Annotated in this window: 67 protein-coding genes, 1 tRNA gene and 5 pseudogenes (1 of these 73 cut by a window edge); 36 read left to right on the plus strand and 37 right to left on the minus strand. The window is 61.0% G+C overall.

Features of this window, described 5'->3' with window-relative positions; genetic code table 11:
* Nucleotides 1-274 precede the first annotated feature (274 nt).
* Nucleotides 275-475, plus strand: coding sequence for a hypothetical protein (locus AAFG16_RS12930; RefSeq protein WP_018643678.1), 201 nt, complete (start codon nt 275-277; stop codon nt 473-475).
* Nucleotides 476-1,206: 731 nt separating this feature from the next.
* Here AAFG16_RS12930 and AAFG16_RS12935 read toward each other — a convergent pair.
* Complete coding sequence (locus AAFG16_RS12935; RefSeq protein ID WP_092218774.1) at nt 1,207-2,361, minus strand: AI-2E family transporter; 1,155 nt, start codon at nt 2,359-2,361, stop codon at nt 1,207-1,209.
* A 247-nt stretch (nt 2,362-2,608) separates the two neighbouring features.
* Between AAFG16_RS12935 and AAFG16_RS12940 the strand changes: the two genes are divergently transcribed.
* The gene (locus AAFG16_RS12940; RefSeq protein ID WP_143130784.1) at nt 2,609-2,851 is read left to right on the plus strand and encodes a hypothetical protein; all 243 of its coding nucleotides are present in this window, start codon (nt 2,609-2,611) and stop codon (nt 2,849-2,851) included.
* A gap of 671 nt (nt 2,852-3,522) precedes the next feature.
* On the opposite strand, the gene AAFG16_RS12945 is transcribed toward AAFG16_RS12940, so the two are convergent.
* Together AAFG16_RS12945 and AAFG16_RS12950 are read right to left on the minus strand one after the other, a co-directional pair.
* Nucleotides 3,523-4,278, minus strand: a complete 756-nt coding sequence (locus tag AAFG16_RS12945; protein ID WP_342739371.1) for a DUF1236 domain-containing protein — start codon at nt 4,276-4,278, stop codon at nt 3,523-3,525.
* Nucleotides 4,279-4,832: 554 nt separating this feature from the next.
* Nucleotides 4,833-5,012 (minus strand): hypothetical protein, encoded by a 180-nt coding sequence (locus tag AAFG16_RS12950; RefSeq protein ID WP_020607910.1) that lies wholly within the window; start codon nt 5,010-5,012, stop codon nt 4,833-4,835.
* A 315-nt stretch (nt 5,013-5,327) separates the two neighbouring features.
* Between AAFG16_RS12950 and AAFG16_RS12955 the strand changes: the two genes are divergently transcribed.
* Nucleotides 5,328-5,600, plus strand: a complete 273-nt coding sequence (locus tag AAFG16_RS12955) for a hypothetical protein (RefSeq protein WP_060908806.1) — start codon at nt 5,328-5,330, stop codon at nt 5,598-5,600.
* Nucleotides 5,601-5,983: 383 nt separating this feature from the next.
* Here AAFG16_RS12955 and AAFG16_RS12960 read toward each other — a convergent pair whose 3' ends face one another.
* On the minus strand, nt 5,984-6,229 hold the full coding sequence (locus AAFG16_RS12960; RefSeq protein WP_018643672.1) for a hypothetical protein: 246 nt from the start codon (nt 6,227-6,229) through the stop codon (nt 5,984-5,986).
* 125 nt (nt 6,230-6,354) lie between these two features.
* Complete coding sequence (locus tag AAFG16_RS12965) at nt 6,355-6,687, minus strand: phasin family protein (protein WP_167381077.1); 333 nt, start codon at nt 6,685-6,687, stop codon at nt 6,355-6,357.
* Between the two features lie 448 nt (nt 6,688-7,135).
* Between AAFG16_RS12965 and AAFG16_RS12970 the strand changes: the two genes are divergently transcribed.
* On the plus strand, nt 7,136-7,666 hold the full coding sequence (locus AAFG16_RS12970) for a PRC-barrel domain-containing protein (protein WP_020607909.1): 531 nt from the start codon (nt 7,136-7,138) through the stop codon (nt 7,664-7,666).
* Between the two features lie 155 nt (nt 7,667-7,821).
* Here the strand turns inward: AAFG16_RS12970 and AAFG16_RS12975 are convergent.
* Nucleotides 7,822-8,253: pseudogene (locus AAFG16_RS12975) on the minus strand (transposase); the annotation flags it as partial.
* 144 nt (nt 8,254-8,397) lie between these two features.
* Between AAFG16_RS12975 and AAFG16_RS12980 the strand changes: the two are divergent.
* A complete protein-coding gene (locus AAFG16_RS12980) occupies nt 8,398-10,335 on the plus strand; it encodes an ABC transporter ATP-binding protein/permease (protein ID WP_342739372.1) in 1,938 nt (645 codons plus the stop codon).
* Nucleotides 10,336-10,563: 228 nt separating this feature from the next.
* On the opposite strand, the gene AAFG16_RS12985 is transcribed toward AAFG16_RS12980, so the two are convergent.
* From AAFG16_RS12985 to AAFG16_RS12995, 3 genes are all read right to left on the minus strand, one after another.
* Nucleotides 10,564-12,378 carry a Spy/CpxP family protein refolding chaperone gene (locus tag AAFG16_RS12985; protein ID WP_342739373.1) on the minus strand — a complete coding sequence of 605 codons (1,815 nt, stop codon included), beginning with the start codon at nt 12,376-12,378 and terminating at the stop codon, nt 10,564-10,566.
* An 837-nt stretch (nt 12,379-13,215) separates the two neighbouring features.
* Nucleotides 13,216-13,590, minus strand: a complete 375-nt coding sequence (locus AAFG16_RS12990) for a CsbD family protein (protein ID WP_038954960.1) — start codon at nt 13,588-13,590, stop codon at nt 13,216-13,218.
* Nucleotides 13,591-14,595: 1,005 nt separating this feature from the next.
* The gene (locus tag AAFG16_RS12995) at nt 14,596-15,114 is read right to left on the minus strand and encodes a hypothetical protein (protein ID WP_342739374.1); all 519 of its coding nucleotides are present in this window, start codon (nt 15,112-15,114) and stop codon (nt 14,596-14,598) included.
* Between the two features lie 79 nt (nt 15,115-15,193).
* On the opposite strand from AAFG16_RS12995, the gene AAFG16_RS13000 reads away from it, so the two are divergent.
* Both AAFG16_RS13000 and AAFG16_RS13005 read left to right on the plus strand, forming a co-directional pair.
* Nucleotides 15,194-15,457 (plus strand): hypothetical protein, encoded by a 264-nt coding sequence (locus tag AAFG16_RS13000; RefSeq protein ID WP_092218765.1) that lies wholly within the window; start codon nt 15,194-15,196, stop codon nt 15,455-15,457.
* 218 nt (nt 15,458-15,675) lie between these two features.
* Nucleotides 15,676-15,981, plus strand: coding sequence for a GlsB/YeaQ/YmgE family stress response membrane protein (locus AAFG16_RS13005; protein ID WP_092218763.1), 306 nt, complete (start codon nt 15,676-15,678; stop codon nt 15,979-15,981).
* 280 nt (nt 15,982-16,261) lie between these two features.
* Here the strand turns inward: AAFG16_RS13005 and AAFG16_RS13010 are convergent, their stop codons facing one another.
* Entirely contained in the window at nt 16,262-17,038 is a 777-nt protein-coding gene (locus AAFG16_RS13010) for a sensor histidine kinase (RefSeq protein WP_038954956.1), read from the minus strand.
* Nucleotides 17,039-17,136: 98 nt separating this feature from the next.
* The gene (locus AAFG16_RS13015; protein ID WP_041955390.1) at nt 17,137-17,520 is read right to left on the minus strand and encodes a response regulator; all 384 of its coding nucleotides are present in this window, start codon (nt 17,518-17,520) and stop codon (nt 17,137-17,139) included.
* 860 nt (nt 17,521-18,380) lie between these two features.
* Between AAFG16_RS13015 and AAFG16_RS13020 the strand changes: the two genes are divergently transcribed.
* Nucleotides 18,381-18,671, plus strand: coding sequence for a DUF1488 domain-containing protein (locus AAFG16_RS13020; RefSeq protein ID WP_244553928.1), 291 nt, complete (start codon nt 18,381-18,383; stop codon nt 18,669-18,671).
* Nucleotides 18,672-19,266: 595 nt separating this feature from the next.
* Here the strand turns inward: AAFG16_RS13020 and AAFG16_RS13025 are convergent.
* The 8 genes from AAFG16_RS13025 to AAFG16_RS13060 form a co-directional block, all read right to left on the minus strand.
* Nucleotides 19,267-19,845, minus strand: a complete 579-nt coding sequence (locus AAFG16_RS13025) for a hypothetical protein (protein WP_092218761.1) — start codon at nt 19,843-19,845, stop codon at nt 19,267-19,269.
* Nucleotides 19,846-20,253: 408 nt separating this feature from the next.
* Complete coding sequence (locus AAFG16_RS13030) at nt 20,254-20,979, minus strand: SOS response-associated peptidase family protein (protein WP_092218759.1); 726 nt, start codon at nt 20,977-20,979, stop codon at nt 20,254-20,256.
* Nucleotides 20,980-20,981: 2 nt separating this feature from the next.
* A complete protein-coding gene (locus AAFG16_RS13035) occupies nt 20,982-21,431 on the minus strand; it encodes a hypothetical protein (protein ID WP_092218757.1) in 450 nt (149 codons plus the stop codon).
* Nucleotides 21,432-21,437: 6 nt separating this feature from the next.
* Nucleotides 21,438-21,848 (minus strand): hypothetical protein, encoded by a 411-nt coding sequence (locus tag AAFG16_RS13040; protein WP_342739375.1) that lies wholly within the window; start codon nt 21,846-21,848, stop codon nt 21,438-21,440.
* A 71-nt stretch (nt 21,849-21,919) separates the two neighbouring features.
* Nucleotides 21,920-22,687, minus strand: coding sequence for a hypothetical protein (locus AAFG16_RS13045; protein ID WP_342739376.1), 768 nt, complete (start codon nt 22,685-22,687; stop codon nt 21,920-21,922).
* Nucleotides 22,680-23,543: a nucleotidyltransferase gene (locus AAFG16_RS13050; RefSeq protein WP_211433500.1), complete on the minus strand. Its 864-nt coding sequence runs from the start codon at nt 23,541-23,543 to the stop codon at nt 22,680-22,682. The genes AAFG16_RS13045 and AAFG16_RS13050 overlap by 8 nt, the downstream gene beginning before the upstream one ends.
* 26 nt (nt 23,544-23,569) lie before the next feature.
* Nucleotides 23,570-25,012: a nucleotidyltransferase gene (locus AAFG16_RS13055; RefSeq protein WP_092218755.1), complete on the minus strand. Its 1,443-nt coding sequence runs from the start codon at nt 25,010-25,012 to the stop codon at nt 23,570-23,572.
* Nucleotides 25,009-26,550 (minus strand): DUF2235 domain-containing protein, encoded by a 1,542-nt coding sequence (locus tag AAFG16_RS13060; RefSeq protein WP_342739377.1) that lies wholly within the window; start codon nt 26,548-26,550, stop codon nt 25,009-25,011. The genes AAFG16_RS13055 and AAFG16_RS13060 overlap by 4 nt, the downstream gene beginning before the upstream one ends.
* Nucleotides 26,551-26,760: 210 nt before the next feature.
* On the opposite strand from AAFG16_RS13060, the gene AAFG16_RS13065 reads away from it, so the two are divergent.
* Genes AAFG16_RS13065 through AAFG16_RS13075 form a run of 3 tightly spaced genes read left to right on the plus strand, consistent with a single transcriptional unit; the run spans nt 26,761 to nt 28,552 of the window.
* Nucleotides 26,761-27,363 carry a hypothetical protein gene (locus tag AAFG16_RS13065; RefSeq protein WP_092218751.1) on the plus strand — a complete coding sequence of 201 codons (603 nt, stop codon included), beginning with the start codon at nt 26,761-26,763 and terminating at the stop codon, nt 27,361-27,363.
* Nucleotides 27,360-27,791, plus strand: coding sequence for a hypothetical protein (locus AAFG16_RS13070; protein WP_092218749.1), 432 nt, complete (start codon nt 27,360-27,362; stop codon nt 27,789-27,791). Before AAFG16_RS13065 ends, AAFG16_RS13070 begins: the two co-directional genes overlap by 4 nt.
* Nucleotides 27,788-28,552: an ImmA/IrrE family metallo-endopeptidase gene (locus AAFG16_RS13075; protein ID WP_342739378.1), complete on the plus strand. Its 765-nt coding sequence runs from the start codon at nt 27,788-27,790 to the stop codon at nt 28,550-28,552. The genes AAFG16_RS13070 and AAFG16_RS13075 overlap by 4 nt, the downstream gene beginning before the upstream one ends.
* A gap of 72 nt (nt 28,553-28,624) precedes the next feature.
* On the opposite strand, the gene AAFG16_RS13080 is transcribed toward AAFG16_RS13075, so the two are convergent.
* From AAFG16_RS13080 to AAFG16_RS13120, 9 genes are all read right to left on the minus strand, one after another.
* On the minus strand, nt 28,625-28,861 hold the full coding sequence (locus AAFG16_RS13080; RefSeq protein WP_342739379.1) for a hypothetical protein: 237 nt from the start codon (nt 28,859-28,861) through the stop codon (nt 28,625-28,627).
* A gap of 574 nt (nt 28,862-29,435) precedes the next feature.
* Nucleotides 29,436-29,693: a hypothetical protein gene (locus AAFG16_RS13085; protein ID WP_092218744.1), complete on the minus strand. Its 258-nt coding sequence runs from the start codon at nt 29,691-29,693 to the stop codon at nt 29,436-29,438.
* A complete protein-coding gene (locus AAFG16_RS13090) occupies nt 29,684-30,328 on the minus strand; it encodes a hypothetical protein (protein WP_092218742.1) in 645 nt (214 codons plus the stop codon). Before AAFG16_RS13090 ends, AAFG16_RS13085 begins: the two co-directional genes overlap by 10 nt.
* The gene (locus AAFG16_RS13095) at nt 30,325-31,068 is read right to left on the minus strand and encodes a hypothetical protein (protein ID WP_092218741.1); all 744 of its coding nucleotides are present in this window, start codon (nt 31,066-31,068) and stop codon (nt 30,325-30,327) included. Before AAFG16_RS13095 ends, AAFG16_RS13090 begins: the two co-directional genes overlap by 4 nt.
* Entirely contained in the window at nt 31,065-31,451 is a 387-nt protein-coding gene (locus AAFG16_RS13100; RefSeq protein WP_143130782.1) for a hypothetical protein, read from the minus strand. The genes AAFG16_RS13095 and AAFG16_RS13100 overlap by 4 nt, the downstream gene beginning before the upstream one ends.
* Entirely contained in the window at nt 31,451-31,834 is a 384-nt protein-coding gene (locus AAFG16_RS13105) for a hypothetical protein (protein ID WP_092218737.1), read from the minus strand. The genes AAFG16_RS13100 and AAFG16_RS13105 overlap by 1 nt, the downstream gene beginning before the upstream one ends.
* Nucleotides 31,831-32,130, minus strand: coding sequence for a hypothetical protein (locus AAFG16_RS13110; protein WP_092218736.1), 300 nt, complete (start codon nt 32,128-32,130; stop codon nt 31,831-31,833). Before AAFG16_RS13110 ends, AAFG16_RS13105 begins: the two co-directional genes overlap by 4 nt.
* Before the next feature lies 1 nt (nt 32,131).
* Nucleotides 32,132-32,431, minus strand: coding sequence for a hypothetical protein (locus tag AAFG16_RS13115; RefSeq protein WP_092218734.1), 300 nt, complete (start codon nt 32,429-32,431; stop codon nt 32,132-32,134).
* Complete coding sequence (locus tag AAFG16_RS13120; RefSeq protein ID WP_342739380.1) at nt 32,421-32,708, minus strand: hypothetical protein; 288 nt, start codon at nt 32,706-32,708, stop codon at nt 32,421-32,423. Before AAFG16_RS13120 ends, AAFG16_RS13115 begins: the two co-directional genes overlap by 11 nt.
* 160 nt (nt 32,709-32,868) lie before the next feature.
* Here AAFG16_RS13120 and AAFG16_RS13125 point away from each other — a divergent pair, with 160 nt between their 5' ends.
* Nucleotides 32,869-33,378 carry a hypothetical protein gene (locus tag AAFG16_RS13125; protein WP_342739381.1) on the plus strand — a complete coding sequence of 170 codons (510 nt, stop codon included), beginning with the start codon at nt 32,869-32,871 and terminating at the stop codon, nt 33,376-33,378.
* Here the strand turns inward: AAFG16_RS13125 and AAFG16_RS13130 are convergent.
* Nucleotides 33,353-33,640 carry a hypothetical protein gene (locus tag AAFG16_RS13130; RefSeq protein ID WP_342739382.1) on the minus strand — a complete coding sequence of 96 codons (288 nt, stop codon included), beginning with the start codon at nt 33,638-33,640 and terminating at the stop codon, nt 33,353-33,355. The two genes, AAFG16_RS13125 and AAFG16_RS13130, sit on opposite strands and share 26 nt — an antisense overlap.
* Nucleotides 33,641-33,784: 144 nt before the next feature.
* Between AAFG16_RS13130 and AAFG16_RS13135 the strand changes: the two genes are divergently transcribed.
* From AAFG16_RS13135 to AAFG16_RS13205, 15 genes are all read left to right on the plus strand, one after another.
* Nucleotides 33,785-34,114, plus strand: coding sequence for a hypothetical protein (locus AAFG16_RS13135; protein WP_342739383.1), 330 nt, complete (start codon nt 33,785-33,787; stop codon nt 34,112-34,114).
* 149 nt (nt 34,115-34,263) lie between these two features.
* Nucleotides 34,264-34,458, plus strand: a complete 195-nt coding sequence (locus tag AAFG16_RS13140) for a hypothetical protein (protein WP_342739384.1) — start codon at nt 34,264-34,266, stop codon at nt 34,456-34,458.
* Nucleotides 34,455-35,024, plus strand: a complete 570-nt coding sequence (locus AAFG16_RS13145; protein WP_342739385.1) for a metallophosphoesterase — start codon at nt 34,455-34,457, stop codon at nt 35,022-35,024. The genes AAFG16_RS13140 and AAFG16_RS13145 overlap by 4 nt, the downstream gene beginning before the upstream one ends.
* Nucleotides 35,025-35,035: 11 nt before the next feature.
* Nucleotides 35,036-35,788 (plus strand): RtcB family protein, encoded by a 753-nt coding sequence (locus AAFG16_RS13150; protein WP_342739387.1) that lies wholly within the window; start codon nt 35,036-35,038, stop codon nt 35,786-35,788.
* On the plus strand, nt 35,743-36,147 hold the full coding sequence (locus AAFG16_RS13155) for an Eco29kI family restriction endonuclease (protein WP_342740901.1): 405 nt from the start codon (nt 35,743-35,745) through the stop codon (nt 36,145-36,147). Before AAFG16_RS13150 ends, AAFG16_RS13155 begins: the two co-directional genes overlap by 46 nt.
* A gap of 25 nt (nt 36,148-36,172) precedes the next feature.
* Entirely contained in the window at nt 36,173-36,565 is a 393-nt protein-coding gene (locus AAFG16_RS13160; protein WP_342740902.1) for a very short patch repair endonuclease, read from the plus strand.
* Between the two features lie 149 nt (nt 36,566-36,714).
* A complete protein-coding gene (locus tag AAFG16_RS13165; RefSeq protein ID WP_342739388.1) occupies nt 36,715-36,951 on the plus strand; it encodes a hypothetical protein in 237 nt (78 codons plus the stop codon).
* Nucleotides 36,908-37,156 carry a hypothetical protein gene (locus AAFG16_RS13170; protein ID WP_342739389.1) on the plus strand — a complete coding sequence of 83 codons (249 nt, stop codon included), beginning with the start codon at nt 36,908-36,910 and terminating at the stop codon, nt 37,154-37,156. The genes AAFG16_RS13165 and AAFG16_RS13170 overlap by 44 nt, the downstream gene beginning before the upstream one ends.
* 2 nt (nt 37,157-37,158) lie before the next feature.
* Nucleotides 37,159-38,136 carry a nucleotide-binding protein gene (locus tag AAFG16_RS13175; RefSeq protein ID WP_342739390.1) on the plus strand — a complete coding sequence of 326 codons (978 nt, stop codon included), beginning with the start codon at nt 37,159-37,161 and terminating at the stop codon, nt 38,134-38,136.
* A gap of 202 nt (nt 38,137-38,338) precedes the next feature.
* Nucleotides 38,339-38,560, plus strand: a complete 222-nt coding sequence (locus AAFG16_RS13180; protein ID WP_342739391.1) for a hypothetical protein — start codon at nt 38,339-38,341, stop codon at nt 38,558-38,560.
* A gap of 90 nt (nt 38,561-38,650) precedes the next feature.
* Nucleotides 38,651-38,794 (plus strand): hypothetical protein, encoded by a 144-nt coding sequence (locus AAFG16_RS13185; RefSeq protein WP_342739392.1) that lies wholly within the window; start codon nt 38,651-38,653, stop codon nt 38,792-38,794.
* Between the two features lie 90 nt (nt 38,795-38,884).
* Nucleotides 38,885-39,007 carry a hypothetical protein gene (locus tag AAFG16_RS13190; protein ID WP_342739393.1) on the plus strand — a complete coding sequence of 41 codons (123 nt, stop codon included), beginning with the start codon at nt 38,885-38,887 and terminating at the stop codon, nt 39,005-39,007.
* Between the two features lie 107 nt (nt 39,008-39,114).
* On the plus strand, nt 39,115-39,354 hold the full coding sequence (locus AAFG16_RS13195; protein ID WP_342739394.1) for a hypothetical protein: 240 nt from the start codon (nt 39,115-39,117) through the stop codon (nt 39,352-39,354).
* Nucleotides 39,355-39,357: 3 nt separating this feature from the next.
* Nucleotides 39,358-39,621 (plus strand): helix-turn-helix transcriptional regulator, encoded by a 264-nt coding sequence (locus tag AAFG16_RS13200; RefSeq protein ID WP_342739395.1) that lies wholly within the window; start codon nt 39,358-39,360, stop codon nt 39,619-39,621.
* A gap of 2 nt (nt 39,622-39,623) precedes the next feature.
* Complete coding sequence (locus AAFG16_RS13205) at nt 39,624-39,752, plus strand: hypothetical protein (protein ID WP_342739397.1); 129 nt, start codon at nt 39,624-39,626, stop codon at nt 39,750-39,752.
* 128 nt (nt 39,753-39,880) lie between these two features.
* Here the strand turns inward: AAFG16_RS13205 and AAFG16_RS13210 are convergent, their stop codons facing one another.
* Nucleotides 39,881-41,335, minus strand: coding sequence for an integrase arm-type DNA-binding domain-containing protein (locus tag AAFG16_RS13210; protein ID WP_342739398.1), 1,455 nt, complete (start codon nt 41,333-41,335; stop codon nt 39,881-39,883).
* 174 nt (nt 41,336-41,509) lie between these two features.
* On the opposite strand from AAFG16_RS13210, the gene AAFG16_RS13215 reads away from it, so the two are divergent.
* Nucleotides 41,510-41,586, plus strand: a tRNA-Lys gene (locus AAFG16_RS13215).
* Between the two features lie 1,064 nt (nt 41,587-42,650).
* On the opposite strand, the gene AAFG16_RS13220 is transcribed toward AAFG16_RS13215, so the two are convergent.
* Together AAFG16_RS13220 and AAFG16_RS13225 are read right to left on the minus strand one after the other, a co-directional pair.
* Complete coding sequence (locus AAFG16_RS13220) at nt 42,651-42,860, minus strand: hypothetical protein (RefSeq protein ID WP_014493150.1); 210 nt, start codon at nt 42,858-42,860, stop codon at nt 42,651-42,653.
* 136 nt (nt 42,861-42,996) lie between these two features.
* Nucleotides 42,997-43,362: a hypothetical protein gene (locus AAFG16_RS13225; RefSeq protein ID WP_271581682.1), complete on the minus strand. Its 366-nt coding sequence runs from the start codon at nt 43,360-43,362 to the stop codon at nt 42,997-42,999.
* Nucleotides 43,363-43,440: 78 nt separating this feature from the next.
* Here AAFG16_RS13225 and AAFG16_RS13230 point away from each other — a divergent pair.
* From AAFG16_RS13230 to AAFG16_RS13260, 7 genes and pseudogenes are all read left to right on the plus strand, one after another.
* Nucleotides 43,441-43,954: pseudogene (locus AAFG16_RS13230) on the plus strand (S26 family signal peptidase).
* A 179-nt stretch (nt 43,955-44,133) separates the two neighbouring features.
* Nucleotides 44,134-44,850, plus strand: a complete 717-nt coding sequence (locus tag AAFG16_RS13235) for a lytic transglycosylase domain-containing protein (RefSeq protein WP_342739399.1) — start codon at nt 44,134-44,136, stop codon at nt 44,848-44,850.
* A gap of 199 nt (nt 44,851-45,049) precedes the next feature.
* Nucleotides 45,050-46,113: pseudogene (locus tag AAFG16_RS13240) on the plus strand (IS110 family transposase).
* A gap of 317 nt (nt 46,114-46,430) precedes the next feature.
* Nucleotides 46,431-46,664: a hypothetical protein gene (locus AAFG16_RS13245; RefSeq protein WP_141379031.1), complete on the plus strand. Its 234-nt coding sequence runs from the start codon at nt 46,431-46,433 to the stop codon at nt 46,662-46,664.
* A pseudogene (locus AAFG16_RS13250) lies at nt 46,661-48,408 on the plus strand (DUF3363 domain-containing protein); the annotation flags it as partial. The gene AAFG16_RS13245 and the pseudogene AAFG16_RS13250, both read left to right, overlap by 4 nt.
* Before the next feature lie 320 nt (nt 48,409-48,728).
* Nucleotides 48,729-48,971, plus strand: a complete 243-nt coding sequence (locus tag AAFG16_RS13255; protein ID WP_342739400.1) for a hypothetical protein — start codon at nt 48,729-48,731, stop codon at nt 48,969-48,971.
* Between the two features lie 112 nt (nt 48,972-49,083).
* Nucleotides 49,084-49,287, plus strand: a complete 204-nt coding sequence (locus tag AAFG16_RS13260) for a hypothetical protein (RefSeq protein ID WP_018640766.1) — start codon at nt 49,084-49,086, stop codon at nt 49,285-49,287.
* Between the two features lie 739 nt (nt 49,288-50,026).
* Here the strand turns inward: AAFG16_RS13260 and AAFG16_RS13265 are convergent.
* From AAFG16_RS13265 to AAFG16_RS13285, 5 genes and pseudogenes are all read right to left on the minus strand, one after another.
* Nucleotides 50,027-51,061, minus strand: coding sequence for an IS110 family transposase (locus AAFG16_RS13265; protein ID WP_342739401.1), 1,035 nt, complete (start codon nt 51,059-51,061; stop codon nt 50,027-50,029).
* Between the two features lie 720 nt (nt 51,062-51,781).
* Nucleotides 51,782-51,934, minus strand: coding sequence for a hypothetical protein (locus AAFG16_RS13270; RefSeq protein ID WP_018640764.1), 153 nt, complete (start codon nt 51,932-51,934; stop codon nt 51,782-51,784).
* 8 nt (nt 51,935-51,942) lie between these two features.
* Entirely contained in the window at nt 51,943-52,161 is a 219-nt protein-coding gene (locus AAFG16_RS13275; RefSeq protein WP_141379029.1) for a hypothetical protein, read from the minus strand.
* Between the two features lie 231 nt (nt 52,162-52,392).
* Entirely contained in the window at nt 52,393-52,593 is a 201-nt protein-coding gene (locus AAFG16_RS13280) for a hypothetical protein (protein ID WP_014493160.1), read from the minus strand.
* 20 nt (nt 52,594-52,613) lie between these two features.
* A pseudogene (locus tag AAFG16_RS13285) lies at nt 52,614-52,819 on the minus strand (hypothetical protein); the annotation flags it as partial.
* Between the two features lie 520 nt (nt 52,820-53,339).
* Here AAFG16_RS13285 and AAFG16_RS13290 point away from each other — a divergent pair.
* Nucleotides 53,340-53,542, plus strand: partial view of a hypothetical protein gene (locus tag AAFG16_RS13290; protein WP_249163003.1) — the beginning only. The gene runs 430 nt beyond the window's last position; the window shows 203 of its 633 coding nt (coding positions 1-203); it begins with the start codon at nt 53,340-53,342; the stop codon falls past the right edge of the window.

Below are 53,542 nucleotides of genomic sequence, written 5' to 3' on the forward strand. Positions count from 1 at the left end.
GACGACATTGGTTCCGGCAGAAGGTCAAGCCGCTTTTGGTCGGTTGAGCCTTTTCCGAAGTCCCGGACCAGTTCTCGTGAAAGGGATTTAGCATTCAGCCTCATGCAACGCCGTCAGGGGATCATTTCCGCCTGGCGGCGTTTGTGCATCACAGAGCGAGGGGCGCAATCACTTCGCGCTCAAAATCGCATCATGAGACGGGCTATTTCTTGGAACGATACGAAGCAGCGAACCTTACCTTCTCAGAGCTGAAACGGTCCCATGAGTTAATCCAATGAACATCGTCCCCGTTGATCGCGCGCTAAGCATATACGGCGTCCTTGCGGACCGCTCCGAGACGAAGGGCGCCCGTGAATGTCTTTCCAAGCATCTGATGAAATTGTACATCGGCGGCGAAAAAGACCAGCACCGCTTGACGGTGCACGGACTATCGTACCTTCGCGACCTGGACCGGGCGATCGATTCCAGCAACTGAACAGGCAACCTGTCGGCCTGCACTAGCCCTTCTGCGCTTGACGCTGCGTCCGCAGGGAATTGCGCCGCATCATTCTTGCGTTCGCGGTGCGGACTGCATCCGCCCTTGCTTGTTGTTCTTTCGGAAGTGGCGTCCTGTGTTGCTCGCCGACCGTTGGCGCCATAGCCAGCTGGGTTGGCGCTGTCGAGCTATGCTCGACAGACTGCACGCTCATTGCGCCCGTGGATGGTGATTTGCGTTTAGGCATCAGGGACAACTCGTTGCTACCGAGTTCGTTCAATAGCTCTCCGACGGGACCTTGCTGGCGGAAACCTCAAGGTCACCGGTCCTCTCCACTCTTGCGATGTAGCAACCAGCTGCCGCAAAGTGAATATGCATAGTCGACATTCGACGGCGCGAGCCACCACTCTTCTACGACTGGTTCGGTCTGAAGACCGTCGACTAACCGGTTATCGGCCATCATTTCCTTCGAATGACTTCACGGCAAGCGTACGTGTGCGCAGTTGTTCGGGAATTTCGTCACTTTATCGTAGGTCTGATCGCCTTCGCGCACACGTAAACCGCATCCAATACGGCGAATCGACTGGACGGCGGATGGTTCTCCGATCGCGTCATCCCGGTCATCAATGTAGGGCGCGCTCCGAGGCAGCCACCGTTCTCAAAAACCGTCAGCCCAAAGTCGTCACCCACATTTCGGTTGCTACGGGTCATGCGAACCAGCGGTAATGCCGCTATTCCCCTTCGAGGAAGTGCCCCAAGGCCTTGAGCGGGCGCAACCTGTCACAGATGATCTTCAGAATAGCCAGCATCGGGACGGCCAGGATCGCGCCAAGCACGCCCCACATCCAAAACCAGAACACCAGCGACAGGATGATCAATACCGGATTCAGCGTGAAGCGCCGCGCCAGCAGCATGGGCGTCACTGTTTCACCTTCGACGAGATGAATGCCAAAGTAGAGGACCGGCGGCAGCAAAGCCCACCATAAGCTTTCGAAGCTCAGCATTCCGACCAGTACGAAGATGCATACCCCGACAAGCGGTCCCAAAATTGGAATGTAGTTGAGCAGGAAGGCTGTGGTGCCCCACAACAAGGGGTCTCCCAGGCCGCAAAGATACATCGCGGCCGCCGTCGTGACACCGACGGCGGCATTCATGGCCGTGATTGTCACCAGATAGCCCGATATGTCCTCCTGGACCTGCTGAGCGATATCGACGGCTTGTCGCTTGTTGTTGAATGTCGGCAGGATCTCAACGGTGCGTCGAAGGAATATATTGCCCGCTACCAAGAGAAAATAGAGCACCAAGACAGTCGTAAACAGGCCGTCGAGTACGGAGCGCGTGCCAGCGAAAAGTACGCCCGTTATGCCCAGATCGCGGCGAACCGAAACAATCGAACCCCGGCCAGGCGGCGCGTCTGCAGCCTGCTCGGCCTGTTGGATTACCTTTTGCAACGCCTGGATCGGCGCGCTTATAACCCGCAGGTGTGCCTCCAGGCGGGGGATGCCCTCGGGTAGCCGCTCGGCCCAGGTCGTGGCCGGTACCGACAACGCTGCCACCGTACCGACAAGCGCTCCAATCACCAGGAAGACGGTGAAGAGCGCTCCGACAGCGCGGGGTAGATGCAAACGCCCCAAGAGGCGAACGGCGGGTTGAAGCAGGAGATTGAGCACGAGGGCGACCACGACAGGAAGGATGATCGAGCTTGCCACATAGAGTGCCGCCAGGACGCCCAACGCGAACAAACCACCGAGAAAGAACGTCTGCGGATCGGATGGCAGCGGCATCTCCGCCTCGTCGGCGGCCTCCGTCGCAGCGGCATGTGACTCCGGCCGATCAACATCCAGCGGGAAGGAAGGACACTGTGTTGGCGGTATGGCGGCAACCATGGCTTTCCCTCTGAATGGGAGCGTATGATCGCTTCCGGTGTCAATCATAATCCCTTTCAGCGAACGAGTTCGTCCGGAAGAGCGCGGGCGTAACAAACCTACAGAGGAACAAATTCGAGAACTGAGCAATATTGACCAGTAGTCATCGCCGCCGGGGTACAAACTACCTCATCACCGCCCCGTCAGTGGCAGCTTTCGGTGACTGAGAGTCCGGTAGCGCTCTCGCCGATAACGTCAGGGGAGCATCATGTCTTCCGTCCACCGGTTGCCAACCTTCGAGCAGCGTCACAGCATTGAGGAGTTTATCCAGATAAGGCGCGATATGTTGCGCTATGCCCGCTCGTTCCCGCCGGGGGCTGAGCGCAATCAGCGGCGACAGATAGCCTTATCACTTCGAGCCCTGTTCAAGAACAATGATTGGCTGAACGCCCATACATGGGAAGGAGCAACGCTGCTCACTGATTGTCCTTCGCCTTCCCCAGTAAAATAGGGACAGCTTCAATCCCAACTCTCCACAAGATCGTGCCGGCTGCACTGGATGCGGTTCGCCAATGATCCTTGCGATGATCGAGCCGGCGAAACGAGTTGTGTCCGCTTCGGACCGCTCCCCGCGGCATCATGCGATCGGCCGCAATAGCTTCCGCGGTTGCGGCATCACAATCATGCATTCTAGCGTAGGAGCTCTTGCGCTGCTCTGTAGGCGGGCGCAATCAAGCGGGATATGAAACTCAGTTAAATGGCAACGAGGAGGGTTTCGCCGGCACTGCACTTTGCGCATTCAAAGGTGCGCACATCAAAACCAGGTTTGTCCGGCTCGATGCAGACCAACCTCATTGGTGTTCGGCATTTCGAGCAGTTATGAATTCTGAAGTCTGCAACACCAACACTTGGATGAGATTGAGTCGACGGCATGATACTCCCCTTAAGACCCAGGCGGGAGTGCGACACTCTCAGTCACCGATTGTTGCCTATGGTAGGGCGGTGATCTAACCAATATAGTGTCTTGGTTCCATCCACACTGGTCAATACTGCTCGCTTTCGAAAAAAGACTCGAAGAGGACAAATAGGACCTTCCGCGGCCGCTGGCTCAGAAAATGAGGACGGCTCTTAAGCCCCCCTCTGGTTTTTTGTAGCTGCTTGTCGTGTGCTTGGCGAGTTCGCCTAACCTTCGATGATGTAAACGATCTCGTGGGTGCGCGGGCGAAGAATGATGTAGTTGCCGTGCACAAGGATGAAATCGTATCCACGCCATTCCGGATAGATTTCCACGATACGTGCTGGCATCGGATGATAGCGGACACCCGCCGGGACAGCCGTTCCGATTGAGAGGTTGAAGTTCACGTTTGTAACTTCCTCAACCTTCTCCTGCTTGATCGCCGAGGTTATCTGGGTGCGCTTTTCGGCGGGAGGCGCTGATGTCGCCGAGGTTGCGGCATTGCCGGTCGTCCTACTGTCGGGTGTCGAAGGCCTGGTCTCGGCAGTCGGAGATTTCAAGTCCTTTGAGGTGGTGGTCGAATCAGGTGATTTCGCCTTGCTGTCGGCTTTCATGTCGCTCGTCGCCTTGCTGTCAGAAGGCGACTTCGTTTCGGCGGTCGGATTTTTCATGTCCTTCGAAGTGGTGGTCGGAGTAATTGACTCTGAAGCCTTCGACTTGCCATCAGCTTTCATGTCGCCGGTCGTTTTTGCATCCGGCTTGCCGTGCGCATGTTGAGGCGCCGCTTCTTTTGACCCAGCGCCGGGTGTAGCGGTCTCGGCGCCCTTTGCGGGTGCATTCATCGGCGCCGCAGTATCACCTTTAGGCGAAGCGACAGTCGGAGATTCCTTCGCTGCTCCTTGATTAACGCCTTGAGCTGTCGCAAGCCCGGTCGTGGCCAACAAGGCCGCAACGGCCACGGACACCATTAATGACTTTCTCATCTGATTTTTCCAATTCAAATTGAATCCATGCCGACGAAGGTCGGCCATAGAGTGGAACGGCCCCAACAGCCTATAGTTCCGCTTCTATCTTGGGTTGGGAGATGTATTGGGAAGTAATGCGAGTGATCGCGTCGATCACTGGGCTGTCGCCAGAACCTTCAACCCCTGTGTGCGCTAAGTCATTTCTTGGGCTCGACCAGGCGCCAAGCAACGAGGAAACCTCTCTGCTCTCGCTCGGACCCACCCGGAAAGGCCGGAAAGGAATGGGCGTACTAGCAAAGAGCGATCTGGCCAAATATAGACCCGCATGAGCAACGCCATATCAGGAACGTTCAGGTTAAAGCCGAAAGGCTGATCTTGCCGTCGGTGCAAGCCTGCGTGAAGCGACAAGGAGAATCCGATACGGAGCGAACCTGCACGCACCTGGCGGTGGCTGCGTATCATTTCAACAGAATTCTGTAGGGTACCAAACCCGGCGATCTGCGGGAGGGGGAGACACAACGGTTTTCGAACTGGCGATGAAGCGGCATGCTTCGACGCGACCACAAGCAAAATCAAGCCGACCATCTGTCCTGCTCTTTACGGCAATCGTCTTCGTTGAGACGGTCCGCGATATCCTCTGCGATGTCTGGCGTTTTCGCCTTGGCGATTGGCTTGCCGTCCGCAGTCATTAATTCGTCGCCCTCAACCTCAACCGGAAAGTCGTCGGGCTTGAGGGGCTTATCATTTGGCATTGCACCCTCCCACGTTAAAGGAAAAAGCCGCCCGGGCATTACGCCGAGCGGCTTTTCGAGCAACTGCCAGTCGCCCGGTTCTGTTGCTGGAATGACAACATCGATCCGAAGGAAAGGTTTCTCCCGCCAGCAAGGCTATTCTTTCCCGCTTCGGTCCCGTAGCTCCGCTGGTCGTGTGGTCGAGCGAAGCAGCGCTGACGCCTTTGTTTGCGGCTTCAAACGGTCTCCGGACAGAAGCGACGCGAGTATTGTTGGCGCGGCCAGCAAGCGGCATCGCACGGTTCGTTACCAGCGACAGGTCGCTACCAGAGATCGATGATCCATTTTGCGCCGACGACCGTCTGCCAAACTACCGCCGTCGCGACCGCACAAATGGCGGCGGCCAGCAAGGCGATCGAGAGACAGGACCCCATCCTCCTCGAGATAGGCAAGGGAGATCAAGGCAATCACCAAAGCGGGGACGACGTTGCTCAGGGGTATTGGAATGAAGACCAGAGTAGCGCTCAGTACCACGACGAGCCGACCAGGCGCTTGGTTGCCTCCAACGGGTGCGCCACCGTGGATGAACCACCTTCTCAAGATATCTGAGCACCGGTAAGGATCGCTGCACCACAGCAGCGAGGTGTTTCGTCGGCAAGGAACGAGTGGCGATGCGGCGTGGAAAGACCGGAGCGGGTTTGCCCGCGATCATCTGGAACGCGGGAATCGTGAGTAGCAGGCCAGCTACGATCGAGAGCCCGGTGCGAGCGCGACCAGCGCGAGCAGGATCATGATGATCCCGAAGGATCGCTTGCGAAGGCCGTGCATCAGCCAGCCCAAGGTGAAATGGTCCGCTGCAGCACGGCGGAGGTAGTAACAAGCCCTATCGGGTCAGCTGGCGGTCTCGACATCAGAATAGCGTCTCCTGGCCTCTTGATTGGCAGGCCGATGTCTCCGTCTCGAAGCCGAAACCGGTCGCTTCGTTGGTTGTTTTAAGTGCCATGCTGCCGATAGTCCACCGGGGTCAATCCAAGGATAGCACGTTCACATAGTTTGTTGGCGTCCCGCTCGCCGCTGCCTGCAGCCTGCAAAATACCCTTAGCAATAATTTCGCGATCTACCTCCAACTGACCGATATTCTGAAGTGTTCGACATGCCAGGTCGTAGGCCTGATTCACGGCGGTTACCTGCTCTGGATCAAAGGACAACTCTTGGAAAAGCGGATTAGGATTGGACATAATGCTCCTCGTAGCAAACGCGAGCGCAAGCTCTCAGCTGCCAGGATTAGACGGATTAAGTGATGATCGGAAAAAACCTCGCGATGAGCAGGGTATTTGTGCTCTGACACACCGCGGGGAACGATTTATCGATTTGTCGAGGTCATCTTTGCAACAAGATCACCGAATGGCTTGTAGGACTGCTTGGCAAAATCGCTGTACAGTCCGCCAATCTTCTGTGACTCCGTAACGAACGTCTCGTAGGCCGTCTTGGCGAATTCGGTTTGAACTTCAATCGCCTTGTCGAGCGACTTCACGCCAGAGAGCTTCTCAACGAACAGTTTCGTGTCTTCAAACGACTTTTTCGTGTAGTCACCGTAAGCAGTGGCAATCGCCAGGAAGGCGTTAGATGACGCAGTCCCTGTATCGATTTGTTCGTTACTATTCTGCTGGTGCTCGAAATTTTGATTCGAATGAATCTGATTTGCGTTCGACATTTTTTGAACTTTCCCTTGTTTGTTTAACAGTGGACCAATGCCGCGCGCCACCAATGGTTGCTTCGGAATCTCAGTTCTCGCTTTTAATTAGGCGGTGCTTGTATGTTCGTACGATGATCACCAGGCGCAGTTTGCCGGGTAGCGCCGAGCGATCGCAGTCGACTCCGCCGCAATGCCAACGAGCGAAACGCACCTTAAGGTGCAGAATGTGATTTGGGCAAACCGGCTGATTATCTGCCGCGCGGGTGTCGAGAAGGCCGCAACTCACGCTACTCTCGCGCCGACGAGGTGATCGAATGAGTAGCGCAATATTTGAGCGCGGGTGTCCACCGCCTCTCTGAGACCTTGCCGCGGGGAGATGATTTACTGTTCCGTCGCTGGAACCAAAGTCACACCGCGTTATTGTTCACCAAAACAATGGAGGAACATCATGATTTCCAAATGTCTTGCAATAGCATTCCTGGCTATCGCGTCGATGACCGGCGCGGCGGCGGCGCAAACAGCCACAAACCAAGCGGCTTCGACAACCAGTGCTACCACGCACAAGGAGGGTGAATGGCGCGCGTCCAAGCTCGCCGGCGTCGATGTGTACAATGAAGCCAACGAGAAGATCGGCGACATCCACGACGTGATTTTGGATAGGTCAGGCAAGGTGGCCAATGTCATTCTGGGTGTGGGCGGCGTTCTCGGCCTGGGCGAACACTACGTGGCGGTCGCCTTCGATAAGCTGAAGTGGGTTGACCAGCCGGTGACCTCGACAACTTCGTCAACAACGTCCGCACCGGCGAATGCGCCTGCAACCACTCCCGCTCCAGATAGCACCACGCGAACCACCACCGGTGCCGCAACAACCACCACGACAACCACCACAACCAGCGCCAGTACGCGTTGGTATCCCGATCACGCGGTGTATAACGCCACCAAGGACGAATTGAAGGCCATGCCGGAGTTTAAGTACTAACTCTCGACATGCGGCGTTTTTTGACGGGAAGCGACACTTCGACCCTGGCAAGGGGGGCGGCCGGCGTTCTAGGTGGGTTCGCGTCTTGGCGGTCAAAGCTCACTTCGCTGGCGTCTGAATCAGAATGCGGTCATCTGGCACGCTCCTTACGGCCACCGTCGAGGGTCGAGATTGGCCTGCCATGAGCGCCAGCGCTGGCGTCTACGTGCGATGTCGGAGCGAGCCCGCTCGAGCGCGAGCAGCGTTTTTTTGAACCGCAGCCCTTCGCGGCGCAGGAACGTCCAAACCGCATTGTGGGAGACCTTGACCCCGCGCGCGGCGAGTTCGTCCTTGAGGGCGTGCAGCGTCAAATGCGGCGTCTGACTGATCCTCTCCTTGATGAAGGCGCGATGCGGCTCAAGAACGGGCTTGCGATGGCCGCCCATCTTGCCAGGGGCCACTGAGCCGGTCGCTCGATAACGTTGCGACCACTTCACAACTGACGACACCGCAACGCCAAACCGCGATGCCACCGAACGGCAGCTCTCGCCCTTTGCAACCGCCGCAACCGCCCGCTTACGCAGATCATTGGATATCGGTCGGACCATCGGATGCTGGCCTCCAGCCCAGCCAGCATCTTGAATCATATTCGTCCGAAATCGGGAATCCCTCCCGATTCAATCAAGCCATGAACCGCTCTAGGTCTTCCAAAGCCTAGCGGAACCATCTGTTTTTCCTTGCGTTATTGGGATATGCGCAGGCCCGCCATCAGTGATTCACCCATCGTCAAGGTTGTTACTGAAACCGGTGCCTACGTCGAGCCACCCCCGCCCGAAGTCGTTGAAACCGATCCGGATTTGTCTGCCGAAGATGCGGAGCAAATCCGCCGGGATTATCTGCTCACGCGCTTCTGGATCAGCGCCAAGGGATTTTGGGGGAAAAACGGTGACCGGGTGGCGTGGATATTTTCCATCGTCCTGGTGATCCTGATTGTCACCAATGTCGGCTTCCAATACGGCATCAATGTCTGGAATCGGGCGATCTTCGACGCGATCGAGAAGCGCGATTCCACCGCTGTGTTTTATTTGACCGCGGTGTTCTTTCCGCTCGCGATCGGCAGCGTCCTGCTCGGCGTTGCGCAAGTATTCACGCGTATGGGCATCCAGCGCCGCTGGCGGGCCTGGTTAGCCAATTCCGTGGTGTCGCGCTGGCTGACCAATGGCCGCTATTATCAGCTCAATCTCGTCAGCGGCGACCATCAGAATCCAGAATACCGCATCGGCGAGGATCTGCGCGTGGCCACTGATGCGCCGGTGGATTTCGCCGCCGGCGTCACCTCGGCATTCCTGTCGGCGACCACCTTCATCGTGGTGCTCTGGACCATCGGCGGCGCGCTGACGGTCACGATCGCGGGATCGACCATCACCATTCCTGGCTTCCTCGTGATTGCGGCGGTGTTGTACGCGGCGATTGCCTCAGGTTCGATCATGACGATCGGGCGCGGCTTCGTGCAAGTCTCCGAAGACAAGAATCAGGCCGAGGCCGAGTATCGCTACACGCTGACCCGCGTGCGCGAGAACGGCGAGAGCATAGCGCTGCTCGGCGGTGAGGAGGAAGAGCGCGACGGCATTGACAAGACCTTTACCAAGGTGCTGAGGCAATGGGCGCGGCTCGCCGGCCAGCACATGCGCACCACGCTGGTGTCGCAGGGATCGAGCCTGATCGCACCGGTGGTGCCGCTGCTACTGTGCGCGCCGAAATTTCTCGACGGCAGCATGACGCTGGGACAGGTGATGCAGGCGGCCTCCGCCTTCACCATCGTGCAGAGCGCGTTTGGTTGGCTGGTCGACAATTATCCGCGGCTTTCGGACTGGAACGCCTGCGCGCGGCGCATCGCCTCGCTGATGATGTCCCTGGACGGCCTTGAGCGCGCCGAACGTGGCGACGGCATCGGCCGCATCAAGCGCGGCGAGACCGAAGGCGACGCTATTCTCAGTCTCAACGATCTTTCGGTGACCCTCGACGACGGCACCGCCGTGGTCGGCGAGGCGGAAGTCGTGATCGAAGCCGGCGAACGCCTGCTGGTGGCCGGTGAGACCGGCACCGGCAAAAGCACATTGGTGCGCGCGATCGCGGGGCTGTGGCCGTGGGGCGGCGGCAGCGTCAATTTCCATCCAGATCGCCGCCTGTTCATGCTGCCGCAAAAACCCTATGTGCCGTTGGGCACGCTGCGGCGAGCCGCTGCCTACCCAGCCGCCGCCGAGGACTGGACGGTGGAACAGATCGGCGAAGCGCTCGACAAGGTCGGCCTCAGTCATCTCAAGGACAAGATCGAGGAAGAGGCGCCGTGGGACCAGACGCTATCAGGTGGTGAAAAGCAGCGGCTCGCCTTCGCGCGGCTGTTTCTGCACAAGCCAGATATCATCGTGCTGGACGAAGCGACCTCTGCACTCGATGAAAAGAGCCAGGACAAGATGATGGAGCTGATGACCAAGGAGCTGCCCATGGCCACCGTGGTCAGCGTCGCCCATCGCACCGAGCTTGAAGCCTTCCACAGCCGCAAGATAGTGCTGGAACGGCGCAAGGGTGGCGCGAAACTCGTCAGCGACGTCGATCTCGTTCCACGCAAAGGCAGGCGCCGGCTGCTCGGTCGCTTCCTCGGTCATCGCAAGCCGCCGCTGCAAAGGTGAAAGCGGCTCGAAGCGCATTCGATTTTCGACTTTAGCAGCGGTATCGAAGACTAAACGGACCCTAGACGAAGGTTGTGTCAGGTCAGTCATGGCCATCTCGGATATGCGCCTTTTTGGGACCAATGTCCGGAGTGATAGCTTCTAAATCCGCTCGGCACCACCGGCAAACAAAGAGGCGGCCACACGGGCCGCCTATCTATTTTCAACTCAACGTGGAGCCCAACTCAACTAGTTGCCGGATTGCGCGAGTTCGCCGCCAATGCGGTTGAAGCGCGCCTTTTGCTCACTGCTCAGTGACCCATAAAAGTCGTTGAGCGCAGGCTTCACCGTATTAGCTGCATCGATCATGGCCTGCAGGCGCTTCTCCATAGCCTCCAACCGGCCGGGCGGAGTGATTGGCGTGTCCTCGGGGCAGGCGGCTTGCATGATCGAGACAGCCCTTGCAGTGGCCCTATCAAGGAGCTTCAAACCACCTTCCTGTGCATTGGTCGGCTTGACCGCGTCCTCGATCCGCTCGATCGGCAGATTAGCAAGCCCGGCTTTCGGTTCGCTGCAGCTCTTGCCATCCCGCGCCGATGTCTGGTTGGCCTCGGCGTTGCTCTTCTGCTTCGGCCCAATTTCGTTTAGGCGCTCCTTCTGCTCATCGTTCAACGAGCTATAGAACTTCTCCATCGCCGGGCGGACCGTCTGCACTGCTTCGAGCGTGGCTGTCAGCCGCAACGTCATCGCCTGTAGGCGACTGGGTGGCGTCATCGCGAAGGCGTTTTTCGCGGGGCATGAGGCTTTGAACACGCTGGCGGCTCTCTGGCCCGAGCTTCGCACCTGGTCGAGAAGCTGCTTCTGCTCGGTATTCAAGCCGACCTTGCTATTGATTTCTGCGAGCGGCCAAGCAGTGATGCCCGTGCCAGGCTGCGTGCACGGTTCTTCCACGGTGGAAGAAGTCGATCGGGCTTGGCGTCCGTTTGGCGGCGCATAGGCATAGCTGTACTCAGGCGGCAGACCGGCTTGGCCCCAGAACACGCCGTCGAAGAAATCATCATAGGCATAGGCAAAGTAACCGTCATCATAGCCAGAGGGCCAGAATGCGTAATCGAATACGTCCGAATAGGCATAGGGCCAGAACACGGACCCGTGCCACGGCACGAAGGCCGCGCGCAGGCCGAGGCTCCAGGCCCGGCGTGGGGCGAGCGCAGCCGTGTCCGCACGGAAATTGGCACCTTGCGCCCGTGCCGCGAAACGCGCAGCGAAGCGGCCTTGCTGGGCTGCCTGCGGTGTAACACGCGCGACACCGTTACGACGCTCGCCGCGCTGCGCTTGCTCATTGGGTTGAACCAATGCATTCGGCTGAGCATGGCCGTTAGGTTGCAGCCGCTGCTGCACGCGCTGCTCACGCTGCTGATTGATTTCCTGCTGCTTCTGCGCGCGTTGCGCAGTCGGGAGCTTTCGCAGTTCACGGGTTTCCTGTTGGCGCAGCGTGAGCTCCTCGCGTTGCTGGCGGCGCAGCTGCTCGCGCGTTGGCGCAGCGGATACGGCGGCCTTGGGCGCGGCGTTGTGGGTGGTCGGCGGAGTTGCTGTTCGGGCGGGTGCATTGTCCCGCGGACTGTTGATGATGCGTGGCGTTGCTTGACGCGTTGGAGCTGCGGCCCTTTGCGGCGCATGGCCTTGTGGAGCGGCCTCGCGTTGCGGTGCGGCCTGGCGTTGCGGCGCGGCTTCACGTTGCGGTACGGCCTGCCGTTGCGGCGCGGCCTCGCGTTGCGGCGCGGACTGCCGTTGCGGCGCGGCCTCGCGTTGCGGCGCGGCCTGCCGTTGCGGTGCGACTTCACGTTGCGGTGCGGTCTGGCGTTGCGGCACGGCCTCGCGTTGCGGAGCGGCCTGACTTTGCGGCGCGGCCTGCCGCTGTGGCGGCGGCGCGACAGCTGGGGCTGAACGCGCCGCCGGTGCTCCTTTGTTGTTTTCGTGCTTCTGTTCCTGAGCATTTGCGCTCAACGGGATCATCAACACTGCGAGCCCCAGCATTGCAGTCAGCTTCAAAACGCTTTTCATGAAAGAATTCTCCGCTACGACTATACTGATCGCAGCGCAAACAAACTGGCGGTGGCATTGTGCGGGGGTTTTGCCTCGCGGCGCGTTGATATTCACCAATCGTTGTGCGTCCGACATCGGGACAAATAGGGTCAGCCAGCAAAAGTTCCTGCCCTACCGCGCGATATAAGGTCGCGCAGATTGATCTGCATTAAATTGGACCCAATTCTGATGTTATCGAACACGACCGGCAATCAGGAAGAGTGCCAGCTTCTTTCGAAGATGATTATCGGGTGCGGATGCTGTACCCCCCGCGCCCCCAGTTTAAATCCAGGGGGTCTGAAATTTAAAGCCGGACAGTGTGGTCAATTTTGGCCGGCGGCGTGCTCTAAGCGCACTTAGCCTACCGCCCTCACCAAGGAGGTGACCATGGCACAGGACCCTTCTCGGCCATTGCGGGCGGGTATCGGGCACCTGCTCTAAGCAGCTACCGAGGAGTCCTGAGATCTGTATAGCCTGGGACGGTTAGCGCGCCCCCAAAACCATCATCGCCGGCGTGCGACGGCAACGCCCAACAGGAACGCGACTAACAGCGAACCAAGTGGCGCTTCGCGCGCGATATTGCTCAAGATGCTCAACGGCATCCCTGGCTTTCGACCCGCTTCTATCGCGCCGCTAACTCGATGGACTGCCCCCTCACAGCTTCGGAGACTTCCGCGATGGTGGATTTCGGTTCTGGAACGGAATCCAAGCTTTCATGGGCGAAAGGGGCCAGCGGGATGTCATCACTCACGATCTCATCTCCAAGTCAACAAACAGCCAATCAATCAAAAAGCGTGAATAGCTCCGATATGGCCGTCATAGCCGTTGTCGCCCGCGCTGCGGCGGATGGTGCGGCGGGCGCGTCAGCAATAGCCCCAACGCAAAGCCGATCCCGCCCGCGATCAACATCGAACCGAGGGGATTGTCCTGCACCTTCTTCGCGATCGCTTGCGAGCCGTCACGGAAAGTATCACCGCTGTTCTCATAAGCGTCCTTGGCGTAGTTGACGGCGGCATCCGTAGCTTCCCGCGCTGCATCCTTGGCCTGGCCATACAGGTTCTGCGCGGTGCCTGTCGCCTCGCGGATGCGGCCTGCTGCCTGGGTCTTTGCGTCGCCGGCGATATCGCCGACGGTGCCCTCGACCCTACCGGCGAAGTCCTTCGCCGAGCCGGCAATTCGATCGTTCTCCATAGCGAACACTCCCTAAGATGAAGTCTCGGAGCGCTAACTGACAAGATCAGGCTACGTTCCTGCGCGCACAGAAGACCGGCTTGCAAATGTGGTCTGATCTAAGCTCTCACCATTCCACACTTGCTGCTCGCCGACGAGGCGATCGAGTATCAGAAAACTGTTGCGATGCATGGGCTGTCGATCCCCGCACGGCCCAGCGCCGTCTGGATCTTGAGAGAACTCACAGAATGGCTGCGGTTTCCGTTTGCAGCCGCAGCGGCGCTTGCTCACTTTTGCTCACTGTCAAAATTTCAAATTGCGAGTGTCCTGATCAGGACGGCTCGGGACGGTAGGTACTGGCCTGTTTCAGACGACAGTGGCCTAGTCTTAAAAATGGCAATGATCTAATTTGAAAGTGAGCAATTTTGAACAGACGATCGCAGTGCATATCTGCTGTTTTGGTGGTCACCGGGGGATTGCGCTGTCCGGACCTAATCCAACGCCACCAAGCATTATTGGGCTTGGTGGCGTTGTGCTTTCCCGGGTCCTAATTCGTTAACTTTTCGAAAGTGAGCAAAATAGAACGGCGCTGGGATAGCGATGATTCCATGGTGCCTCCATCACCGCCCCCATCACGGCATCTATCGGTGAATGAGAGTTCTGTAACGCTCCCGCCTGAGTTTAGGTGAGCATCATGTCATCCTTAGCAGTCTTGTTCGACCCAAGCCGCATAGCAGTTCAGCCCCATACCTGCCCCCAATGCTTGGGTCCAATGACCCTGACGCACATTAAGCCCTCTCGGATCGGATTCGAGATTCGTACGTTTCAGGGCGTCAATTGCCATCACGTCGATAAAGTCGTCAGCGAAACCCATTCGATGAAGTGGATTTCTTCCGGGCTGCGGGCTCCGGTTTAGATCCCAACACGGTCCCTAGATGGGGATCTGGGCGACGACACAACCTGTCAGAAGAGAATAGTTTTCAACAAACATCTGGCGGCGCTATTTGCTCAGCCGTGCGCCGACGTTCAGCGCGCTCGCCAAAAAGGCCTCTTTCGCTTCTGCGCAGCCTTAAATTCAAGGACATATCTTTGAACAGCGTGCTTGGCATTGGAGCTCCAACGACGCATGAGTTGCCATGCCTGCAGGGATGCGACCCAGTCCTGGCCTTGACAAAACCTGTCGTAGCACCAGGCGAAAACAGGAATTGACATAAGCTTATCGCGGCTAACGCTGAAGAGACGCTCAATAAGCAGGAGCTTGAGAAGCTCGCCAACGATGAGGACCATAAGCCCGTCAACGACGTGGCCTGTCGCCGTCAGGTAAGCCGCAACAGGCTTAACAGGTTCGAGCAAAATGACCGGCACGATGAACAGCGCCAGAGTAGGATATGGGCGAAGCGACACAATCCACGCTCGCAAGCTTTCGAATACCCAGCAATCCGCCATCCGGCGAAGGACAGGTTTGAAGAGAGTGAAAAAGACGGCGTCCACCAGGAAGTAGATGGCGGCGATCAGAAGCACAAAGGGTTTGAATATACGGCTCAAGCTAGATTCTCCAACGAACCAAAGCGCGAATCATCATTAAGTTCACGAGCCAAAGCAGCGAATGACACGACCGCAACCAATGATCAAAACGCTCTCGGCCGTCGCAATTTCCGCCTTCATTGCCGCCGCCTTGTTCGTACTGTCTGTATATGCCCCAGAGGTCGAACCTGGGCAGTCGGCCGCCCTCCAGAAGAGCAACCGGCGCGATATTCATGTTGTCGACACGGGCTGCGCAAAGCAGACTTGGCCTCACTTCAGCGGCTCGTGCCTGCACGGGAATGGCGCGAAACTCGAGGCGCGCCTTGTCAGTGCAGCTCGCGAGTCAGAAAACGGTTCGAAATGAGACTTCAAATCGACCGCGCGTGCCTCTACCTGCGACCAAAGGAGTGGTGGACTGCCTGTTACCCTGACAGGCGAGCTCAACCAATTGCGACGAGGCCGATGGCGTGAGGCCATACCTGGCGCCAAAGCCAATATTCCAACAAGCTGATCAAATTTGCACAGACACCAGGCGGATCAGCTTGCAATACTGCGTCCAAACCAGAATGCCGAGGTGTCACAATGAATATGTCGAGCGAAGGCCTGCTGGTCATACTGTTTGTCGGTCTCGTTGCGGGCTGGTTGGCTGGTCAAATCGTCCAGGGGACCGGTTTTGGAATTATCGGTGACCTCATTGTCGGGATTTTGGGCGCCTTTATCGGAAGCTGGTTGTTACCTCAGCTAGGCATCCATCTCGGTAGCGGGATGATCAGCGCGATCGTCAACGCCACCATCGGAGCGATATTGCTGCTGCTCATCGTGCGGCTGCTTCGAGGTGGCAGCGGATGGGGAAGTAGGTGGGGCGGCAATTGGGGTCGGCGATGGTAACGCATTCCCGCAGAGTGACTCGCGACCGGCCGCTGTGACCTGGCTACCGGCCCCGCGACTGTGGATCCGCTCTGAGTGATGCAGCACGCTGCATAATCGGCAATGCGCCGGCTCCCAGGATCCCGCGTGGGTCCCGCGAATGGGAGACCCCTTCAACGACGGCTTTGCTTTGGTCGTTGCGAGCTCCACGCCTCGAAGGCGCCCAACAAAAAGGGACGAAGAGAAATACTGATCCACTCACGTAAATACTGATCCACTCACGTGACCACATGCGCGCTGGCTATGCCGGCGGGGAGCTCAAAGAAGCTATCGGTACGTCGAACGTGTACGAGAAACCCGTCGACGCATAGGCTAATTGCACATTGCCCTGGAGCTGCTTGCCAAGCGTCTCGATCAGCCGTGTTCCGAAGCTGCGCTTGGCGGGCGGCTGGACAACCGGACCGTTCTTTTCGGTCCAGGTGAGGTGCAAGCGCTGTGTCGGTTGGTCTACCGTCCAGACGAGGTCGACGCGCCCCTCCGGGACCGACAGGGCGCCAAACTTCGTGGTGTTCGTGCAGAGCTCATTGAGCGTCATCGCGACGGCGATGACGGCAGCCGACGTCATCCGGATATCGGGTCCCGTGATCGAGAATTTCGACTCGGCGGGATTGTCGAAGGCTTCGATGGCGCTGCGGACGACCGTGCCAAGATCGGCGCTGGACCATTTTGCCTGCAGAAGGAGATCGTGGGCCCGGCCGAGTGCCAAAAGCCGGCCCTCGATGGCGTGTTGCGCGTGCTCGCCCCCCTGCAGGTTGCGCAGGCTCTGGGAGACGATTGCGGCGACGGTCGCGAGCGTGTTCTTGATGCGGTGGTGCAGTTCTTCGAGGATCAGCTTCTGCAGCTTGTCGGATGCCTCGCGCTCTTTGGCATCGATACCGGCCTTGGCAAGCAGGCTCCTCGTATTGATCTCAGCCTGCGCCAGGAGTAACCGCAGGCTGACATTCTCTGCCGCCAGAAAGTCCTGGTGGAATTCTGCGCCGCCCGGACGCCTGTCTGTGCGGAGATCGACTTCAAGCATTTGCAACTGTATCACCTTGGGCGGGGTACCGCACTTGATTTCGGCCGGGCGTTGGCATTGAAAGGTCTGGCGGCATCCGGCGCCAAGAACCACGAGATTCAGGCGTGGCCTATCATGCTGCGCATCTGGGCTATGACTTGCCAGGCTTGGAGTGGCTTGCCGAAAAATCTGCTACAGGGGGGAAGATCGATGCTCGATGGGTTCAATTGTCCCGACACCAGGATGATCTTGATCGCCGGCCAACGCTTATGCACGGTATGCGCAAGACTCAGGCCGTCCATGCTGCCGGGCAATTGAATGTCGGTGCATATGAGCGCGATGTCGGACCTGGATTCGAGGATTGCGACGGCTTCGTCGGTATCCAGAGCTTCAACCGGCGTGTAACCGGCGTCTTCCACCATGTCGACCGCGCGCATGCGGAGCATCATCTCGTCCTCTACGACGAGAACGACGGCCGGACTGCGTGAAAGATCGGGTACCATCGGATAGGCATCCACGGGAAAACGGGTGTTGACTGAAACGAGCGATCGATCTGGGACAAGCATCTCGGTGCTCCTACGATCCATGCCCAGGAGCTCTTTTCCTAAGTGCCCGAGTTTGGGCGTGAACGGTGGAGCGGGGGAAGAAACTAGCCCTCAACCGTCATTTTGCCGGCACGCCGACCCTGCGGCTGAAATGCTCGAGCATTTCAGCGGCGTTCTCCAGGATCGTAGCCTTTTTCATTGCCTCCGCGCGCTCGTCTCCCGGCGGCATCTTGCGGGCTCCATCCAGGGCGTCTGCCGCCCGGATGTTCAGCTTGCAAGCTAACGACGATTGGACTCGCTTGACTGGCCGGAATGAGCGGTTGGCTTCAGCAGACGGCGCGGGCCCAACGAGGGGAACTACCACTGAATAAGCATCGCAGCAGCGATCAGCAGCACAAAGAAGATCGGCAGCAGTACCGGAGGCACTAACCACTCGCGAACGCTGAATTTGGAGATATCTGACATAGTAACCGCCTCTAGGTCGCGGCGGGAGCACACTGCTCTCAGTCACCGATAACAGCCGAGGGGCGCGCGGTGATATCCAAGATATAGTGCCGATCCGCAGAATAACGAGGCCAGGCGCGACTATTTGCTGTGGCGGGATCGAGCGGGGTTGTGATCCGCTTCCAGCATACCCAGTTAGAGGTTGGCGCAACCGGATCGCTCCAACGTCCCTCCCTTCGCGCTTCGCGCCAAGCTTTGGCTACCGGATACCTTGTCAGCGTATCGACCGGTTGCACGCGAGTGCGCCGGAGACAGGATCGGACGCCATCGAATATGCCGCGACGCAAATCGCGTGCAGCCGGCACGGAGGTCTCGTGCTCCGACAACTGATCGGCCCCGACAACATGATCGAGTTTCCCAACCATAGCCGTTCATATGACCGCACGCGGCGTGCCGTACGATTTTGGGGACACGACAGCGCTATTGAGGCATCGTTTTTCATAAACGAAGATGCGCTGAAGCGAATTCAACCAGATACCGGTTACGATGAGTCGGGTTTTCTGCACGCGTTCGATTTCAATCGTGACTTGATATGCGCCGCCGCTGCTAAGATGTACGTCCGCGGCAGCGGGGGCTCTTACGATCTGGTCGCCGCAAATTTTTGAACCGATCCTGCTTCCGCAAGCTCGGCCTGATCAGCGAAACTGCTCGACGAACGGCGAAACGTCGGCCCTTCGATCTGGCCACCTGAAAAATCGCGGCACACCAGGATAGCGGCGTAGTCGAATCGAGACTGCACCCAATCATCTCTCTTGGGAGAATGTCATGGACACAAGTTTCGCAGTTACATTCCTGTCGTGTGGAGGAATTTTCCTTCTCGCGTTTGCCGCGATCGGGGCGTTTTGGTTTGCGGAACGGTTGCGAGGGACGAACGCTCCTCGCCTGGGAAAGTCGGGATAGATCACACCAGACGCCGATCGAAGCATTCGATCTATGCCATTTGAGGATGAGTCCCAATGAAAAAGCCGCGGACTACACCGCGGCCATTTTCACAAGGTATCTCGTCGTCTCTCAGTAGCGGTCGGTCCCGATTCCAACGCTCACGCCGGGAGCACTGAAGCCGATGCCGCCACGGTCTTCATAGCCGCGGCGCTCGATGTAACGCTCGCGAGGAGCATATCCGTAAGCATCGCGCCCGTCGCGGATGATAACAGCCGAAGCTGCGGGTGATGACGATGACGCCTAGCGTCGCCGAGCAAATCAGATACCAGAACTCGCGACGGTAACGAGATTATCCAGCACTAGCGGGCCGCTCGCATCGATAAGGCGGACGGTCAATTCAGTGCTCGTCGCGCTCTGGCCAGACTCGATGCAAATAGGGGATCGCCTCAGTTGCGTATAGAATAATTCTTTGGGAAGGCTCCCTGTGCTCGACAACTGTGTACGCCGGGGGAGCCCGACGGACGCTCGCGTCTGCTCCCAGGTAAGAAAATCCGATTTACCTTCATTGCAGGCGCGACAGAGTACCTTGAGGTTGGTGCGGTCGTTGTTGCCGTAGAGGCTGACGGGCCAGTCGTGATCCATCGTCGGCCACCGGAGTTCGTCGGCGCCGTTCCAATGTGGTTTCAGGCCGTCAGTCTTCTTGGCCCTTCTCGTCCCGAACGGTGACACGATCGCCCTGCGGACGAGCTCTTCGTTGCAGAGCGCTAGACCGCAATGCTCACACCGATAGCCGCATCGCCGAAGATCGGACTCCTGCACCTGCACGCGGCCGCGTTCCTCGCGAAACTGAAGATAGAGATCCAACCCCTTGTCGAGTCGATCCGCGGTCGCTGCCACACCGACCCGCCCAAAATGAGTCCTAAGGAGCGTACGCGGATCGTCAGAGGCCGTGACGGGCCTGGCCCAGAGCGACGTAGGCAACGCCTAAGGCCTAACGCGCTCGATCAACAACCTTAGGATTGAGCGTTCAACGTCGGTGCGGTCCAATCCTAGCTTGCGCGATAATTCGTCGATCGCATCGGCACGCTGCTGGTCGTCAAGTCCGTCGAGCGCCGATCGCAGGCTGTTCTCATCGCTGAAAAGAGCGAAACCAATCTCACCGCATCAACCGCCTTGTGCAAAATCAGCCGGGAAGCAGTCTGGCACCCCACTGCTTCACGCATGCATAGAAGACTTCAATATCGATGTGGATGATTTTGCGTTGGGGGCCCGGAGAGCCAGCTCGGTCATCATCATCGTCGATGATCACTGCGCCAACACGACCATATCTTCCTTGACTCCGCGGGCGACGATTTTTAGCGAACCGTCCGGAAGCGGCCGCTGTAGCTTCAGGGCCTCGTCTGGAGGAGCCGTCATCCAGGTATCGACCTCGTCAGCCGTCGTGAGAATCACCGGCATTGCTTTGGGGTGGATGGCGCCGACCTCGGCGTTCGGCTCCGTCGTGAGGAACGCGAAGAGGTCATTGGTCGTCTCGCCTTCCTTGACCTTCCGGACCGACGTCCAGTTGGTCCAGATGCCGGCGAAGCAGGCGAGGGGACGAGTCTCATCGAGCGCGAACCAGATATCGCCGCCCTCGGCCTTGTTGAACTCGCTGAAGGAGTTAAAAGGCACCACGCAACGGCTTTCGGCTCCCAGCCATCTCGTCCAGTGCTTGCTTTTCACGTTGCGGATGTTGGTCGTGCCGCCGTCCGGCTCCATCCGCAGCAATTGCTTGAAGTCGACGTCTTTGCCCTTCGCCTGCAGCTTGTCGGCCCGCTTCTTCGTGGCGTCCATGAGCGCCTTCGACGACGACGGCATGCCCCAGCGGGCGGTGGCGAGCTCGCGGCCGTTGGGCCCGGTCCGGACGATAGGCGCCTTGTAATCGGGAAAAACGCCGGGCATCGGCGCGAGGTTGCCGACGTAGCGGTTGACGACGCGGAACAGAGCGCTGATAGCGGCCTGGTTGGTCGTGATGCTATAGAGGTTGCACATCGTCAGGTCTCCGGAGCGGCCTGGCGAGGGCGCTGCGCCAACTGTAGCAGCGTCGCCGACGGGCGGCGATTCGCCTTGGCGCACTTGCTACAGCGTAAGCGGCTCGCAAGGTCATGGACGAACGTAGTCGGGGGATGACGCAGGGCGGCCAGGTCGACGTCCCGCCTAGTCCTGCAGCGCGAGCATTCGATTTCGAGCCACGCATAGCCGCCGTTGACGGCTTGGTCGACGGTCGGCGACGGATCGATAGGCTCGCCGTCGCTCCACATCCTTTCGTTCCAGGATTCGGCGAGCAACTTGTCGGCCTGACGGATCAGGGCCTCGCCTTTGGCGCGGGCCTCGGCGGCTTGGGCGGCGAGGATGCCCGTCATGGCGCGGGCCCGGCCGAGCTCCTTCTGCAGCGACTTGCGGTCGCCTCCGGAGAGTGGGGTCGGGTGGTGCTTGGGCGCCATACCGCGCTACGGCACGTCGCACGCCGGCCCGCAGCCGTCTTCCTCATGGCGACCGGTGCGCTGAGAGCACGTATTGTCCAGCAAACGTTGGCCGACGTTCCGCCAAATCGAATCCGGACCATACAGGCGAATCGCCTCGACCTTCTGGAGCTCGACCGTGCGACCGCAACGCCGGCAGCCAACTCGCAGCAGGTGGCGGTCGATATCGCAGAGCCGCTGCGTCCCGATCGGATCTGGGGTCGGTCTTGCGTCGGCGGAGACGTCGTCCAGGACGGCCCGCCAGTATTCGGGCGGCATGTCGTCGCCCCGACCGATTGCGGGCGATCCTGGCGCGTTTCTGCCGACCGGGGCGGCGGATGCGAGCCTTTCGGTCTGTTTTCGGGTCGGCATGCGCCAGCCGGCGGGATGGTCGATCATCCCACCATGAGAACATATCATGAACAAAGAGTCGAGTCGGCCGAGGATCGAGGTGCAAATCCAACGTGGGGCTACAGACCTAGCGTCGCCCTCGTCTTCGCCCAGTCGGCGTCGGTGACGGGTGAACGACGTGCGAATATTTTCGAAGACAGCACCAGCGCCGCGGTGGCCTTAGAGATTTCGTAGCGGCCGAGCGCTTCGAGAGCCAGCACCTCGGTCAGACCTTTGCCCTGTATGAGGCGGAAGAGTTCGCCGTAGATCGTTTCGCACTCCCTCCGGAGCCATTCTATCCGGAACCAGCGCGAGACGATCTGCTCGCTGAAAAGGATCTGGGCCGCCACGCCTATCGTGGCCAGATTGGTGGTCCGATTGAGCGCGACGACGATCCAGACGACAAAATAGAGCGCGAGCCTGATCCTCTCCGCCGTGCACATCTGCGCCAGCGTATCCCCGGTGTAGAACGAGTTTTCGAGCACCTGGGCGGCGATGCGCCGCCATCCGTTCTGCGCGGAATTATTGTAGTAGCCCGTGGTCTGCTGAAAGCTCAAAGGACGATCGAACGCGTGCGACAAAAAATCCGAATAGCGTCGCTGCTGCGCCCGGGGCGAAAAGTAGAGCCGCACCGCGAGAGTGACCGCGAAGAGCGCGACGACTACGACAACGAAGCCGATCTGTACCAGCGAATAGAGTTGCGGCCAGGAGCCCTGCTCCACGACCAGCGCGAGCAGGGACAGGATGCCGGCGACGTAGAAAAAGATGTCCGAAACCTTGTCGGCCTTGACGAGCGGTTCGAAGAAGCGATCTCCGATCGGATCGCTGCGTGACGGTTGTTCAACCATGGGCGGGGTACCTGTCTCCAAAAATCTGTCTCCAGAGTCCGATCGCGGTCGCGTGGTCCTTGTTGGATCCGTGCGTCGCATACCACGCCGACAAGCTCTTCGAGTATGCGGTCTCCAACCGCTTGACCGCCTCGGCACGGCCCGTCGCCGAGAGGTAGTCGTCGACGTAGGAGACCTGGTGCCAAAGACGCTGCCGGACGAGGTCGCGCGCTTTGTCGAAGAACATGTGCAGATACCAAGGCAGGTCGTCCAGATTCGAATCCAACGTCTTCAGCGCCAGAACCTCGATGTGATAGCCCGTCAGATACTCGCTGTGCACGCGATTCCATTCCTTCGCCATCTTGATGATGCGCCGGAAGTTCGCGCCGCATTTGGTCGACGCCGTCTCGATCAGCGCGGCGTGCTCCTTCGGCTTGCTCGGAATCCAGCTTTCCGTCCTGGAATTAGGCACCTCGCAGTGCGTCACCGTACCCGCGTTGTCGGTGACGCGGCTGACGGGAACAATATCGACGCTCGGCCACGTGTCATAGTAGAGGGTGACGGCCTGGCCGTTGCTTCTCACGCCGGTCCTGTAAGCGCTCAGCGAGTCCCTGACGTTCTGCAGGACGACGCTCGGAAGCTTGCCCTTGACGTGTTTGCCGTAATGCAACGCGACGATGACGTCGAGGTCCGCATGGCCGCGCAGGGCCGTGTATTTTGGGATTGATCCCGCGCTGTAGGCCTCCAGGATGGTGAAGTCGTTCTTCAGGAGATCGACGATCCTGTCGCGACGCTTGTTCGCGGTGTCGCGATGGTCGCCGCCGAGGTTGATCTCGTCGTAGAACGCGTTGAACGATGCTTCGACCGTGTATGCCATGTCTTCGATGACCTCGGTTCTCGCCGTCACTCGATGACGACGTAGAACGGTTTGCTGACGCCGACCAGCACGTCGTCGCTGCGGCGGATGACGAAGGCTTCGGCAAGATGTACCCCGCGGAAGTCGAGCGTCTCCCAACGCCCCTGCGAGGAGTTATCCGGGTAAAAGCCGCCGCGGCCCGCGCCCTTGGCCATGGCGACCGCGCCGGTGTTGGTGATCCGCCATTGCACTTCGAAATCCGGCGGGATGGCTCTGCCGTCGGTGTCGATGGCCTTGAAATGCAGGCCGCCGTGGGGACGGAGTACGTCGCCGGCGCGGATCGCGCGTCCCGTGGAAGCCCGCCGCTCCCGCCATTCGGTGGTGACCAGAACCGTCGCGAGGGTCGGCGCGTGCCGCCAAGTCGGCCGGCGGATGTGGGGCGGGCGGGAGAAATCCGGCGGCAGGACCGAAATGCCGTAGTTTTTCACCACGTCCACCAACTCGTTGAGATGGGCCGCCGTCGACGACAGCAGCCCGCGGACTTTCGCGAGCCCGTCGGCCGCGGCATCGGCCGCAACCTTGATGACGCTGGCCTTGCCGAATTCCTCGCCGAACACCTTCTGCCACGCCGCGATGCTCTCCTGCCGACTTTCCATCGCGTGGGCTTCATCGATCCATTTCCGGTAGCGGGCGATCACGGTGCGGAAGTTGGAATACTGATCGTCGCTGCCGAAGAGCGGTGAGAAATCCTCGCTCGACAGCTTCGGATTCGTGACCGAAGGCCTGGTCGGGTGCATCCTTAGCCAATCGTCGAGACGACCCACCACGGTCTGCAGCGTGGTGGGAACGTCGGCGAACGCGTCCGTGTCCTTGTCAAACCAATGGATCTGGTTGCCGAGAAGGGTCGTCAGCAGCACGGACGGACAGGTGAAGGTTGTCTTGATGTCGCGCAGATACTTCATCAGGCGCGTAACCTTGCGGAAGGAATTGCCGCCCGAGTACGCGTTCCTCTCCTTCATCCACGCGGTATAGTCGACGGGTGCCGAGAGTTCGAAGCCTCCCTTGCGGTTGCACACCTCCATGCTCCCGTCCCAGCGCCGGCCGACGACGCAGGGAGCGAGGTCGATCTTGCGGTCGCCGGCGTAGGTGATCGTGACGCAATAGTCCCAGGTCTTCGTCTTGTCCTCATAGGTCTTGCTGCCGGAGAACACGCGGCCGAGGCTCTCGACGTACTCGGCGGCGGTCCAGCCCTCGACCGGGTCCGCCATCACCAACAGATCGGCGTCGAATTCTCCTCCGTCGACCGGCCGGATGATTGTCTCGTGGGCCCACGACCCCTGCTCCGCGAACGAGCGGACCTTTGGCGTCCAATCGGAATCGCGGACAAACGACTTGAGCGCCGGAATGCTGGCTTCGAGGAGATCGATCCTGGTCTTGTTGAGGTTGACGGTTTCCTTCAAGAAGTCGTCGAAAAGCGCGACCAGTTTCATGACGCGCCAGCCTTGCCCGGGTAGTACCGCTTGAAATCGTTGTGGCCGGCGAGTGCGTCGGGACGGTAGGGCGCTGTTCCGGTCGCGCACTGCACAACGGTTGGAAGCTCGAAGCGCTGGACGACCGTTGGGTGGACCTTTGCGGCGGCATCGATGTCGCGCACCTTCACTTCCCAGTTCTGGCGGCCGATCAGCCTACGGACCCACGACCAGTTCGGTAGCTTGTTCGCCAAGGCGTCCAGCGTGTCACGCATGCCGGCGACCTCGCAGTGCTGCATGCCGCCGGCGTCCGGATAGACGTAAAGCGCAACACCGATGTCGCCGCTGCCCTGCAACTTCTCGCCGTTCACGAAGATCGGGCCTGTCAGCAGGCCATCCGGGACGGAAACGGCTTCGCGGCACATCCATTCCAGCGCGATGTCCGACAAGCGGGACTCCGGCTCGGGATAGGAGCCGCCGACGTCGGAGTGATTGCCGGCGAACCACCACTGGCGCAGACGTTCGTGACCAGCGAAGTGAGGCGCGCCGGCGTCGCTTCCGCCCCAGCCCACCCGGTCGAAGTCCTTCCGCGTCTCGTTGATTGCGTTGGCCGAGCGAGCGAAGGCGACGTGGCGGCTCAGCAGCCGGTCGAAGTTTGCGCCCTTCCACACGGCCTTGTGCGACCGCGACTCCCCCGGCTTGGGATAGTCGACGATCGTCTTGGTCGTCGACTTGTTCTGCCAGTACCAGAATGCGCAGAGCACGACGGCGATGATGGCGACCTGGGCGATGAAGCCGGTCAGCATGAAGCCGGCGCCGAACCACCAGGACCACAGCAGCGCGATCAGCACGGACGGGAGGAACCCTGCCGCGAAGGCTGCGGTCGCAACGCCGGCGGCGAGGCCCGCCTGGATGACGAGGTAACGCAGGCCGCTGGCGCCCAGGGCAGCGACGGTATCGAACACGCCGATGAAATAGGGGGCCACGTTCGAATCCGAGCCGTCGCCGGAGCCGTATTTGAGCTGGAAGCGTTTCGCCAGTTCGAGACGCTCGTCCTCGAAGTCTGCCCTCGGGTGACCGGCGCCGTGCTCGAGCACGGTGTCGACGGCCTCCCAAGCGATGTCTTTCACGGCCTTACGATAGCGCATCAGGGCGCCGCCGGGGGCCTTCGTCGGCACTCCGCAGAGCATCAGCAGGTTGGCCAGGCTGCGGACGGTATAGGCGCCGCGGCTGAAGCCGAATAGGAAGATCCTGTCGCCCTGTTCGTAGTGGTTGACGATGAATTCGTAGCAATCGGCGATGTTGCGCTTGATGCCGGCGCCGGTCACGGACCCCAGCAGCTTCTGCACGAAGCGGACGGGAGCGGTCAGGGCCGTGGTGCCGATATCGGTGCCGAGACCGGCGTCATAGAATACCACCTGGCGGGACGGATGGATGCCGGTGTCCGCGTGATCGCGCGAGATCCGGTACATCTTGTAGATGTTGCTGATCCGCTGCTCGGGACGGGCGCCGCCGTCCTGACCCGTGCCGTCCGAGAAGACGACGATATTTTTGGACATAAGCGTTCGCCTCCTGCTCGGGCGACCGCTCAAGGTTGCACCGCCGGCTTCCTGGTTGTATCAGGCCAAAGCTGGTCTATTTCATCCCACTTCGGCTTCTCCCCGGGTATGCCGCCGAGAAGCCCGGATTCGGACAGCATTTATTTTTCGCGCGGGACGGATTTTTTTGTCCGATTCCGTCGCCGAGCGCGGCATAGGGTCTTCGAGACCATGGACGATGAGAGCGGATCCCCGAAAGGCGGCGTGACCGCCGCCCCGGAGACAGAGCACCTTGCTCCCGAGGAGGTGCTGGAGAAGCTCGATTCCATGTCCGCCGACGACAAGCGAAAGCTCCGGCTCATCGAGCGGCGCCGGCGGGGCGGGACCGATTTCCAGGAGAATGAGCTATATCGCGAGGCCGTCACCCAGGCGATCGTCGGCCAACGCCGTTGTCCGAGAGAGGAATCTTTCGTCGCGTTCCTGGCGCAGTCGATGCGGAGCATTGCGTCGCACCGCAGGAAGGCGCTCGCCCGCACAGAGTCGCTGACTTCGGACGGCCGTGGGCACGACGGCGGCGAGAAGCAGGTCGCCTCGGATCAGCTCGACCCGGAGGCGCTGCTGATCGAGAAGCAGGCCGAGGACGTCATCAAGGTCATCTACGAAGCCCTCGAAGGCGATGAAGAGGCGCAGTTGGCCGTCATCGCCATTTCGGGCCAGAATCGAGGAAAGGCATTGCGCGATGAGATCGGAGTCGATCAAGCTGGCTACGACTACATCATGAAGCGGATCAGACGGACCTTGGCCAAGAAGTTCCCGGACGGATTTCGGTTATGACCAGTAAGCGCACCTCGCAGGATGAGCTCCGCAAGCTGGACGATGCGATCGACGAGAGCATTCTGGCCGCTTCTTCGGAGGAGCTGCGTGAGGAGCTCGCGGCAATGGGTATCGACCCCGCCTCCGTGGTATCGGAAATGGACGCCGTCACTGCGCACGCCAAATCCGTGGCCGCTAAGAAGAGCTTGGAGCAGGCTAGGCAAGCAGTTTTGGCCTTCAAAGCACAGTCGGCGAAGTCCTTCCCAGAAGACAGGGATGCCTCCCGGAGAAAGCTGGAAGCAATGCGCGCCGGCGAATTGACGGGTGCGTTCGACATGATGGCGGCGCGGAAAGCCAAAGGCCTGTCTGATAGCGACGAACAGGGCATGCTGGACGACCTTGCCCAGCTCGCTGCGCTCGAGGCAGAGGATCCGCAGGAGGAAGAATGACCGCGCTCAGTCCCGCCGAGCGCATACTCCTTAGCCTGGGGATCGATTCTCCCGGCGAGATAGACCTGGAGGCCATCGCGTGGACGCGCGGCGCGGTCGTGAACTATCGGCCGCTCGATCGCTGCGAGGCGACCATCGTCGGGTCGAAGAGAAGGGCGGTGATCACCGTCAACGGTCGAAGCCCTCCTGAGCGCCGCCGATTTTCGCTCGCTCACGAACTCGGGCACTGGCACCATCATAGGGGCAGGATGCTCTTCTGCGGCGGGCGAGACGTCTGCAACTTCGCCAACGGTCCCCTCGACCCCGAGCGTCAGGCCGATGCGTTCGCGTCGGATCTCATTCTACCGAACTATTTGCTGGGCCCTCGGCTGCGGCGCGTGAAGCGGCCGACGCTCGCGGCAGCCAGAGAGATCGCCGAAGAGTATTCAGCAAGCCTGACGGCGACGCTCTTCAAGATGACGGTCCTGAACCGCTTTCCCATGATCATCGCCTGCCACAACAAGAAGAAGCGGCGCTGGTTCGAGATATCTCCGATGGTTCAGCCGTGGTGGTTTCCCTTGGACTCGCTGGATCGCGCGACATTCGCCGCGGACATGCTGTTCAACGGTGCCGCCGAACAAACTTTTCCGAGGAAGATGCCGGCGGACGCGTGGTTCGGGTTCAAGGGGTGCGATCGCTTCGAGGTCGAGGAGCAATCCTTCCGGTTGCCGGATGATGAAATCCTCACGGTCTTGAAGCTTCCGGACGAGGCTGTGGCATGATCGAGAGGAAGGGTCGGGCACTATCGTAAACGGTGAGGCAACTTCGACCGCGAGTGATCACCGCTTTTACGCTCACCTGAGCGAAGACGCCATTTCCGATCGAACTTCAGAAGACAGCGAATAGCCATGACGAACGATGGGCCCGAGCGAGTCGCGGTCGATCACCCGTACAGTTGGCCGAACAAGTCCATAGTCGAGAAGAACTTTAAGCAACGCATCCGCGCAATTCGGAGAGGCGCCACGGGCAATGCGCTCGAACGCTTCAAGGATATCGTTAAAGAGGTGATCGCAGGGATGATGGGCTGGCATCGATTTCGCTCCTCCAAATTAAGTGAGTCACGGCGACAGAAAAATTGCAAGGCCGAGCACAATGAGGCCTGTTGAAGCTGCAATGGCAACGAGCAGCGTCAAAGTGCCGTGGTGCATAAATCACCTTGCTTTCGACCTCGAGCGAGAGATCCAGCGACTGCTCGACGGCGCCGGCCGCTAGTTCAAGCTGCCATCATTGGACGCCAGGCGGAGTGAGGCTTTTTCTGCCGGGGGTCGGCTGAATTAGGTTTTTTCTGCCGGTGTAATGCATTTTCTGCCGAAGGCCCCCGAAATAATGCTTTTTCTGCAGCCGTAATGCGTTTTCTGCAGGCGCCGGCTCTGTCGAGGGTGAGAACGCGGGGGCGGGGAACCCTCTTAGCCCCCTGCATTCTCACATCGGCGCCCGGGTCCGGACGTGGTGCCGAAGGGAAGTTAAGGTCAGTTAGCTTCACATTATCGCACGGTATCCTGCCGTCACTGCACCGTGCGATACCGTTGAGCGTCACAGGTGACGCCATCACCGCTGATGTCCGATTCCTTGACGCCCCCCGTTACTACCTGGGCGGCGCCGCCTTTAATTTCGAGGTTTGTCCGATTTCGCCGCAATCCCGTTCGCGGCCAACCAGGCCGCGCCGGCGTCGGAAAGGCGCCAGTCGAACTTGTCGATTCCCTCGACGAGGCCGTGCTTGATCAGCGTGTTGACGCCGCGGCCGTGGACGCGCTCGAAGTCCCCATTCGGTTTGATCAAGGAAAACCAGCCGCCGACATGCCGCAGCCGCGCGCCACGCGAGACGGCGACGAGCAAGTGCAACGGCGCCGGCGTCAGGCGCACCTCAGCGGCTTCCGTTTCGCGATGATCTCGGCGCCGGCGGCAGTAATCCGGAGCGAAGGCAGCCCGTCGCAGCCGACGAATTCTTCAACAAGATGCCGGATCAGCGGCAGATTTCGGTCTTCGGACACGTACCAGGAATTCCGGCCCGGAGGCACGTACGGCAAATCCATGTGCCTGCAGATCCACTTCCCGTCAGCGCGGACCAGGCGGCCGCCCTTGGCGAGATACTTGAGCGTCGATCGCGCGTAGCGCTCCTGCTTCGCGGCCTTGCACTCCTCGGTCGTCATCGGCGGCTTCGGTGGCCTAGGCTTCGGCAGTGCCATCGCCTGGTCGATCGTGACCGCCAGAGCGGCGGCGGCGATAGCGCCGGCTTCGGTCAGCTTGTGGCGGCGGTGATGACCTCGGCCGAAGCTTTCGCCGGAGCGCTCGCGGTCGATTTCGATCAGACCATTCGTCACGGCCCGGTCGATCGACGACAGGCTGATGTTGCGCCATACCGTCTGCGCCCTGTCTTCGATCCCGCGGTAGTAGACCGGCGGATTACTCCATCCATAGCCCTCTTTATACTGGTCGACTACGTCGTAGCCCTCTCTCAGCGCGACCAGGATTCTGATGTCGTCGTTCAGTTTGGTCATGCCAGCATCCCCATGGCCGCTTCGTCCTCCGCCGAGAGTACCGGCGCCAGGAATGCGCGCTCCGTCCACCTCACCTTCGCCGTCGCCATGCCGCCGCGCGGCCCGAGCTCGAGCCGGACGAGGCCGGCGTCCTCCAGCGCGCGCAGGGAGCGGCGGACGGTGGGGTCTCCGGCGAAGCGGTGGCGCCGCCCGTCTGGAGCGAAACCGTCGAACAGCTTGCGGAATACCCATGTCGGCTTGCCTGCCGACACACGGAACGTTTCGCGGAATCCTTGCTCCGTCTCTAGCGGTCGCTCGACCGGAGCCCACACGCCATAGGCAGCCTCGAAGTATCTGCCCTTCTTCGACAAGTAGGGCCTGACGCCGTCGGCGCCGACGACGCGCGCGATCCTGATCTCGTCCAGGCCGCCGGGGTTCGTCGGCTTCGCCGTGGCGTAGTCGACTTCATAGACCCTGTTGCCATGTGCCCTTGTGCAGGCCGCCAGCGCCGCGACGGCATCCCAGCGACCCGGCGCGATCGCCGTCACGCGGACCTTCGTTTCCTTGAATTGGATGTCGGCGAACAGGTCGCTCTCCACCTCGACAGCGCACTGCCGGTGCCCGGCGATGATCGTGACACCCTCGGCGTCGAAGAGACCATCGCGGTCGGGCTGCGGCGGCGCGTTGCGGCGGCGCGCGTGGTTCGCTGCGGCGGTGGCGAACACGCCGAAGTCCATCTCCTGCTGATGCGGCTGCGTCACCGACGCACTCCGTAGTTCCGCGGCGGGTCGTACGGGATGCTCTCCGGATCGAGATACTGCGACGGCGGCTTGCGCACGTACGGCGTCGGCGGCGGCTTCACGGCGGCGGGCGCCGGCGTCGCGGCCTTCGGCGGCGGCAGCGGACCCTCGCGCTTGACGGTCGGCGGCGCTGGGCGGCGCGGCACCAGCGGCAGTCCGCCGACCTTCGGCGCCGTCGGCTTCGGCGCCGTTGGCATCGGCGGCAGCGGGCGCGCGCAGCGCGGCGGAGGCCCGATCGGCGCCGGCGCGCGCGGCTCGATGATACCGCGGTCTTCGGCCGCGACCGTCGGCACCTCTGCGATCTTCGCCGGCAACGGTCGGCGCTGTGGGAATCCACCTACCATTATGCAGCCTCCTTCTTCCTCCAGCCGATCACGTTCTTGTCGCACCAGTCGTCGGCGAACGCCTCCACGAGCTCGTTCATGCTGTTCAGATGCGCCGTCTTGACCTCGAAGCGGCGCACTGCGCTCTTGCCGTCGAAGTCGAAGGCGGCGCGCTCCAGCGCGTTGGCCTGGGCGCGTAGCGAGGCGACCTTGACGTGCATCGCACGGGAGACGGTGTTCTCGACCCGGGTGAGAAAGGTGTTGGAAAACTCCGCGCCGTCGGGGAGGTCCAGATCGCCGGGATGCGCGTTGAGCAGCTTCTTGGAGAGGCGCTTCAAGCCCCGGCGGTCGATGGCGTGGAGCGCGGCAACTACCCGCTCATAGAAATCGTTCTGCTTGCTCATACGATGTCTCCCGTGTAGCCGCGCGCCGCGGCCTTGGCGGCTTCCTTCCTGCCGACGCCGTATCCGTCCACCCATGCTCCGATCAGTTCGACGATAAGGGAGTCGGGCGGGTTCCCGCCCCGGACGAACATCATCCGACCTTCGCTGTCGCGGACGCCGACCCATCCGCCAGTCTTATTGCCGCGCCACGAGCTGCGGCGGAGGGTGTACTCGCGGCCGTGCACGACGAGCGTGCGGTCGACGTCAACTACGCAAGGCTCGGTCTTGCGCCGGTCGGCGAAATTGATGATCGACATGTCAGTAGACTCCCCAGGGAAGACGAGGGTCGCCCTTGCAGCGCGGGCAGATGCGCACGCCCTTATCCGGACTCATAAACGTCCGTCCGCAGCCGCCGAGGCACTTGCGCATCGCCAGGTCGTTGCCCTCGACGGCGAGGCCCATGATCGACGACTTGGTCGAGATCGAGCTGATCGAACGCCCCATCGCGGCCGCGATAACGCGAATGTCGCCACCGGTCTCGGCATAGAGGCGGGTGAGGCGGTCGAACTCGGCATCGCTCCAGGCCGTGCCGAAGGCGGCGATGGTCTCAGGAAGCATCGTCCGCCCCGATCATCAGCAGCAACTTGGCGCGCAGGCGGGAGAGCTTCAGACCGCGCTCGTTGGAGGCGTCGCGCTCGCGGTCGATCAGCGCGATCAGCTCGCCATCGATGTCGCGTCGGGCCGTTTTGTTCGACCCGCGGCGCCACTCGAAAAGCTGGCTCCGGGAGATGCCCAAGCCGGCGGCAAGACGGGTCTTCCACTCGTCACCGTAAAGCCCTTCGCCGACGCACTCGATGCGCTGGGGCTGCGATTTGCGACATGCGGGCTTCTTCACTTCCGAGTCCTGATCGTTAATTTGGAATGCTATTGTTTATCGAACAGCATGCGTCCGACGTGTGCCCTTGTCAAGCGCACCTCGAATCCTTGTCTGGGGCGCCCGATTTCCGGCTTGCAGTAAATCGTGCTCCGATGACCAGCCAACAGGAGGTGACGTCATGCTGAGATCCATTCTTTCGGCCATCGGGGCCGCGCTGAAGGGCGCGTTTTTGTTCGTGTGGGAAGCGCTCCGTCTGCCGGGCCGGCTGTTCGCCGGGCTGCTCGGCGGCGCCGCCGATGGCCCGCCGGCCGGCGACAGCCCTCTCGTCAGCGACCTCAAGTCCGAGCTCGCCGAGCGGAAATCGCTCGCCGACAATCACGACAAGATCGCCAGGTCGGTGCTGGCGTGGGCGGCGGATTCGATCATCGATGACAGGCCGGCGCCGGTGCCGACATGGCTGCCGCGCGAGCTCAAGAACTGGTTGCCCGGTCTGACGCGGAACGAGGTCGAGACGCTGATTTCGGCCGATAATCAGGCCGTTTCCGCGCATGTGCGTAGGATCTACTTGCTGAAGGGCGTCCGGAAGGTGCAGCCGCTGGAGCCTGCGGAATGGGCTCCGGAGCCGGTCTCTGTCGAGCCGGCTCCGGAGTTCCTGCGCTACGCTACCGGGCCGAGGCCCGCCGCATAGCCACGCGGCGCATCGCCATCAGGAGCTTCGCGTTCTCGACGCGGAGCTCCTCGCGCTCTTCGTAGGCGTGGCGCCGCAGCTCTTCCGAAAGGTCGAGCGCGGTCTCGAGCTGCTCGCGATTCCAGCTCTCCCAGCGACGGGCGTTGAGCTGCGCCGCGGCCTGCAGCGCTCCCACGAACGCGCCGGCGACCGTTAGCGATCCGGCCGCCGCGCCCGCCGAGAAGCCGCCGCTGTTGAAGTTGGTATGGCTGTCGCCGCTCATTCTCTTTCCTTTCATGCTCAAGGACTCGGGCCGAACGCCCGGCGTCCGATGGCGTTGACTATAGCAGGCTGACATAGTAACGAAGTTAAGCAGGCAGACCGCATTTTATCGATCTGTCGTTTTTCGAATCCATGGAGAGGCACCATGACCATCGAGAACGAAACCGTCGCCGGCGCGCTGTCCGCCGGCATCGACACCGAGGCCAGGCCGCTGAGCGACATCAAGGCGATGGCCGAGGAGATCCTAGCGCACATCGACCTGCACGACGCCGGCGAGACCGCCAGCATCTGGCTCGCCAACGCGCGCTCCGCGCTCAAGAGCGCCGTTCAGTACGTCGAGGGGCACTTCGCGGAGCTGGAGGCGGCCAGGACGAAGTTCGAGATTCCCTGCGAACCGAAGCTCGCCGAGGCCGTCAACAAGGACTTGGACGACGCCGCCGCTGCCGGCGTCGTCACCGCTTCCAGCATCGGCTGATCGGTGGCCGACCCCACCGACCTACGACCCGCTCTACGCCGTCGCGCGCGGCGCACAGGGCGACGTGATCGTGCGCTGGACGCCGAGCAGCAGGCTGCTTGGGATTTCCACATCAAGACTTTCGGCGCCGCCGACAAGGAATCGAAATCATGAGGCTGCACGCGAACGAACAGATCGCGCCGGGTCATGTCGTCATCCAGCAGCCGGGCGAGGTCATCGTCTGCCGGCTGGCCGACCTGCGCTACGAGCCCGGCGACGACGCCGACACCGAGATGATCGTCAACCCGGCCGACGTCGAGGTGGCGCGGGCGATGTGGTTCGAGCCGAAAGGGCAGATGCAGTGAGCACGTTCCTGTACGCCGACCCCCACTTCTTCCACGCCTCCATGTTGAAGTTCTGCCCGGAGACGCGTGCCTACGCGAGCGTCGCCGAGATGAATGAGGCCATGGCGTCGGCCTGGCGCAGGGTCGTCAAGCCGACCGACGAGGTGATCGTGGTCGGCGACTTCGCGCACCGCGCGGATGATCCGAAGGAGCTGAAGCGGCTGTTCGATTCCTTGCCCGGCGAGAAGCACCTCATCGTGGGCAACCATGACGGCCCGGACACGCTCGCCTTGCCGTGGAAGACGATCAACCAGATGGCCTTCGTGTCGATCGACAGCCAGCGCGTGGTCTTGTGCCATTACGCGCTGCGTACCTGGCCGGGCATCAGAAAGGGCGCCTTGATGTTGTACGGCCACAATCACGGCCGGCTCCCCGGTAACCAGCAGAGCTGCGACGTCGGCGTCGATGTGTTCGGCGCGGCGCCGGTTCGTCTCAACCAGATCAAGGCCTACATGGCGACGCTGCCGCCGCTGGTGGATCCCGAGGTGGGCGACGATATCGAGAACGATCTGCCGCAACCCAAATGAGGAAAGAAGCGATGAACCGTTCAGACCCGCACCAGGCCCGTGCGCGCGAGCTCTGCGCCACCGCCGGGATCGATCCCGACTCCCGCGTCGGCGAGGGCCGCGGCATGCCGGCCTGGTGCACGTTCCGCGACGCAGCGCGCGCCGAGCACAACAAGCGCGAGGCCGACAAGGCCGCCGCCGAGATCGCAGCGAACACCATCGCGCCCCAGGGCGACGCCTACAAGGATGCGTCGCTGAAGGTCTTCGGCGACCACGACCAGGGCACCATCGATCAGATGCGCAACTGCATGTCTCTCGGCAACGTGGTCGCCGGCGTCATCTGCGCCGACGGCCATCTCGGCTACGCGCAGCCCGTCGGCGGCGTCATCGCCTACGAAAACCAGATCAGCATATCCGGCGTCGGCTTCGACATCGGCTGCGGCAACATGGCGGTCCGGCTCGATACGCCTTTCGAGGAGATCAGCGGCATCGTGCCGACGATCGCTCGCGACATCTCCAAGGCGATCTCCTTCGGCGTCGGCCGCACCAACGAAGAGCGGGTCGAGCATCCGCTGTTCGACGACGGCGAGGCCTGGGTCGAGTCCGACATGGACGGCATTCACCTTTCGCTTCTGTCAGGGCTGGGGAAACTCCCGTCACGACGACCATTGCCCCTTCATCAGGTGGTTCGACGTCGAGGCCTCTCGCCCTCAAGCTCGGCGACTTCACCTGCCGGCGCCTGGTCTGCGCCACCAACGCGCAACTCGTCGCAGAGAAGCATCTGATCCGGACGTTCTGGCCGGTGTGGAATTCGGAGACGAAGGCGTGCTGGGGAATGAGCAAGCACGGCGACTCGACCGGCACTCGCAAGAACAAGCGTTCGCCCTGGGACGTGGTCCATCCGGGTCGACCGTGGGCGCTCGACGACGAGATCGAGGATAAGTTCACGCCGGCCGAGATCGCGCAGAAGATCGAGCAGGTCTTGCAGAAGTATCCGCCTCGCAAGGACCACGCCGCGCTGCTCGAGGAGATGCTCGCGGGCTTCCGCCAGGACGGCGACGTCAAGGAGGCTGAGGTCTCGCCGCTTGGTGAAGAGGCGCCCGGCCCCGATCCGGACGAAGCCGGTGGCGAAGACGACGAATGAGACGTCGCCGGAACGCAGCGCGCAGATGGCGCGGGTGCGTAGCCGCGATACCAAGCCCGAGATGCGAGTCCGTCGCGCGCTGCACGCCGCCGGCCTTCGCTATCGCCTCCACGCGAAGGGGCTGCCCGGTCGTCCCGACCTGATCCTGCCGAGCCGCCGCGTCGCCGTGTTCGTGCACGGCTGCTTCTGGCATCGCCATCCGGATCCCGACTGCAAGCTCGCGCGCCTGCCGAAGTCGCGGCTCGACTTCTGGCTGCCGAAGCTGGAGGGAAACCGCGCCCGCGACGATCGCAACAAGGCCGCGCTCGAAAAGCTCGGCTGGAAGGTCGTGGAGATCTGGGAGTGCCAGATCAAGGACGACGAGCTCCGAGCGGTGGCAAAGCGCATCAAAGCCATCCGAACCCAAGCAAGTCGCTGATTTCGAATCCTTTTTGATGGATAAGTCCGCATATCCGGACCTTTCCGGGTTGCCTTCGGGAACCGCTACCGACGCGATGCGAGCGCGATTCGTTCAACCGCAGGTACCTGCATGGCCGCACATGATCCGGACTACGCGACCTGGCTCCCGTGATCGGGCGGGCGCTGTCGCGCTTGGCGCTCTCGAAGGCAGCCGAGAGCGACCGCGACAAGTTTCGCGACGTGCTGGCGCGGGTCGACTTCCTCGAAGCGCTCGGGCTGCCGGCCAAGGACGCCGCCGAGGCGGCCGGCTCGACGGCGGCATCCGTCTCCGAACTCAAGCGTCAGCGCAGGAACAAGGGCAATGGCAAAAAAGGCAGCAAGAAAAGCGCGGCCCGCCGCCGCTGAGGCGAACGGCGAGGGCGGCACGACGGCGCTCGACAAGATCGCCGGCCTGCTGGCGCTGATCTACACCAAGGACGTCGACGACAAGGACGCTGCGGCGCTCAAGCTCGATGCGATCGGCTTCTCCGCCCGCGAGATCGCCGGCATCCTCGACGTCGGCCCGAACTACGTGAACGTCGCCCGCCACCGCAAGGCGCGAGGCCGGTAGCCTTGGCGCGCATCAATCAGGCTCTCATCGCACAGATTGCGCGCCGCCTCGGCATCACGCCGAAGGCGGTCTATCCGCGCATCGTGCGCGTCGTGAACGAGACCGGGCTCGAGCGGCCGCAGGCGGCGCTCCTGCTGGCGATGCGCGAGGGCCTGAACGTCAACCGGTTCTCGACCCCGGACGAGCGCGCAGAGGTCCGCGGCTATCTCGGCGGCGGTCACCGGCGCCGGGATCCGGAGGAGGCGCCGCGGCCGGCCGAGCCGGCCAGGCGGGCGGCGCCGGCGAAGAAGTCGCGGCGGCTGACGCGCGGCAAGACGATCTTCGTCGTGCACGGCCGCGACAACGCGCTGCGCGAGTCGATGTTCGCATTCCTGCGTTCGCTCGGGCTGGAGCCGCTTGAGTGGGACCAGGCACTGCGTAGGGCCCGCCGCGGAGCGAACCCGTTCGTCGGCGACGTGATCGACCGCGTGATGGATCAGGCGCAGGCGGTGCTGGTGATGTTCTCGCCGGACGACCTGGTGCAGCTCAAGGACGTCTTCGTCGACCGGCACGAACGCAACACGGAAGGCCGACAACAGGGGCAGGCGCGGCCGAACGTGCTGTTCGAAGCGGGCCTCGCGATGGGCCGGCATCAGGAGAAGACGGTGCTGGTGCAGATCGGTGCCGTGAAGCCGTTCTCCGACATCGGCGGCCGGCACATGCTGCGCTTCGACGGATCTCCCGGCAGTCGCAACAACCTGGTCGGCCGGCTCGAGATGCTACGCTGCGATCTCGACACCGACGGCGCGACTGGCTGCACGTCGGCGACTTCACTCCGACGGACGGGCGCCGGCCTGCGAAGAAGAAGCGCGCGAAGCGCTGAGATTGTCGTCTATATCGGACAATTTCGACCCAACGCAGCACGCTGTCGTCTATATGGGACAGCGCGGTCGCTGCTCTGCCTGTTGAAATCGTGGAGAACGATGCCGCGAAACGCCTAGTATAGTAGGCGTTTTCGCGCTTCGTTCTCGAAAATGCCTGCTATAGCAGGCAAATTAACCTCGATTGGGAAGCTAAGGATTCTTCACGCGCTTGATTCCTGAGCCTTGTCAACAAATTATCTATTGCATTCTCCTGGAGCGGTAGACATATTGTCTACCAAAGACGGCGCGATGATCGCGACGCCGAGAGGAGAGCAGAGAGATGGCAGAAGCCGACCGCGACAAGTCCACTGGCGATATCGAGAGCCTCTACGGCTGCCCTGGCGCCAATTACAACACCGAAATCGGCGAGCGCCTGCTGATCGAATTGTTCGAAGAGCATGGCGGCCTGTCGCTGCTCAGCGACGCGGGTATCACCAAGCTGGCCGGGCTCCACCACCGCGAAGATGGCCGCGAGGCCAGTCGCTACGAACGTCGGTTCTAACACCCTCCACATCGACCTCACGCCCGGCGGCCCTCAGGCCTACCGGGCTCGGGGCCGTAGAGACGCCCTTCCGGCGTCGAGGAGGCGACGATGAAGGACTTCGACGACAAGGATATCGACTTCGAGGCGGCGAACACGCTGCTCTGCGACGGCCAGGAACTGGTCGATGACCGCAACCTGCTCATGAACGCGTTCAACCTCGACGACCTCCGCGTCGCCTACAACGTGATCTAGGCCAGGCTCGCTCCTGGCGAGACGCTCGAAGATCGCCTCGAAGAAGCCGGTTACGTCCTTGCGTTCGGCAAGAACTCGCCGCCGGTCGGCGTGGCGTACTGGTCGTACGATGACGAGCGGGTGCTCATCGAGCGGGACGGCAAGTACGTGATCGTCGACCGCGAGCCGCCGCAGCCCGGCGACGGTTTTGTGTTCGATCGGGTTTTCGGCTGATCCGTTCGACATCGACCTCACGCCCGACCTCACGCCCGGCGCCGGCAACGCCCACCGGGCTAGAGGCGTCAGGAGCGCCGCCTTCGCTGCGCCGAGAGGAGGCAACCATGTCGAACCGCAATCCGATGCAAGCGCGCGCCGGCAACCGCGCTCGCTTCAACGTTCCGCAGCCCGTCCGCAAGGGCTTCTTCAAGTATGTCGCCACGCTCCACGACCGGCTCGATCCGAGCTGGAACGGCATCGAGTTCAAGGCGATCACCAGCCGCCGCGCGCAGCTCGCGGCGTGGCGTCACGCGTCGATGATCGTCAACCGCGAGGCGGCTCACTCTTTCGACTACTCGGCCTGATCGATGGCGAAGCGCATCCCCCGCCACGTCAAGATCGCGACGGCCGCCGTCGTCGCGTTCGGTGATCGCGGCCACTCGAAGCTCGCCGAAGCAGCCGGCATCAGCCGGCAGATGATGTCGTTCATCGTGAACGGGGACAAACCCGTGACGGACGACGTCTATCGACGCGTCGCCGGCGCGCTCTCGAAAGAGGCCGACCGCATGGCGAATGCCGGGCGGTGGCTCGACAAAATGGCGCTGCAGATGCTGCGCGAACTGGAGGACTGACCATGGAAGACGAGGATTTCGTGTTCGACGACGAGGCGTGTGGAGACGATCCGATCGTCGAGGCCGCATTCTTCGAAGCCGTATCCGCATCCGCCGACGGGCGGGTAGACCCGGCAGACTTGGGCGCATGATCGCAATCGATGACGTTCGCGTTCTCGCGGGTAAACCGTAAGCTCGCAGCCTGATAAAGTCAGCGCGTAGCCACCTTCCGCCACTAAGCGGGTAAACCAACGGGTTGGTCTTGAGAATGGCCCCGGCATCACTCCGCCTGGGCCTTCTTCTTTTTGAACTTGTAGCGCTCGGCCCTGATCGTCTTGCCCATGACGTCGGCGTTCAGCAGGGTTTTGTCCTTCTCGATCGCCTGCGCGGTCCAATGGTCGCACCACTCCGTCCAGGCCTTCATCATGGCACGCTTGCGCGCGATGCCTGGATCGCTGCTGTAGAACGTGCCGGTGACGTCCTTCAGCTCGACGCCTTCGAGGTGGTCAAGGATCAGCTTGCCCTCGCCCTGGGCGAAGCTGAGGTCGCGCTCGCCGTAGGTCGCGAACGCGTATCTGGCGCCGTGCGGCGAGAACTCGACGCCCGGAATGGCTGCCAACCAGTCGTTAAAAAGGCCGCTCTCGGCGTAACCACGTCCGGTCCGCGACGCCCTTCCTGCCGGGAAGAGCCAACCCTCGCTACCCTCGAAGTCGGAGAGCTTGCAGAGTCGCTGCTGCGCCTTCGCTGCGAATCCTACGACCGGCACCAGGTGCGAGCGGTTGCCGCGCTTGGTGCCGCTCTTCCTAAAATACGGCGGCACGTACCAGGCCTGCTCGCCCTTGATCTCGGCGTAGTCCTTGAACCGCCAGCGGCTGGCGCCGGTCACGGCCCGGCGTCGCTGTACCGTGCCGATCAGGAGTTCGAGTCCGAGTCCGATGCGCTCCGGCAGGCAGCCGAGCCTAGCGACGGCGAGCGCGCGGCCGATCTCGATGGGATCCGGCGTGTATCCGTCCTCCTCATCCGGATCGAAGGCCTCCTCGCCCAGCTCCACGCGCGTGCGCTCCGGCGCCGACAGCTTCGCCATCACGCCTTCGGCGACGCTGGTCTCGGCCTGGCGCGCGGGCTCGGCGAGCCAATTCCACATGCGCCTGATCGTCCGCACCATTCCTTGCGACATCGGCTCCGCACCGCGGGCATGGACCGCCGCGATCGCGGCCGCCATCTCTTCGATGGTGATCGCGTTGACCATGCGCCCGGCGAACCGGTCGAGCTCGGCTGGCATCAGCTTGCCGCGGTAGTCTCGGTGCGTGTCCTCGCGGCGCGTCCGCAGCGTCTCGGCGAGGAAGTTCTTCTTCGCGTCCTCCCAGGTCCAGCTCGGCTTCGGCCTGGCCGCCTCGATCCGGACCTGCGTCTCCATCGAGACGCCGGAGGCGAGGGCGGCTAGGAAGGTGGCCGGGTTGTGTCCATTGCGACACATCTCGGCGACCTTGGCGGCGCGGGACCGCGCCCCGTCGACGGAAAGCCCAGCCACGTCCTCCGATCCCGCGACCGCGGGTCCGAGGTCGTACCGCGTCCGCTTACCGTGCAGCGCCGTCCGCATCGACCATCTCACCGACCGCGGCCGCACGCGCAGCTCGAGCCCTGCGATCCGGCCGTCGGCGACGTCGTAGGACTCGCCGGCGGCGTGGTCGCGCAGCGCCTTCGCCATGGTCTTCTGCGTGATGATGTCGGCCAACTCTCTCCCCCCTTGCCCCCGGTCGGGAAATCGGGGGCCAACTGGGGGCAAAGTCGCCAAACGGGCCTGAGGAGTCAACGGAGGCCCGCCGTTGTTCAGTCCGCGACGGATTCAGGGTTAACGCGCTGAAAGGTCTGAGCTATCGTCGGCGACTTAGCTTCCCACCAATCCTTCGGGAGGTAGCTGACTGAGAGTAGGGCCGCTGACTCTTAATCAGCGGGTCCCAGGTTCGAGCCCTGGTGCGCCCACCATATAAATCAGGACCTTAGCGAGAGAGACCGTTTGAGACGGCCGAACTAAAACGGTTTTTCAAACGGTGTTTTTTCGAGTTTTCGCTCGGCTGGCTCTCGATAATGTGAAGCGCCGGCAATCTTTTTCGGGAAGCGAATGAGCGTCGCCAAGCTGTTACAGGCACGACCGCGCCGCAACTGTCGGCCCTCTTGATCGTCGGCTCCGTGAACCATGCACATTTGCCCAGCCACCTTGGGGTGGTTTCCATCTGAATGTTTGACCACCTTGTCTATTCGCGAGGATCGAATATCAACCTTCGCTCCCCCAAGGTTGTCGTTGAGAACGAGATGGATTGGCTAAGTTTTCTGAAGTTTTTGCTGTCGGTCGGTACGGTAGCCTGCACGTGTCTTGCATTCGATCGCGTTCGTCGAGTTTTACGGAGGTCGGTCCTGGAGCGAACCTGGTATGGTTGCGACCGCGCCCGAGAAGAAATCATCGTTTCGCGCCGAGGCCCGCCGCAGCCGATTTTGATTCCACCAGACGTAGGTTCGAATCCTGCCGCCCCAACCACCAAACCCTCTGAAATTCTCTTATTTCATCGCAAAAATTGCGATTCCGTCCCACGAATTCCGACGCGGCATCGTTCGCAAAAATTCCCGTTCAATTTCAATGACTACCAACTTGTATCGGCGGCTCCACGCAGCAAGGACGCAGCATGGACTCGCTTGATCGCTAACGCATCACGCCGACTTATAGCTTTGCGGGTATCCGAACGTCTTCCTGGAGGAAGCCATTGTAGAGCTCTTCAGCTCTCTTTTTGATGATCTTTGCCTCGGCTTCTGAGCGTGCGCACAACTGATCGTTGACCTTGATCGTCGCGATGCTCAATTCATCGACGACGCATTGCAGTACCAATGGTCATCGGGAATCCCAGTGGGGCCCAGGAAGGCGATTTTCGCGGCGCATCGGGATTTTGAAGGTGAATGATCTTAGAAGGGCCTCGGCTTGCTCTTGAAGCTTAGCGCGCACCGGCTCGTCTTCCGGGTCATTGCCGAAGAGGACGCGTTTCGAATAGCTCACGAGGTTATTCCTCCTGGCTTTCGACACGCACAGGGATTTCAATCACAGGCATGAGCGCTTCCAACGTTCCGCGGTAACGGCGCACGATGCGATTGTAGAGGTCGGTCACGCGGCGCGCCGTAACAGACACGATGAGCGCGTATTTCAGCTCCTGCTTTTTCTTGCTGTTGTGTCCTTCCGCGCGCGCATTGTAGTGAATTGAATGCGGGAGCATCGAGCGAGCGTCCCCGATATGTATTCTCGGCATGGAGGCAATTCTCCCATTCCAGGCGTCGCGGCGCAACTCGTCTTCGGTGACCGTGGGCCGATCCTTGCCGAAGAAGCTCTTCGATACAGCATGCGTTGCCTTGTCACGTACCTTGCCCGCTGTTCGGTCGAAAGATCACATCCAGACCCGCGCGCGTGTAGTTGCCTGGATGGTGGGGGGCGACTTCGGTCGCGTAAACAAGCGTCTCCTTGATCTTGACCAGCCCTTCAAGAGGTTCGTCAGGAACGGGGATTGGCGCCCTTATGTACTTGGATGCGGTGATCGTTCCCTCGAACACGACGCGGACGGTATCGTCATTGCAGATCGCAATTTCGGCAAGATGTTGAGAGGCGCGACCCCGGACCTCGACATGCGGGATGTCTATGGGTTCGGCGCAATGCACGAGCAACGCGCGGATGGCAAGCGGACTTAGGGATGAGCCGAGGTGCGCGCGAATTCCGACACCCATACGCAGGGTGCTGGGAGCCGCAAAGCTCCTGCCACCCGTGGGCCACCAGGCGTGGCTTCACCGGCAGAGGATCATGCGATGATCGGCAGGTTCAAGACACTGACCGCGATGCTCGGCGGTGCCGCGGCTCTCATCGCGCCTATCGTTCTCGAGATCACGCCGCTCTACGTCTGGAATGCATCCGAGAGCGTACCGTTCGGCCTCTATCGTTTGCGACCGGTTGACAGCCTGTTCGTCACGGAACTCCTCGCCGTACAGCCACCGGAGCGGCTTGCAAGCTTCCTCGACCTGAACGGCTATCTGCCGGCCAGAGTGCCGATGCTTAAGCGCGTGCTGGCGCTTCCGGGGCAGACCGTCTGCCGAAACGGGGCTCACAGTTTCTGTCGACGCGATCGAAATGGGGCAAGCGCGGGAGCGCGATGACCGCGGCCGACCGCTCCCGAAATGGCAGGGCTGCCGCGTCGTCGGCGAGGGCGAATTCTTCGTCATGAACTGGCAGTCCGCCAACTCGCTGGATGGCCGCTATTTCGGGTTCTTGCCGACATCGGCCGTGATTGGCCGAGCGTTCCCTGTGTGGACTTGGGAGGACTGATCGTGCGCGTGTTGAGAGTCCGATCTGCCATTCCTCTGTTCGACCGAGTGCGGCACCATTCCTCCGTCCCGACCAACAAACGCACAGCCGTCGCGCGCAGCGGCGGTCCAGGGCGGCCGGAAGGCCGGCGCGAAGCGACTTTACTTTGGACGGGCGCGCGCACAGCGGCATGCTTGTGCTTGCTCGAGAGAAGCCTGCGCGTTGTCGTGCCGCTGTTCCTCGTCCTGGCCGTCAATAACGCTACTGCTGTCGCCCGGATGCGACCTGCGGTGGCTACGGCGAGTTATCGAACTGGCGATCCATTTGCGGCTTTCGTCGAGGAGGCCTCGCGTCGCTTCGGCGTCCCGGTGCACTGGATACGCGCAGTCATAGACGTCGAAAGCGTTGGAGACGTGCGCGCCAAGTCACCGAAAGGCGACATGGGGCTGATGCAGATCATGCCGGAGACTTGGGCAGATCTGCACCTGCGGTACCATCTCGGCAGCGATCCGTACGATCCCAGCGACAATATTCTTGCGGGTACTGCGTATCTTCGCGAAATGCACGATCGGTATGGTTCACCGGGCTTCCTTGCAGCCTACAACGCCGGACCTGCTCGCTACGAGACGCATCTGGCCGGTCGTCCATTGCCAGCTGAGACCCAGGCCAATTTGGACAAGCTTGGACCAGTGGTCGGCGACGACATCACAGGTTCGGAGGCAGTTGCGAACCTGCAGCGATCGGCAGCGGTGCTCTTCGTTGTGCGGTCTGGAAGCTCGAAGACCGATGCACGGCTGCAGCCTGGGCGCCCGCCGAACCGGGCTCCGACGGCCGCTGCCGTTCACAACATCTCGGCCATCGTGCCACAGGCAACAGGGTTGTTCGTCGCGAGATCTGATGCAGGACGCCCGCGATGACCGAATGCGCAACCTCGCAAGCATTGGCGTGCGCTGGAGAAGAATGTGCGGAAAGGCGATGGAGGTGGGGACGCACGACAGCAGGACAGCTCTTCAAATCGGGCTTCGAGATACCGATGCACGGGGATAAGACGGTCGTGGCCGAATCTGGAGCCTGGTGCAACGACTTGCAAGGTCGTTGCCACAAGGGAGAGCTCCGATGAAACTGTACGTTGGACTGGACGTCGGCCTTGAAGAAACCAGCGTTTGCATCGTTGATGGCGATGGTCTCACGGTTCGCGAAGTCAAGGTCAGCACGGAGCCAGAGGCAATCCGCTCCGCTGTAGAAGGCTGCGCGGATCGCCTCGATAGAGTGGGGGTCGAGGCGTCATCGCTAGGCTTCTGGCTGTATCGCGAATTGCAACCAGCTGGACTTCCGATGATTGTCGTAGAAGCGCGCCATATGCGCGTTTCGCTTTCGACAATGCGCAATAAGACCGACCGCAACGATGCGCGCGGCATCGCGCAGATGATGCGGCTGGGCTGGTATCGCGCCGTCCATGTCAAGAACATCGAGATGCAGAAAATGCGCTCGCTGCTGGCGAACAGGAAGCTGCTCAAGCGCAAGCCGATCGACCTCGAGAACCACATTCGTGGCACGCTGAGGGCTTACGGTCTGATGGTTGGAGCGGTCGGCCGCGGAGGATACGAAGCGCAGGTCCGCGAGCTCATCGAGCACAGCGATCCGGTATTCTCCGTGATGATCGAGGCCATGTTGGACGTACGGCGAGCGATCTTCGAGGGTTACGAACGATTGCATAAGGTATTCCTGCAGGTGGTCCAACATGATACGATTTGTCGTCGGCTGATGACCGTACCCGGCGTCGGTCCCGTTGCGGCTCTTTCGTTCAAGGTTGGTGTCGATGACCCTCTCCGGTTTGCGCGATCTCGGACAGTCGGCGCGCATTTTGGTCTGACGCCAAGGCGACACCAGTCTGGAACGTCCATCGACTTCGAAGGCCGAATTACCAAACAGGGCGACGTCGCAGTTCGCTAAGCGCTCTGCGAGGCGGCCGCTAGCTTGTTGCTGCGGGTCAGGAAACGGTCGGCCTTGCGGGCTTGGAGCCTGCGGATCGCCAAGCGGTCGAGCATGTTGTGCGCGGCGTCGCGGCTGCACGCAAGCTTGCGAGCATTCTGCACAGGATGTGGGTCAATGAGACCGACTTCCACGTCGGCTTCGGTGCCAAGGTCACGCAACGATTGCGCTTAAAGCCTGCGCAGTAACTTCTGTTGGATCACGGAGGATGAGCGCTGGTGCTGCAGCCGGCATGCTGAGAAGGAGCAACAATTAGAGATCCGCGCGCGCGGTGAGCGTCCCCTGGCGGGCCGCGAAACGGGGAATGTCCCCTATTTCTTGCCTGCTTCCGTCCTACGTGATGAGAGCGCCAGACTGCTTGGACAGCCCTGTTTACGAACCTGATGAAGAGCATGCGACGGCCATAGTGCTGAACGCGAAGGAACGCATGGACCCCGCCTGGAGAATGCAAACCGCGGTCGCGGCTTTGGTGAGGTGTGTGCGTTGCTGTTGCAAGGAGTGCGTGATGTTTGAAGTGCAGAAAGTCGCAGAAAAGCGTAGACGTGGATTGACTTTGCATGCCCGATTAGGAAGGCGAGATAAAAGGGGCTCGCCGGTCGAACCGCAAGCCATTGGCATGGCTTGGGTTCTGGCGTGCCGGTCAGTCGGGGCGCGTGCCGCGCTTTGCATTTTGACCAATGGAATCAAAGGCGTCTTCGGCACCATGTGCGATTTTGATCGTTGGCAGGCCTTGCCGTGAGCGTGGGCGACAGCGATCTGCGTATTCGGCCTGGACGCATCCGCAGTACCCGCGCGCCGAAGCCGAAGAGATCATCAACCAGGTGCTGCGGGCCGCGAAGAAAGCAGGACACACCTCGGGGCAGGCCGCAGCTGGCAGGCGTGCTGCAGCCTATGGGCGCTCGACGTTTGGCCGCGGCAGGCTGTCCTTTAGCCGCGCCAGATTGTTCAGCCCGACACGCCGCGTTGTGGTGAAGGCACGCGTGGTTCGTCACACAGGGCGAGCCTTTCGCTCAGCGCCGCTGACGACCCACATTTTATATCTGAAGCGTGACGGCGTGACCCGGAGCGGCGAGCGGAGAGATGTTCGATGCCGCCGGTGGCCGCACCGATAGCTCAGCTTTCGCAGAACGCTGCAAGGACGACCGGCATCATTCAGGTTCATCGTCTCACCCGAGGACGCCGGCGACATGACCGACCTGAAGGCCTTTACCCGCGATCTCGCCAGACAGATGGAAATCGACCTTGGTACGCGCCTCGATTGGGTGGCTGTCGATCATTGGAATACCGACAACCCTCACGTTCGTCTTCTCGTTCGGGGAGTAGATGAGGAAGGAGCGGATCTCGTGATCTCCCGCGACTACATTAGCCAAGGCCTGCGCTGACGCGCCGAGGAACTGGTCGCCATCGAACTCGGTCCAAAGCCGGCGCACGAGATCCGCAATTCGCTCGAGAGGGAAGTCACGGCGGAACGATGGACGCGGCTCGACCGAGAGATCCGGCTGATGGCCGATGAGACAGGCTCGATCGATCTTCGCCCGGAGAATCCCGGTAAGTCCGATCCCGAGATCCGGCGCCTGATGGTCGGTCGTCTTCAACACCTGGAGAAGATGGGCCTCGCCGCACCCGCCGCGCCACAGGAATGGATGGTCGGGCTCGAGGCCGAGCGCAGCTTGCGCGACCTCGGTATGCGCGGCGACATCATCGAGACAGTGCACCGCGCCTTTGCCGAGCGCGGAGAAGCTCGCGGCGTTGCCGACTTCATTATCGAGGGCGGCCAGCCGACATTCCAGATTGTCGGACGACTTGTCGACCGTGGATTGCATGACGAACTGACCAGCGAGGCCTATGCTCTGATCGACGGAACAGACGGACGGGCGCACCATGTGTGCTTTCGAGGGCTCGAGGCTTTCGAACATGCACCGCCGGTCGGCGGCATCGTCGAGGTCCGACGCTTGGGCCAAGCCGGCGATCCGCGACCGACCGTGGTGCTAGCGACCCGTTCCGACCTCGATCTCGGTGGGCAGGTGACGGCTAAAGGAGCAACCTGGCTCGACTACAGGCTCGTCGAACGCGACCCGATACCGCTCGCCATGGGTGGATTTGGCCGCGAGACCCGCGACGCCATGGAGGCCCGTACCGAGCATCTGATCCAGCAGGGCCTGGCCCGGCGGCAGGGCCAACGCATCATCCTGCAGCACGATCTCCTGGACACGTTGCGTCGACGCGAACTGGACGAGGTGGCAGCAAAGGTCTCGGTCGGCACCGGCCTGCCTCGCGTGAATGCCGCCTCCGGGGAGCATGTGGCGGGAACGTATCGCCAGCGGCTGACGCTCATCGGGACGCTTCGCCATATCGATAATGGGCTCGGTTTCCAGCTCGTGCCTTGGTCCCGCGAACTCGAAAAGAGGCTCGGCCAACACGTCACCGGTGTCGTGAAGGACGGCGGTGGAATCGAATGTGGCTTTAGTCGCAAGCGCGACCTCGCTGCTCATCGTCCCAGCTTTGGCCGCGGCTGCACCTGCCGCTCGTACTCGAAGGAGGTCTCTCCCGACCTCAGCACCTTCCGAACCGTGTTCCGCGACACCTTCAGGTCACGGGCGTCTCGCCCCTCCCCTGAGAACTCGGCGCAGTCCGATCCGTCGCGGGTGCCGTAGCGCACGTCCAGGAGGCCCCTGAGAGCCTTGGCGGGGGCCCATAGTTCGGCTTGCCGGGAAACTTAATTCCCGGTCAAGGCTGCTTACCGACCGTGGCCCCATCCCAGCTAGTTGTTGCAACTTGCAGCACGTCGTCGGATTAGCCATCGATGGCAGAGTCGTTCGGCAATTCGTTCACGATTGTGGAGGTGGCCTCAGACGATGCGCCGCCAGCGAAGCGGATATGGTTAGCCTTAGCCAAGCCAAGTCAGGCGTTGACACTCGTCCTCGCGGCTGTCCCCGAAGGCTGGACGGCGGAAATTGTACCAGCGCTTGTTACGGAAAAGCAGCAAGGGCTGTTTCAGGAACTCAACCTCCAACCCGGTGACGTTTACAAGCTCACTCCCGAGTGAGACAGCTTCATTTGGCGTCCTTTTATGCTAGACAATTTTCTTGCCGGGATGACATCGGGCCTGCGTTTGGGAACTGTCCAACTCTGTTCTAGGTTGCCTCGTGGACCGCGCAATGCAGCTTCGCCATTTGGAACAGGCCGAACGGCACGTCGCCCAAGGCGAGCGGAATATTGCCAAGCAAGAGGAGCGTATTGCGGACTTGGCTCGCCGAGGAGCGAACACAACCGAGGCTCAGAAGCTTCTAAACACCTTCTTCGCCATTCAGATGCAGCATATCCAGCACCGCAACCGCATCCTCACGGAGCTGGAAGAATAGGAGTTTGTATAGCGGCAACGCTTGCCTGAGATGGTTCGGTATTTGAACGACCCTTGCCGACCGACCGATGACAGACTCCTGCAAAGCAGCCCTCCCGAGCCGCAGGATCCCGGCCCCATCCGTGAGCCTTGTTCCCTTCGTTTTCGGCATTCGACGCGGGCAAGAAAAAGCTGTTGGGTCTTTTGAATGTCGGAGATGCCAACAGCCGTGTTTGGGATGACGAAATAGCGTGACCGAAAAGCAGCCCGTCCAAAGCCTTCGCCGGGGGGCGGCATGGAGGAAGCTCGACAGGCCGCGCAAGAGTGTGCCGACGATCCCGGGCTACATGACGAGCTTCGGCGAAGATGAACTAAAAGCCGATCCAGTTGGCGGCTCTATTTGCTAGCCCGATGTTGTCCCAGCTCGGACCTGGCGAGAGCGGCTAGTGCGCCACTATCAGGATCATAGCGGACCTCATACAAGGGAGTTATTAGTACGCGCCCTTCTGTAATGGGCCCGATGATGTCAAGCCTCCCGAGTGAACGCCACGCCGCCGAGCTCATGCTTCTGTTCGTGGTCGACGCCTGGCCGCCACATCATGCTGTCAGAGGGAGCGGTGAGCCTATCTAGATACGCGTGGTTCGTCGGACGACGCCACTGGGCGTGTAACGGCTTCACCGCATCCACCGTCCCGGCGACGGGACTTCGGGCACCGGGCTTCAGTTCATCCCGGTTGCGTTCTTGATCTCCTCCACGTCTTCTATGCTGCGATTGAGCCCGCTTCGGCCCATCGGTAAGTCGTGCCATCGACCCAGATCCGATGCAGGATCACTGCGAGCTTGCGTGCCAAGGCGACCTTTGCGCGCTTCGAGCCTCTCCGCTTGGCGACGTCCATCCCCCAGCGTTTGAGTTTTGAGAACCGCGTGATGCGCGATAGCAGAACGTTGGCGGCTTCATACAAGGCCGTCCGCACCGTCTCATCGCCGGCCAGCGTGATTCCGCCCGTGACGTCCTTTTCTCCCGATTGATATTTCTTTGGCGTGAGCCCGAACAGCGCGCCTGCTGCCTTTGACTTTACAATGCGATGAGGATCATCAATCGCCGATTTGTAGGTGATGGCCACCAGGGGACCAACGCCTGGTACTGTCATAAGCCGGCGGCAGACTGCATCATCACGCACAATTGCCAGCACAGCCTTGTGTAGTCTTCCGTATTCTGCCTTCAGGGCCGATCGTGCCGAAAGCATCGCACCAGCAATGCGCTCCAATGTCGCCTGGCCTGCAACCAACTCTCGAATCCGCGCTTCGAAATTCCTTCGCGTCACCGGGCCAACCTTCAGACCGAAGCCGCGCAAAATCCCTCGGATACTTAATTCTACATCGATCAGCCGCCCGAGAAGCTGTTTGCGTGCGATCAGGAGTGCCCGGATCTCTTGCGCATCAACCGACTTTGCGTGTACCTGCCGAAACCATCCCATCCGGATCAACTGGGCGATCCCGCGGGCATCCTTGCGATCCGTCTTGACCGTCATTGCAGATAATGCGGCCTTCACGTGCCGCGTTTCCAGCAGAACTGTTTCAAATCTTGCACCTTTCAGGCCTGCATGCAGCCATTGCGACAGCGGCCCAGCCTCCAGCCCGATCCGCTTCACTGCAAAGCCGAGCGTCTCAAAAAACTCAACTAAGGCGTCGGGTTCGCTTGCGACCTTCGCTTCCTTCAGGATCTTACCCTGGGCGTCCACAACACACACGCTCGACAGTTCCAATGACACGTCGATTCCGGCATAATTCTCCACGGCTGTCCTCCGTCTCCAGATGCTTGGGGCCGACTCAAGTCGTGACCCCGTTTCATCATCTATCGGGGGACAGCCACCATCATGACCCCTTGCTCCGGAGCCGGGCCCATTACCGCATCTAGCTTGGGGCGATTAGGAGGAAATATTCAGACCGGCGAGAACTATATCGCAGTCCAAATGGCGACGCTTGGTTCATCGGGGCGCGAGCCGACTAGCGGTCATGCTTTTATTATTCATCAGCCCAATGCCCCTTCTGGTGGCCGCCTTTCTCACATTGAATTTGGGCGAGCTCTTGCGTGACGGAAATGGAGTCGAACAGCAAGCGTTGCCGCGACTGATCGGAACACTGGTCGAGGTACCGCTGTTTGCCCAGGTCCGGAAGTGCTCCCCAAGGCTAGCAACAGACCCGCCGTTACTCAGTTCGCTAAGTTTGAACGCAGCTAGTCCCGGGACTCGGCGTTCTGAATGATCTCACCATTCAGCCATTCTTGCTCATCGGCCAAGGTCCTTCATGCGGTTTCTATGCGCTTGTACCGGTGGAAAGTTGGATCCTCGGCAGCGCGCTCGGCAGTTCTCTGCATTTTGGAATGCTGCGATTGCTTCATGCTGTCCTCCGTTAGGATGGACATGGGATTGGCCCGGCTCGCGATCAATGCAGTCCGGTCTGACAATTCTCCACCTAACGGGCCGCAAATCGGCCTAGCTAAAAGCAACGCGACGCTAGGTACGGAAGAAAACGAACCAGACAACGGCCATAGCGAGCACAGCGACACTTACGCTGATGAGAAGCAGCAAGAGGATCGAGGGCCCGGGTTCGGCTTGACGCGCTTCCATGGGTGTTTCGATAATGATGCCGTGCTTTTTCTTCACCATGGTTGCACCTAAATTTTGGGTGCTAAGTCGGCGCGGTCAAATACCGGGACAATCTCTACATCCTCCGTCAAGGCACCCGATGGCGTGTCTTCCGCAGCATGGCGCAACGCTTCGGTGCTTGCATCCAATCCATCGGTAGTTTCGTTCGCGCCGCTACCAGCGTCGTGACGACGTGACGGGACTTGATGGCCCGCATCGGCTTCTGTGTTGGGTATCTTTGTGGACATAAGATATCCTTTCGTTTTGGATACCAAGCTGTCCCAACGACTATGGTTCCTACCCTGGCTGAGCGCCGAGCAAGCGCAGGCGTCTTTGTGCACACGGGAGGTTACGCACAAAGTTGGGTTCAATTATGTCTCATGTCACTGTGTTGTGCGCTGCCAGCGCACGATGAAAGTCAGGTTGGGCTACCGCCGACGAAGCAATTCCTTATTGGCAGCAAGCGCGGATTGTGCGCGTCATGAGTGCGAGTGTAGCGCGGATGAATTTGGTCTGCCTACCGGCGGAATCTCCCCGTCCAGCCACTGCTGCTCCTCGGCGAGCGCGCGCCAAGCCGCCTCCATGCGTTGATAGCGGCGCGCGGCGGGGGCCGTCCGAGCCTGCTCCGCGAGGTGCGCGCAGTTCTCGGCGCACTCAAGATATTCGCGGGTACGATACATGATACTGCTACTCTCGACTGATGGGTGTTGCTCTCCTGCCATTCTCCAGATCGATGTCCGGCCGGTCAGGAGGGAGTTGATCCTTCTCAGGATTGCCCTTCCACGGTTCATTTGTCTGCTTGTGATGGGGGGCGTCAGTCTGCTGCCGCGGATCATCCAGCGGCGTCTCGCGCGGGTCTTCGTCTTGTGGGCGTATATTTTCGTCTTGTGGGCGTATATTTTCCATGATGGGTAACGGAAGCGGCTGGCGATCCGTTCCTACGGTGCATAGCAACAAAAAGCTCCCAAAATGCGTTTAGGGGGCATGCAGCGCATAGCCCTATCGCCTTCATTCTTGCCAGCGTGGTTCTCGCCCTCCCCTTGTCGGGAAGGGTGGCGCGAATGCGAAGCACCATAGCGCCGAGCAGTCCACCACAGTGGGAGGGCGAAGTAGTCCGCCATCCACACTTAGCCCGGCACTTCATCGGTGCTACGTTTAATGAGTATGTGTTCAATCTGGGCACAGATCCATGTCGGTGCGTGGGCTGGTCACCGAAGAGCCAATCTGCACTCAGGCATCGAAAGCTGCGGCGGAGCTATGCCAGACCATCTGGCGCGCCGTTAAGCGGCGGGTTCTCAATGGCATCGATCCGGAGCATCCCCAGAACCGTGAACCTAATGGTGTTATCGAGTTAGCCTGTTGAGAGTTGCCTGAGCCGCACCGCGTAACTTGCCTTGCTGTTGCATTAAAATGACGAGAGCTCCGCATGAACGCTGATCGTCACTACGCCGTCGCCTCTATCTTGTTTGATTACGTAAAAAGCCCATCCTTGAAGCACCTGCGTGAGCCGCATAGCGTTCACAAGGTATCGCGCGAGATTGTGAAAGCGCTGGATGGAGCAAGCTCCGTGTGGAAGAAGTGGGGAGAGTCGGCGAGAAGAGGCCGCACAGGCAGCGGCTCCATCTGGAT

Origin of the sequence: Bradyrhizobium sp. B117 (assembly GCF_038969555.1) — a bacterium.
In the GTDB taxonomy this organism is placed as follows: domain Bacteria; phylum Pseudomonadota; class Alphaproteobacteria; order Rhizobiales; family Xanthobacteraceae; genus Bradyrhizobium.

Coding starts and splice junctions, on each gene's coding strand:
- AAFG16_RS13255 (WP_342739400.1), top strand. CDS start 48,729: ATGGCAGAGTCGTTCGGCAATTCGTTCACGATTGTGGAGGTGGCCTCA.
- AAFG16_RS13185 (WP_342739392.1), top strand. CDS start 38,651: ATGAAGGACTTCGACGACAAGGATATCGACTTCGAGGCGGCGAACACG.
- AAFG16_RS13270 (WP_018640764.1), bottom strand. CDS start 51,934: ATGGTGAAGAAAAAGCACGGCATCATTATCGAAACACCCATGGAAGCG.
- AAFG16_RS13260 (WP_018640766.1), top strand. CDS start 49,084: ATGCAGCTTCGCCATTTGGAACAGGCCGAACGGCACGTCGCCCAAGGC.
- AAFG16_RS13050 (WP_211433500.1), bottom strand. CDS start 23,543: ATGGCATACACGGTCGAAGCATCGTTCAACGCGTTCTACGACGAGATC.
- AAFG16_RS13040 (WP_342739375.1), bottom strand. CDS start 21,848: ATGATCGACCATCCCGCCGGCTGGCGCATGCCGACCCGAAAACAGACC.
- AAFG16_RS13280 (WP_014493160.1), bottom strand. CDS start 52,593: ATGTATCGTACCCGCGAATATCTTGAGTGCGCCGAGAACTGCGCGCAC.
- AAFG16_RS12950 (WP_020607910.1), bottom strand. CDS start 5,012: ATGCCAAATGATAAGCCCCTCAAGCCCGACGACTTTCCGGTTGAGGTT.
- AAFG16_RS13150 (WP_342739387.1), top strand. CDS start 35,036: ATGAACCGTTCAGACCCGCACCAGGCCCGTGCGCGCGAGCTCTGCGCC.
- AAFG16_RS13045 (WP_342739376.1), bottom strand. CDS start 22,687: ATGGTTGAACAACCGTCACGCAGCGATCCGATCGGAGATCGCTTCTTC.
- AAFG16_RS13005 (WP_092218763.1), top strand. CDS start 15,676: ATGAATATGTCGAGCGAAGGCCTGCTGGTCATACTGTTTGTCGGTCTC.
- AAFG16_RS13130 (WP_342739382.1), bottom strand. CDS start 33,640: ATGAGCGGCGACAGCCATACCAACTTCAACAGCGGCGGCTTCTCGGCG.
- AAFG16_RS13205 (WP_342739397.1), top strand. CDS start 39,624: ATGGAAGACGAGGATTTCGTGTTCGACGACGAGGCGTGTGGAGACGAT.
- AAFG16_RS12970 (WP_020607909.1), top strand. CDS start 7,136: ATGATTTCCAAATGTCTTGCAATAGCATTCCTGGCTATCGCGTCGATG.
- AAFG16_RS13200 (WP_342739395.1), top strand. CDS start 39,358: ATGGCGAAGCGCATCCCCCGCCACGTCAAGATCGCGACGGCCGCCGTC.
- AAFG16_RS13100 (WP_143130782.1), bottom strand. CDS start 31,451: ATGGTAGGTGGATTCCCACAGCGCCGACCGTTGCCGGCGAAGATCGCA.
- AAFG16_RS13180 (WP_342739391.1), top strand. CDS start 38,339: ATGGCAGAAGCCGACCGCGACAAGTCCACTGGCGATATCGAGAGCCTC.
- AAFG16_RS13140 (WP_342739384.1), top strand. CDS start 34,264: ATGAGGCTGCACGCGAACGAACAGATCGCGCCGGGTCATGTCGTCATC.
- AAFG16_RS13195 (WP_342739394.1), top strand. CDS start 39,115: ATGTCGAACCGCAATCCGATGCAAGCGCGCGCCGGCAACCGCGCTCGC.
- AAFG16_RS12945 (WP_342739371.1), bottom strand. CDS start 4,278: ATGAGAAAGTCATTAATGGTGTCCGTGGCCGTTGCGGCCTTGTTGGCC.
- AAFG16_RS13125 (WP_342739381.1), top strand. CDS start 32,869: ATGCTGAGATCCATTCTTTCGGCCATCGGGGCCGCGCTGAAGGGCGCG.
- AAFG16_RS13070 (WP_092218749.1), top strand. CDS start 27,360: ATGACCAGTAAGCGCACCTCGCAGGATGAGCTCCGCAAGCTGGACGAT.
- AAFG16_RS13010 (WP_038954956.1), bottom strand. CDS start 17,038: ATGCTTGAAGTCGATCTCCGCACAGACAGGCGTCCGGGCGGCGCAGAA.
- AAFG16_RS13000 (WP_092218765.1), top strand. CDS start 15,194: ATGATCAAAACGCTCTCGGCCGTCGCAATTTCCGCCTTCATTGCCGCC.
- AAFG16_RS12990 (WP_038954960.1), bottom strand. CDS start 13,590: ATGGAGAACGATCGAATTGCCGGCTCGGCGAAGGACTTCGCCGGTAGG.
- AAFG16_RS12955 (WP_060908806.1), top strand. CDS start 5,328: ATGATCCATTTTGCGCCGACGACCGTCTGCCAAACTACCGCCGTCGCG.
- AAFG16_RS13220 (WP_014493150.1), bottom strand. CDS start 42,860: ATGCTCCCGCATTCAATTCACTACAATGCGCGCGCGGAAGGACACAAC.
- AAFG16_RS12960 (WP_018643672.1), bottom strand. CDS start 6,229: ATGTCCAATCCTAATCCGCTTTTCCAAGAGTTGTCCTTTGATCCAGAG.
- AAFG16_RS13135 (WP_342739383.1), top strand. CDS start 33,785: ATGACCATCGAGAACGAAACCGTCGCCGGCGCGCTGTCCGCCGGCATC.
- AAFG16_RS13105 (WP_092218737.1), bottom strand. CDS start 31,834: ATGAGCAAGCAGAACGATTTCTATGAGCGGGTAGTTGCCGCGCTCCAC.
- AAFG16_RS13115 (WP_092218734.1), bottom strand. CDS start 32,431: ATGCTTCCTGAGACCATCGCCGCCTTCGGCACGGCCTGGAGCGATGCC.
- AAFG16_RS13030 (WP_092218759.1), bottom strand. CDS start 20,979: ATGTGCAACCTCTATAGCATCACGACCAACCAGGCCGCTATCAGCGCT.
- AAFG16_RS13065 (WP_092218751.1), top strand. CDS start 26,761: ATGGACGATGAGAGCGGATCCCCGAAAGGCGGCGTGACCGCCGCCCCG.
- AAFG16_RS12935 (WP_092218774.1), bottom strand. CDS start 2,361: ATGGTTGCCGCCATACCGCCAACACAGTGTCCTTCCTTCCCGCTGGAT.
- AAFG16_RS12985 (WP_342739373.1), bottom strand. CDS start 12,378: ATGAAAAGCGTTTTGAAGCTGACTGCAATGCTGGGGCTCGCAGTGTTG.
- AAFG16_RS12980 (WP_342739372.1), top strand. CDS start 8,398: ATGCGCAGGCCCGCCATCAGTGATTCACCCATCGTCAAGGTTGTTACT.
- AAFG16_RS13110 (WP_092218736.1), bottom strand. CDS start 32,130: ATGTCGATCATCAATTTCGCCGACCGGCGCAAGACCGAGCCTTGCGTA.
- AAFG16_RS12940 (WP_143130784.1), top strand. CDS start 2,609: ATGTCTTCCGTCCACCGGTTGCCAACCTTCGAGCAGCGTCACAGCATT.
- AAFG16_RS13015 (WP_041955390.1), bottom strand. CDS start 17,520: ATGGTACCCGATCTTTCACGCAGTCCGGCCGTCGTTCTCGTCGTAGAG.
- AAFG16_RS13090 (WP_092218742.1), bottom strand. CDS start 30,328: ATGACCAAACTGAACGACGACATCAGAATCCTGGTCGCGCTGAGAGAG.
- AAFG16_RS13060 (WP_342739377.1), bottom strand. CDS start 26,550: ATGTCCAAAAATATCGTCGTCTTCTCGGACGGCACGGGTCAGGACGGC.
- AAFG16_RS13275 (WP_141379029.1), bottom strand. CDS start 52,161: ATGTCCACAAAGATACCCAACACAGAAGCCGATGCGGGCCATCAAGTC.
- AAFG16_RS13035 (WP_092218757.1), bottom strand. CDS start 21,431: ATGGCGCCCAAGCACCACCCGACCCCACTCTCCGGAGGCGACCGCAAG.
- AAFG16_RS13245 (WP_141379031.1), top strand. CDS start 46,431: ATGTTTGAAGTGCAGAAAGTCGCAGAAAAGCGTAGACGTGGATTGACT.
- AAFG16_RS13225 (WP_271581682.1), bottom strand. CDS start 43,362: ATGGGTGTCGGAATTCGCGCGCACCTCGGCTCATCCCTAAGTCCGCTT.
- AAFG16_RS13160 (WP_342740902.1), top strand. CDS start 36,173: ATGGCGCGGGTGCGTAGCCGCGATACCAAGCCCGAGATGCGAGTCCGT.
- AAFG16_RS13075 (WP_342739378.1), top strand. CDS start 27,788: ATGACCGCGCTCAGTCCCGCCGAGCGCATACTCCTTAGCCTGGGGATC.
- AAFG16_RS13055 (WP_092218755.1), bottom strand. CDS start 25,012: ATGAAACTGGTCGCGCTTTTCGACGACTTCTTGAAGGAAACCGTCAAC.
- AAFG16_RS12930 (WP_018643678.1), top strand. CDS start 275: ATGAACATCGTCCCCGTTGATCGCGCGCTAAGCATATACGGCGTCCTT.
- AAFG16_RS13170 (WP_342739389.1), top strand. CDS start 36,908: ATGGCAAAAAAGGCAGCAAGAAAAGCGCGGCCCGCCGCCGCTGAGGCG.
- AAFG16_RS13080 (WP_342739379.1), bottom strand. CDS start 28,861: ATGCCAGCCCATCATCCCTGCGATCACCTCTTTAACGATATCCTTGAA.